The organism is Desulfobacter curvatus DSM 3379 (assembly GCF_000373985.1).
In the GTDB taxonomy this organism is placed as follows: Bacteria; Desulfobacterota; Desulfobacteria; order Desulfobacterales; family Desulfobacteraceae; genus Desulfobacter; species Desulfobacter curvatus.
The window spans coordinates 1-57,671 of record NZ_KB892990.1; the positions used below are offsets into that span (position 1 = coordinate 1).

The window sequence follows — 57,671 nt, forward strand, 5'->3', positions numbered from 1 at the left end:
ACCGTCGCTAAACCAAACCCAAGAGCATTTGACACCCTCTGCGCACTTAATTCTTTCTGTTCCTCAAGATCATCTATAGTGCGGTCAAAATATTTTTTTAGGGCCACTATTGCTTTTTTCTCTTCTGGTGTAAGCGCTTTGCCTTGGGCCATGGCTCTGCTCCTTATTTTAGGTAAACTTCGGAGTGATTATACTATATGAAATTGATGAAAGTATCAAGTCATATGACCTGAACTATAAAGGTGAACGATCTGTGTTAGTTACACAGACTTTCTTAAAAAATTTTTAATTAGTGCCTGACCGGAAACCCGTGATTGGGCGAAAAGTTGCCCAGATACAACGCCGCAGGTGGGTGACTTTTCGTTCAATCACTAATTACCCCGGTGCCATCAAACCGGAATCAGACAATGCCCTGATCCATCATGGCGTCTGCCACTTTGACAAACCCTGCGATATTGGCCCCGTTCAAATAGTTGCCGGGCGTACCGTACGCTTCGGCCGCATCCAGGCAGGCGTGGTGGATGCTTTGCATAATGCCTTTGAGTTTGGCTTCAACCTCATCCCGGGACCATTTAATGCGCATGGAGTTCTGGGACATTTCAAGGCCGGAGACAGCCACGCCCCCGGCATTGGATGCCTTGCCCGGCGAATAGAGCAGCTTGTTATCCAGGAAAATATCAATGGCGTCGGGGGTTGACGGCATATTGGCCCCTTCGCATACAAGATACACCCCGTTGTTCACCAGGTTCCGGGCATCCTTTGCATTGATCTCATTCTGGGTGGCGGAAGGAAACGCGCAATCGGCTTTATGGTTCCACAGCGGATTGTGGTCCAACTTTGCGTCAACAGCCGTGTATTGGGCCTTGGGATACTTTCCCACATACTCTTTAATACGTGCCCGCTTAACATTTTTAAGATACATAACCCACTGCAGACGGGTTTCATCAATGCCTTCCTCATCATAAATATAGCCGCTGGAATCGGACAGGGTCACCACCTTTCCCCCCAGTTGGTTGATCTTTTCGGTGGTATACTGGGCCACGTTGCCGGCACCTGATACCAGGCAGATTTTACCTTTCAAGCTGTCATTGCGGGTGGCCATCATCTCATCGGCAAAAAAAACAGAGCCGTAACCTGTGGCCTCGGGCCGGATCAGCGAGCCACCCCAGTTCAGGGCCTTGCCCGTAAGCACGCCTGAAAACTCATTTTTCAACTTTTTATACATACCGAACAGATAGCCGATCTCCCGGCCCCCCACCCCGATATCTCCTGCCGGGACATCCGTGTCATGGCCGATATGACGGTACAATTCAGTCATAAAACTCTGGCAGAACCGCATCACCTCAAAATCGGATTTTCCCTTGGGGTCAAAGTCGGACCCGCCTTTGCCGCCGCCCATGGGAAGCGTGGTCAACGCGTTCTTAAATACCTGCTCAAAGGCAAGGAATTTCAAAATGGAAAGGTTCACGGACGGATGAAATCTTAAGCCCCCCTTGTAAGGACCGATGGCGGAATTCATCTGAATGCGAAATCCTCTGTTCACCTGCACCTGGCCCTGGTCATCCACCCAAGGCACCCGGAACTGAATCACACGCTCCGGCTCCACTATGCGCTCCATGACTCCTGCATGCCGGTATTCCGGATTTTTATCAAGCACCGGTTTGACGGATCCCATCACTTCGTGAACGGCCTGGTGAAATTCTTTTTCATAGGGATCTCTACCTCTGACAATATCCATTACGGTTCCCATATTAAATCGTCTCCTATATATAAGGGTAATATTCTCCGCTTTTGAAAAAATGAACCGCGGCACCGATAAAATCGCCGACCACCTTTTGAACACATCTTGTTCTTTGATTTTACCATGGCTATAGAAGGCCATGAAAGCAAAATTTTCGGTAATCCGTGTTTGATGCGTATATTGACAAGCCAGCCGGACGTGATAGGATGCCCAAAGTTTTTTTAACGCCTAACAGGATATGAATATCATGACCCAGGAGACCGTGTTTCGCCCTTCAGGCCGGGAACGGGTAATTGTCATGAATACCCCACCTTCAATTCCCGGATTATTTGCCCGGATGATCTTCCTGTCCATGGTTCGCCCCATAACCCCGGCCCCGGATACGATTCTTGAAAAAGCCTGTGTGGTTTATCCCAATGTCCCCATTGATCCGGATAAGGTAAACAGATTCAAACAGGTATGCGGATACGACATGGGCAGAGCCGGTGTGCCGGCAGCCTTTATCCAGTCCCTGTTCATCGGCATGATGTCACGGTTCATATCGGCTTCGTGCTTTCCCATCAGCCCCATGGGGCTTATCCAGACCGGTCAGTCCTTCGATCTGATCCAGCCGGTGTCACCAGGTCAGAAAATGGATCTTTACTGCCGGATTCTGGATATGACCCGGACAGAAAAGGGTATCACCTCCCGGTTTCTCATGGAAGCGGCCATGGCAGAGGACAATCCTGCAACCAAAGCATTTTCAAAACCAGAGGAAAAAGAACTGGTATGGCAGGGAACAGCCACATACTTCACCCGGTCCAAAACAAGGAAGTCAAAGGGGAAAAAGCCTCCGCCCCAGGAGATCCCTTTGCCGGTAAGGGAAATTATTGAAGTGCCCGGCAATACGGGCCGGTGTTATGCGGACGTATCCCGGGATTTCAACCCCCATCACCTCTACACCTGGACGGCCCGGCTCATGGGCTTTAAACACCCCATTGCCCACGGCATCTGGAGCATGGCCCGGGCCGGCGCAAGCCTTGAAAAGGCTGCTGGCTATCCAAAACTCACAGGGATGAACGGGGCACTGAAACTACCGATTTTCATGCCGGCACAGATCACGCTTGGATATACTTTTTCGGGAACCAATGCCCTGTTTGAACTGCGAGACAAAGCAAAAGGCGTCCCGCACCTGAAAGGCAGTTTTCGGTTTTCGCCAACAGACATCTGATACCAAACAGCATCTGAAAGGACATTATGGGATCCGCCTTTGCGCTGGCATGTGCATTCTTCTGGGCTTTTGCCGTTATCCTGTTTAAAAAAGCAGGGGAAAGCTTCTCGCCCATTGCCCTGAATATTTATAAAAGTATTGTGGCCATGGCACTGATCGGCCTGACCATGTTCGTGATGGGCGTCCCTTTTTTCCCCGATGTGACACCGCGTGTATGGTGGATTCTTATCCTGTCGGGATTATTGGGCATTACCCTGGCTGACATATTTTACTTTTCCGCCCTGAACCGCCTGGGTGCCGGGATGGTGGCGGTGGTGGAGTGCCTGTATCTGCCCGGCGTTCTCGTATTTTCCTATATTCTTTTAAGTGAGCGTATGGGTATTTGGGGGATCATCGGCAGTGGTCTGGTCCTTTGTGCCATACTGGTAGGCGCTGTTCCCCTACAGGATTTAAACTCCGGCAACAGACGCAAAGGCCAAAATCTGTTGGGAATTTGCGCAGGCTCCCTTGCCATGATGTTCATGGCGCTGGGCATTGTGATTGCCAAGGATGTACTGGACCAGGCCGATGTATTCTGGGCCACCTTTATCCGGGTGACGGCCGGGTTAATCGGCCTTGTCCCCATTGTGCTGTGCCATCCGGAACGAATACGGTTTGCCCGGGAACTTAAATTTTCAAAAGCCTGGTTCAATGCCTTTCCGGCAACGGTGAGCGGCAACTACATTGCCCTGGTGCTCTGGGTAGCGGGGATGAAATACACCACGGCATCCAGGGCCGCAGTTCTAAATCAGATGTCCACCATCTTTCTTTTCATCCTGGCCACGGTATGGCTTAAGGAAAAAATGACGGCCCAGCGGCTGGCCGCCATTGTGCTGGCGGTGGCCGGGGCTTATCTTGTAATTTTTAATTAATGATTGACCCAAAAGACGGGTTTAAAAAGTCTCTTTAAATCACGCCGGATTTGTTGTAATCAATGGGCATGGAGGAGACAACAAAACCGTTACCCATGCGTGTGGCCATCGTGGATGATGAGCCCATTGCATGCAGAGAAATAGAGCGAGGCCTTAGCCGCCGGGCCGATTATGAGATTGAATCATTTGCGGATGGACACGCTTTTGTGCAGCGCATGAAGGCCGTGCACTTTGATCTGCTGCTGTGTGACTTGAAACTGCCGGGCATGGATGGCATGGAGGTGCTTTCCACGGTTAAAAAGTTATCCCCTGACACCGAAGTAATTATTTTCACGGGTTTCGGTTCCATTGAAACCGCAATTGAGGCGGTCCAGGCAGGTGCCTTTCACTTTCTGGTCAAGCCTGTGAAAATGGATCTGCTCTTCTCTTTAAGCCAGCGGGCGCTCAAGGCGGTCCAGCTTATTCGGGAAACAGAAGCGCTTAAAAAAGCATTGATCAAGCAGTCCCGGGAGCAGTTTCTCATTGGCCACTCCCCGGCCATCCAGGAAGTACTCCAGATGATTGACAAGGTCAAATCGTTGAACTGCAGCGTTTTAATTGAAGGGGAGAGCGGTACCGGAAAGGAGCTTGTGGCCCGGGCTCTTCATTTTTTAGGAACACGCAAAAAGGAGCCGTTTATTGCCTTTTCCTGCGGCGGTTTTTCCGATGATCTGATTACCAACGAATTGTTCGGTCATGAAAAAGGCGCTTTTACCGGGGCGGTGAGCACCAAGATCGGATTGCTGGAATCCGCAGACAAAGGCACGATTTTTTTAGATGAAATCGGCATGATGCCACCGAACATGCAGGTAAAGCTTTTACGGTTCATCCAGGAAAGAAATCTTCTGCGGGTGGGAGGAACCAAGCCCATTGCGGTGGATGCCCGCCTGGTCGCCGCCGGTAACCACGATCTCAAAAAAGAAGTTGAACTCAATAACTTCAGGGAGGATCTCTACTACCGTCTCAATGTGGTATCCATTATGCTGCCACCCCTGCGGCACCGCAAGGAAGACATTCCCCTGCTCATCCAGCATTTTCTGACCCGGTACAACAAACAGTTCAAAAAAGAGATCTCCGGCGTGGACAAAAAGGCCATGGCGGTCCTCAACCAGTATCCTTTTCCAGGCAATGTCCGAGAGCTTGAAAATATCATTGAACGGGGCGTAGCCCTGACCGAAAACAAATATATCGGATGTGAGGACCTGCCCCGGGACCTGATGGAACTTTCATTTACCAGTGTGGATGAATCGCAGCTTGAGTCCCTGGAAAATGTTGAAAAAAAATACATTGAAAAGGTTCTTGAAAAAACCGCGTTCAACAAAGGTAAAGCCGCCCAGATCCTGAATCTTCCCAGAACTACCCTGTGGCGGAAGATGAAAAAGTATCGTTTGGAATAATCTGTTCTGTTTCAAATCAAAAAATTTCATCATTGTTACTATTCCGAGCATATAAAAATCAGAATCCTAATAGTTGAAATCTTCAACTAACATCTCAAATGGCCTTAATCGTCAAACTTTTAAAAAATTAAATTTTATATAAAATTAATTTTTAAAACTTGGACAGAACCACAAGATATGGTATTTGGATTCATTCTAATATTAGGGGACACTGCATATGAGTCTCGATAATTGCAAAATTTGAATAACAAATCATACTGATTCTCGTCAAATCCCTTTTAAGAGGAAGCATATATGAGAAAGCTTAACGATATAAAAATTGGTATTAAACTGATTGCGACCTTTTTGATGGTCGGAATTCTGCCGCTGACGATTTTAGGGGTTGTATCTGTCGGCCTATCAAATAAGGCACTTTCAATTCAGGCATTCAATCAACTCGAAGCTGTGCGGCAGATAAAAAAAAAGAATATTGAAGACTATTTTCAAACTATTGAAAATCAAATCCTTACATTTTCAGAGAATCAAATGATTGTGGATGCCATGATCGGGTTTTCAGAAGAATTCAGACAGGTTAGTGATACCGCTCAAGATAGTGCACAAGTCGGCGAAACGATGACGGCAAAAGTCATGAATTATTATACTAATGCTTTTTACAAGGAATATAAGTCTCAAAATTCCGATACCACTCTTGATGTGGGGAATCTTCTTAATCAACTTGATCAAAACACTGTTGCACTTCAGTATTATTATATCGCAGCCAATAAATACCCATTGGGATCTAAACATATGCTTGATAAGGCATCGGATTCTTCCAATTATTCAAAACGACATGCTAAAATTCATCCGATCGTCCGGAACTACCTTGAAAAATTTGGTTACTACGATATTTTCCTCATTGATCACAAGACAGGATATATTGTTTACTCTGTTTTTAAAGAACTTGATTATGCAACTTCCCTTAAAAATGGCCCCTATTCAAACACCAATTTCGCCCAAGCCTTTAAAAAGGCTGCTCAAGCAACAAAAAAGGATTTTGTGATCCTGGAGGATTATAAGAAGTATACTCCTTCCTACGAAGCACCGGCAAGCTTCATTGCCTCTCCCATATTTGATGGTGATAAAAAAGTGGGCGTAGCAATTTTTCAGATGCCCCTTGACCGGATCAACAAACTTATGACTCAAAGGGAAGGATTAGGTGAGACTGGAGAAACCTATCTTATTGGCCCGGATAAGCTCATGAGATCTGATTCATATTTAGACCCGGAAAATCATTCGGTAAAGGCGTCATGGGCCAATCCAGAAAAGGGTTCGGTCAATACCGAAGCAGCGGATGATGTTCTATCTGGAAAAACCGGTAAAAAAATTATTATCGATTACAATAAGAACCCTGTTTTGTCTGCATATACGCCTATCCATGTAGGAGGTATAACCTGGGGATTACTTGCAGAAATTGATAAAGCTGAAGCTTTTGCTTCAGTAAAATCAATAAAAATTGACGTAGTCATTATAGCCATGGTGTCAATAGTTCTAATATTTCTGATTGCCGTATTCTTAAGTCGATCGATTACAAGACCCATCAAAAAGGGCGTGGCCATGGCTATAGAAATGGCCAATGGTGATTTAACCCAGCAACTGGATATTGATCAAGAGGATGAGATCGGTATTTTGGCAAAATCATTAAATGACATGTCATCTAAACTAAGGCAGATGTTCAACGATATTTCAAGGGGAACTCAAACGTTAACTGCTTCTTCGACAGAGTTATCAGCTATTTCCGAACAGATGTCAACAAACGCGGAGCAAACAGCTGAAAAATCCAATAGTGTAGCAGCTGCAGCAGAAGAGATGAGTACAAATATGAATAGTGTAGCAGCTGCAACCGAGCAAACCACTGCTAATATCCAAATGATTGTCTCAGCAGCAGGAGAAATGACCGCAACTATTCAAGAAGTTTCAAATAATACTGCCAAGAGCAGTGAGACAACAGCATTCGCTGTGGAAAAAGCCAATACAGTTTCACAAAAAGTGGAGGCACTGGGGACAGCTGCATCCGAAATTAATAAGGTAACTGATACGATATCTGAAATTTCTGAGCAGACCAATCTTCTAGCATTAAATGCAACAATTGAAGCCGCAAGAGCTGGCGATGCCGGGAAGGGTTTTGCAGTAGTTGCAAGCGAAATTAAGGCGCTTGCCCAACAAACAGCTGAAGCTACAAATGAAATTAGTTCTAAAATTGCAGGTGTACAGACAACCACCCGGGAATCTGTGGAAGCAATTGAGTCAATTGTCACAGTTATAAATGAAATTAACTCTATTGTCAGTACTGTGGCAACAGCGATTGAAGAACAATCTGCTACTACGCAAGAAATTTCAAACAATGTAAGTCAGGCTGCCTTGGGACTAAACGAAGTGAATGAAAATGTGAACCAGACATCAATGGTCGCCGCAGAGGTTACACAAGACATTACCCAAGTCAGTCAAGCAGCCGAAGAAATGAGCACAGGCAGCCGCCAAGTCGAAACGAGTGCAGGCGAATTGTCAGAAATAGCAAAAAAACTTAAGGATCTGGTAGACCGTTTTAAAATTTAAAACCGTGAGGACTTATCTTTCAATTGTATTAAAAATACCAAGAATCAATTTAACATGACCATCGACACCGTATGAACCATTCGAAATTGACACAACTACAGGATAGTCTCATGTGATTGCCCTTCGTTCAACTCTCTTTTTCAGTTCATTTTGAAATAACATCTCGTTTCATTTTGAACCATCAACGGATTTGTCTATGGAAACGCCCTGTTATAATGCGCATTTCATAAAACTTTCAGATGGCATGAATCTTGTAGCCTTTTATGGTGTCAACCGTGGAGTACTGCAGTAACTTCACTGCTGTCCAGGACAGGGTTCAGTACGCCGCCGATCAATGATTTTTATTAAAAATTGGACATAACAGGTGAATACCGAAAACATACTCGTTCTTTTTTCCACCCAAAGCCCGGATCTGAAAGCATTATACCACGGCATCGCCCTTGTGGAGCGTATCAAGGCCAGGCTTTTTGTGCTTCTGATCCACAATTGTGATGCTATTGGGCTGCGCAAGCCGCCATCCCTTGAAAATGCATGTATGGATATCGTCAGGCAGGCCAGACAGGAAAAGATGCCGGTTTTCTTCTATTCAGGCGAGGGCGGAGTGCAGTCTGAACTTATGAAAATTATAAAAAAGGAGCACATCGACCTGATTCTCATAGATGCCGATGATCAAAATATGGAAGATGCCGTAAAAAAGATTAAAGCAGATATGCCGGTTAAGGTCATAAAGGTTAAAGAGAAATCGGCACTATAGGATCATGAAGTCTGCACCTTTATCCCGTTATGATCCTCGCACCGGGATGGAAGATGCAGACAACAACTTACATTTTATCTAAGAATGAGCACCGAAGACCCGGCATCGTCGATCAGTTTTGTAACGCCCTGGCGGGCAAACAGTTTTTGAAGCCGGGATTTTTCTCCCATCCACAGACAGATCAGATAGTTTTTGGCATACCGGGAAAAAAACGCCGTCATGGTTTTGTCCTCCACCAGTCTTACCAGGGTGTTAATTCCTTTGGCCTGGTAGTATTGAACCAGATGGTCCATCTGCCGGTCCACCACATCCTTGAGTTCACCTGAATGGGTGATGCCCACAAGCTCAAGCCCGGCTTGGTAACCGGTTGTTAACTGGCTGACCATCTCAAGGGAGGCCTGGCTGATATTTTCCTGATCCAGGCAACACACTACGCGCTTGGGCCGGGATTCCCCCTTGACCGCTAAAACGGAACAGGCCGCTTCATTGGCAACCGTCCTACACAGGGGTGTGGCTTCATGGTTTCCCATGACAATAAGGGTGGCGCCGGCATCTGCGGCTTCCCCAAGCACCTGCGGCCCCGGGCTGCCCTGGCGGACACGCACGGATAGGTTTTTAAAGCGGCCCTGGAGAACCTCCAAATTTTCATAAACACCCGGAGCGGACATCACTGTTTTGGATACCCGCCGGTCCGGGGTGTAAGGGCAGTCGTCTCCTAAATCCGCAAACATAGTTAAAAAAGCCTGCTTATACACAAGCATCTGTGCCATGGCACTGTCACATGAACGGTTGCCGCCATTGGCATCGATACCTAAAAGGGTCACATCTGCCCAGGTCTGCCGGGCGATAGCTGCCGCTTCCACCAGGACCTGCCGGTTTTGTTCACCGTCTTCGGCATCATTATTCAACACGGTTAATATATTCATTGATATCTCCTTTTCTGGCCAAAATGCTTACTGCCAGAACATCATTACCGGTGATTCCATTCTTGCCAGAAGTTCCATGCAGGGCTGATCTTCCGCCAGGTCTTTGTGTCCGATGACCGAGGCAACCAGGCCGCAGGGGCCAAGTTCTTTGGCCAGAAGTGTTGCAGGGCCCGTAACAGCCTGAATAGCGGTATAAGGACAATTGGCGTTTTTCAGACTGTCTTCCACCTGGGTAAAAAATGCGTTGGCGTTCTCTTGGGCGCTCTTAAATTCAAGGGCTTTTATATGATGGGGATGCCAAATAAAAACCTTAAGGGGCAGGCCGCTTTGGGTGATAAAATAGGACAGCACAGGCATGAGTAACCCAAGGTCATGCCCCTGGGTCAGCACCAGGACCATGGATTCCAAAGGGATCAAATTTTTTACCAGGATGCTTGGCAAAGGCATTTTACGAAGCAGTTGGGATTTCACGGCCTGGTGAAAATCGGCAGTATTGTCAGTTGCCAGCAATCCTTCCACAAAAATATCATAATTGCCTGTGTGGGCCTCCAAAAGCGTCTCTTCTGTTTTATCCCCGATGCGTATTTTGGGAAGTCCCAGGGCTGGAAATTTTATATTTTCCATGTCGATCAGCGCTTTGATCTTTTGCCGGCCGTCCTCTTCGAGTGCGGTTTCCCAGCTTCTCTGGACCCAGCCGGTACCGGGAAGCCGGCCTTTGGGGCCGGGATCTTCCACATGCAGGGCTGAAAGTGCCATGTCAAAATTGCGTACGGCATTGCAGGCATATCTTAACGCAATGCTGGAGGCCAGATCTTTGTCCAGGGTAATAAGGGTGCGTATCATAATTATTTAAATTCTCCTGACAAACACTATTTGATATTGTTTTCAGCCCGCTCAATGACGGCAAAAATTTCACCAAGCTTGAAAGGCTTTGCGAGGAAATCAAACACCCCTTTTTTAAAAGACTCTTTAGCGGTTTCCAGGGTGGCAAAGCCGGTGATGACAATAACCTGTGTATCCGGATGCTGTTTTTTGACCTCGGTGAAAAACTGCATGCCGTCAATACCTTCCATTTTCAGGTCTGTGATGACGATATCAAAGGGGGTATGCGTTACGATTTCAAGGGCCTTAACGCTGTCACAACTGGTTTGAACTTCATACCCTTTCCTATCCAGGGACGCCTTGAGCCGCTTGCACACAATGGGTTCATCGTCCAAAATAAAAATGCTTGTTTTTCTTTCTTTTTCCAATGGTATCCTCCTTAAATACGACCTAAAATTTTAGGCTATATTGGGACAGGTTTAATCTGATCCCAAGCTTAACGCCCAGAAATCATCCACATATTTTTTCACGTACGTGTCATTGAGCATTTTGACATCCAGCTGCCGGGTAAACGCCACCAGTTCCCCCACAAGAACAAGGCTTTCTTCCATGCGCTCCCAACTCATTTTTTTGGTCTTGGCCACCAGCAGATCATTGTCCTGTTTCATACTGAAATGGGCCTTTTCCAACACCTGGGCCAGAAAGCTTACCCGCCGGGTGCGCCGCCCCGCATCGGTCACCCCGCCGAAAAACCGGAAATAGATATAATTGTCATTTGGATTGGGGCCCATATAGGCATCAATCATGTTGAAATGGTAGCCCAGGCGCAGACTGATGTTGATATACTCCTTGGACATCACCACCAGATTCTGGCCGATGGAGCCGGGGCGGGTCTGGTGGGGAGGCTGGGTTCTTGTCAGGCTGGACATAAAACTCTTAAAATCAACACTCATGGGCTCGCTGTTCCACATGCCTTTGCGGGTCAATCCTTTTAAAAATGCATTCAGGGGTACAGAGGTGATCTGTTTGGGCATCACGGCCCGGGTGCCGGCACCGGGCGCAAGCCCTTCGCCGATGTCGATGAGCATGAGATCCAGCGGAATATCCACCTTGAGTTTCTGGGCCCTGGACCGCTCATGTTTCAGATCGTAATAATTGAGATTGATCAGCTCTTCCACCGCCTTTTCATGCACAAACCGGGTGATATCGTGAAAGGTTTGGCAAAAGCGCGGGGAAAACCGTTTGTCCTCGGGATCCACAAAGGTCAACGGCGATATTTTTTTCAATACCCGTTTCAACAGACGATACTCATAAGTGTCGGCAAAGTTGTCGTCAGCGAAAACGTAGTAACAGAGCGCCTTGGCAGAGCCGTCGTACACCACCTTGCCCTCGGTATCCAACGTGATCTCCTGACCCTGTTTCAGCTTGCTTGTGGCAATGCCTGTATCTACCAGGGTGGGCACCCTGAACTCCCTTGCAATGGTGGCCATGTGGCCGGCAGGGGACCCGATGTCCGTGATGATCCCTGCGGCATATTTGGCAATCATGGCAAACTTGGGCGATGCATGCCGGGTGACCAGGATGGCCCCTGGTGGGAAATCATCGAGATCCCGGCCGTCTTCATACAAAAACACCTTGCCGATGGCGATACCATCCTGGGCGACCATGCCTTTGCCTGAGAATACGATGTCGTATTTTTCCTTGATCTTAGGGATATCGCACACCATCCGGCTCATTTTTTCCTTGATATTCAAGGGCCTGGATTGCAGAATCCAGATCTTTCCTGAGGCATCAACGGAAAATTCGATATCTTGAGGCGCTCTGAAGTAACGTTCCACCATGATGCCGATTTCAGCCAGGCGGGCGGCCTGCTCCTGGGTCAGACAGGGAGCGGATTGCAACGTTTCGGGCACATCTTTCTGGCCCACCCCGCCATGGGGCAGCGCCACCAGGCACTGCTTTTTATCGCCCACGGTCATGTGGGAAATCTTGTGGGGGGCTTCTCTATCCACATCATAGTTGTCAAAGACGGCCCGGCCCGAAACAAGGGGGGAACCAAGGCCTAATGCGACATTGATCTTTATGCGATTTTCTTCGGGACGGACCGGATCAAGGGTATAAAGGACGCCGGACATCTTTGGCTGTACCATCTCTAGGCAACCCACAGCCATGGCCATTTCGTGCTCTTCAAAGCCGTTGGCATCCCGGTAGGCCATAGCCTCCCGGCTGTAGGCACTGCTCACCACGGTTTTATAGCTTTTAAAAAAATCATCGGCACAGGTGTTGATGCAACTGGTGTACTGGCCGGCAAAACTGTTTTTGCCGTCCTCACCCACGGCACTGCTTCGCACCGCCAGACGCAATTTTCTTTTCGAGCCCCATCCGGCCAGTTTTTTTAGTGCCTTCTGGATCTCTTTTTTCATTCCCGGTGGTACAACGGCACTGTCAATGCGCCGCCTGATTTCTTCGGACGCTTTTTTTGCAGAGATCTGTTTTTCCTTCCACTGGATGGTAAGAGATTCAATTTCCCGCTCTAAGCCGTTGTAAGCCAGAAACCAGTGAAAGGCCGAGGAGGTGACGGCAAACCCATCCGGCACATTGAGGTCCAGCACATTTTTAAGCTGGGCCAGGTTGGCGTTTTTGGCCCCCACCTGTTCCTCAAGATCTGCGGTGATAAAGGTATCGGCAATGGTGCATTGCCGGTCCGGCCGCAGGCTGGATTTGCCTTCAAGCATCTCCTGAATCCCGGTGTTGATGCGCCAGAACGCATCATCAAGTCCGGGGTATCTGTCCTGGGCGATAAAATTAAAATGATGAATCAGTTTGTAGACAAGGCTTGCGATCTCCTGGCAGCTGGTGTGGATATAGTGGGTGTCGAAAATATAATCTCCCCCCAGCTTGTCACCCATGCCGGTCATCAGATCCAGGATCTGGTTATTGGAATCCAGAAGCCGCCTGAAACTTGAAAACACTTCAAATATGGAGCGCTGTTCAGCCTGGAGCTGTTTTCTGCCCCACAGGCGGCCTATAGATTTTAGATCCAAAAACTTTGCCATGGTTACAAAGATCCCGATTAATGGCCTTCGTTGCTGCCCTGGAAGATCAGGCCGGTGAGAAGCCCTGCAGCCAGGGCAATGATTACCGACACAATACCATAAAGCAGCGGTTTGCCAAAAGCCAGAGATGCCAGGAACTTGGGAAACCCTGTTTCTTCGACATCAACACTTGTCTGGTCCTTGGACACAACAGCGCCGTCTTTTACCGTAAAGACCTCCACCTGGTAGCTGCCCGGTTTTAATCCGGACGGAATGGAGATCTTTGCAGAAAACGGTTTCAACTCATTGGTTGGCGTTTGGTAAGCCACCTCGCCAAACCCGGACGCATAAGCCCCGTGCTTGGATTTGAGTTTGACAAACTCGTCAAAAAGAAAGGTTTTGTCTCCAGAGGCAGGTGTAATCTCTATCTGGTTTATCAAAGAGGGTATGCCTAAGTTTAACCCCTTCCACTGGTCGGATTCTTTGGTCAAAGATTGGGGGGTTGCCACCATGAAAATATCCGGGCAGTGGTGAAAGGTTACGGTACCCATATTCATCCACAGGATACCCATGGCTTTTCCCTTCTCTTTTAAAGCCACGTCCTGTTCGCCGGATTTAAAGCGGACCACAGCATCGGCATCTTTAGGGATTGTTCCTTCTACCTTAATGTCAATGCCGTTAAAAGATGCCCCGATGTTGATGGCCGAAGGGGTCACCGTCACCGTGCCGGGTACGGCTGCCGACGCAAGCCCAGGCAGGCAGATAAGCATAAGCAACAAAGCTCCTGCCACAGCTTTTTGGGATAATTTCATTTTAATGCCCTCCTGCAAATGCCAATAAAATATCGGGGGTCACCAAAAGATCAAACAGCATTTTGAGCATCACCACAAGCACAAGGCTTGCCAGAAGAATCTTGAGCTGTTCGCCTTTAAGTTTTTTGCTCACCTTGACACCGAGCTGGGCCCCAAGCGTGGAGCCTAAAAGCAGGATCAGCGCCAGGATGAAATCCACGGTATGGTTGGTGGTCGCCTGCATGATGGTCACGTCAATACAGGTGAAAAGAATCTGAAAAAGACTTGTTCCCACTACCACATGCATGGGCATGCGAAGCAGATAGACCATGACCGGTACCATCAGAAAACCGCCGCCGACCCCCATGATGGCCGCAAGGATACCCACAAAGGTACCCAGGATCAGGGGCAGCAGTACGGACAATTCCACGCCGGACTTTTCAAACCGGGTCTGGAAGGGCAGTTTTTTAACCAGTTGCATATACATGGACTCTTTACGAGGCTTTTCATTCACATCAATGGTTTCGGAGGCCGGCGCTTTGGACTTTCGCAAAGACTGCAGACTTTCGATGAACATGTAAGATCCCACAAACCCCAGCATCAGGACATAGGTGACCTGGATAAGAAAGTCGGCATTGCCCAGGGCCCGTAAAATCTTAATTACATGAACGCCCAGCGTGCCGCCGATGATCCCGCCCACAAGGAGCAAAATCCCCATTTTAAAATCCACATTGCCCAGGCGGTAATGGGCCAGGGTGCCTGAGGTGGAGGCGCCCACAATCTGGTTGGAATCCGAAGCTGCTGCAATGGTCGGCGGAATGCCGATCATGATTAGAAGCGGGGTCATCAGAAAACCGCCGCCAACGCCAAAGATGCCGGAAAGCAGCCCCACAAATCCCCCCATGGCAAACACCTCAAGGGTATTGATGCTAAGGCCTGCAATCGGCAGATACAAATGCCACATCTTAAAGTTTCTCCTCTTTTAGGTTTAAATTTGGGCGACCCTTTACCGCACCGGCAGCGCGTCTATTTAAGGTGCCCGCGCTTTTAAAAATCTTTTAAAAATCGTGGATAGCAAAATAAATGCCATCAACCCAAAGTCAGGGAAGGACGCGGGAAACCCCTTGTCTAATCAGGGTTCCAAAATTTTTTTTGTGATATGGGCAAAAATTTTAAAGGAAATGTGCCCGGCTGGCCGCCGGGAAAGGTGACCAGCCGAAAAGATTAGTTCATTTTGAAACATAGAGGCCCATGAGCCGGTTCAAAAAGGATAGGTAAACACTGTCTTTATATATACGGATAGGATGTTTCAAATCGAAACATTTTCTTGATCATCGGTAACTGCGGGAAGCAATATAATAAAACAGGCGCCCTGGCCCTTGTCACTTTCAACAGCCACATGCCCGTCGTGCTTTTTAATGATGCCGTAAACAATGCTTAAGCCCAACCCGGTCCCTCTGCCCACGGATTTGGTGGTGAAAAACGGATCAAATATCTGGGCCAGGTTTTCAGGGGCGATGCCCTGGCCGGAGTCCTTGAACCGTATCCGTATCCGGCCATCTTCCTGCACGTCTGCGGTAATAGAAATATCGCCGCCGGCGGGCATGGCAGCCATGGCATTGGAAAACAGATTGATAAATACCTGCTCCAGGTTGTGCAGGTTGCCCCTGATGGCCGGAAGAGTCTCCGGGATATCCGTGGTCAGGCGAATCCTGTTGACCATGAGCTGGTTTCTCACCAACCCCAGGGTGCCGGAAATTACGTCAGACACGGAGATCCGAGACATGACGGTTTGATCGCTGCGTGAAAAATCCAGCAAATTTTTAACCACACCGCTTGCCCGGGAGGTCTGGGTGATAATGTCATGGATCATCTCCCGGGTCTCGGTACCGGAAAGGTCTTCAAACCCTTCAAGCAAGCCGTCGGCGGTAAGCGAAATATTATTGAGCGGATTGTTGATCTCATGGGCTATCCCAGATGTAAAGGTGCCGATGGAGGCAAGCTTTCTGGACTGGACCAGCTGCTCCTGCTTTTCATCCAGTTCCCGGACCATCTGGTTGAAACCGGCAATCAGTTGTGAAATTTCATCGTGTTTGGGCGCCTCTTCCATGATGGTTTTAAACTGTCCCTTGGGGATGCTTTTGGTGGCCAGGGTCACCTGCTTTAATCGTTTGAGCAGGCTTTTTGCTTCAAACAGAAACAAACCGGCAACACAAAAAATAAATCCCCCCACGGCGATAATGGAAAAGGAAACCATATATTCAAGGGACCGGTTGATTCGTTCGCGTTTCTTGACCAGAAGTCCCTCGCAGAACGCCACCATATCACTGCCAAGGGAGCGGATTTGGGCGACTTTGGCAGTGTCCAGTCGATTTTTGCCCGTCCCTATAAGTGCTTTATATGTTTCAAACTTCTTTTTAAAGTCGTTATACCGGTCAATACCTGCCACCATGCTGATGGAGTCTGAAAGGCTTGTGATATCGCTTTGGGTGCGGTGCAGGTAATCCTGAAGTTCCACAACGATTTTGTCCTGGTATCCGTAAAGAATGGTATTTTTTTCATACCGCCGGATTTCAAGGATATTGTCTAAAAGACCGTGAAACTGGTCTAAAACAACCATTTTATTTTTCAAAGTCATGATGTTCAGGCCAAAGGCCATGCTTAAGACACTGACAAAAATAAGACTGGCAACAAAGCCTAATATAATCTTGGTTCGGATGGTGACGGGCATATAAATTTCCTCTTTTCAACAGCGTGACAATAATTAGAAGTCTTAATTATCACAGCATAAATCATACCATCAACCATAACATTGAAAAATCTAATATTATCAAGCGGGTGTCTATTTTTTCCATCAGATCCCTTCCGCTTAATTAGTGACTTTTCGTTCAATCACAGGTTTCCGTTTGGCATGCTTTATGCTGACGTTTTGACGGTTTGTTTTTTTACATTTAAGGAGGCGTTATGCATACGTTGTTAATCGTTATTTTTGTTCTGGCCTATTCGGCAATTGCCTTTGAGCATCCGCTCAGGGTAAACAAGTCGGCTTCCGCGCTGCTGGGTGCCGGCATCATGTGGACCATTTACGCAGTTGCCACAGGCAATCATCACCTTGTGACAGAACAGCTCAATGAAAATCTTGCAGCCACGGCCCAGATTATCTTTTTTCTGCTCGGAGCCATGACCATTGTTGAGCTGGTGGATGCCCATGACGGCTTTGAAGTGATCACTTCCCGGATTACCACCACAAGCCAAAGTGTTTTGATTGTACTCATTGGCCTTGTCACCTTTTTTCTTTCAGCCATGCTGGATAACCTGACCACCACCATTGTCATGGTGTCATTAACCAAAAAACTTCTGGACAAACATGATGACCGGCTGATCTTTGCAGGAGTTATTGTGATTGCCGCCAATGCCGGCGGGGCCTGGTCACCCATTGGAGATGTCACCACAACCATGCTTTGGATCGGCGGCCAAATCAGTTCAATGGGTGTACTTCAATCGGTCTTCCTGGCATCGGTTGCCGATCTTATTATTCCCTTGATTGTTGTCAGCTTTATGCTGCGGGGCAAGACCGTGGGAGAAAAAGCGGAACAAAACGGACTAAAGACAACCACCAAATTTGAACGTAACCTGATGTTCATTGTCGGGTTGGGGTCGTTGGTCATGGTGCCGATATTTAAGGAGACAACACATTTACCACCCTTTATGGGAATACTGTGCGGACTTGGTGTTCTCTGGGTGGTGGGAGAGCTTGTCCACAGACAAAAGACCGACGAAATGAAACAGCCTTTGACCATGGTGCATGCCCTGACCAAAATCGATATGGCGTCCATTGTCTTTTTCATCGGGATTCTGCTGGCAGTGGCAACGCTGGAGGATTCACACATTCTGACCATCCTGGCGACCTGGCTGAATCAGACCATTGGAAACCAGAGTATTATCGTTGCCGTGATCGGTGTGATCAGTTCGATTATCGACAATGTCCCCCTGGTGGCCGCGTCCATGGGGATGTACGATATCCATCAATTTGCCACAGACAATTTTTTGTGGACCTTCCTGGCGTTCTGTGCCGGAACCGGCGGATCTTTGCTGATCATTGGTTCGGCGGCCGGCGTTGCTGCCATGGGCCTGGAGAAAATCAACTTTTTCTGGTACGTGAAAAAAATCAGCGGACTGGCAGTGCTGGGTTATATTGCAGGCATACTGGTCTTTCTGGTTCAGTTTAGACTGCTCAATTAGTGGCTTAACGCTAATGAGTGCCTAAGCAAAATCCGTTTTTGAACGAAAAGCCGCCCAGATGCAAAACCCAGACGAGTGACTTTTCGTTCAAACACAACGGTTGGCAAAATAATCCCCCTCTCACAAAACCGTACGTACGGACCTCGAATACGTTTGAAACCTCAATACTTGATATGTTAAAAGACAAAAGCGTAAAACATAATATCCAAAGGGTCTGATTGTTTTTGGCTCTGGAAAGAGCGTATTTTTATAAGCGGATGTTCACTACCGCCATGCTCTGGGCAACACTGCGGATACTCATGTTAGAATCTTGAAACTATACAATTCTTGGAGGGGTCGTGGATAATCAACGTATACGACAAAAATTTTCAGAACTTTCAACCCCGCTTATATCAGATGCCTGCCTGCGATTAGGCATCCCTCTTCGCATAGCCCCATCTGGTATTTTTCCATTGATTCCCGGAAGTCATGTTTCCGGCCGGGCTTTGCCGGTGAGGCACTATGGAAGCGTTGATATTTTTTTAGAAGCGATGAAATCCGCACAAAAAGGTGACGTTCTTATCATAGATAACAATGGAAGATTGGACGAAGGCTGTATTGGTGATTTGACAGTTCTTGAGGCTGAAGCCTGCGAGCTGGCGGCTATCATTGTCTGGGGGAGACACCGCGATACCAAAGAACTTAAAGAAATTAATTTCCCAATTTTCAGCTATGGCATGTACCCTGCTGGTCCTCAACGACTTGATTCACGAAATCCTAACTCTCTTATTACGGCAAATTTTGGAGACATCATAGTCAGCCGCCAAGATATTGTCTTTGCCGATGAAGATGGCGTACTTTTTGTGCCAGATAACCAAATCGAAGAACTACTGTTAACAGCAAAAGAGATTTGGTCTACGGAAAGGCGTCAAGCGGATGCCATTCAATCCGGCAAAAAGCTTAGTGAGCAACTTCGATTTGACGAATATCTTGAAAGGCAATCCGCCGATCCAAGATATACATTTCGAAAGCATCTTCGAGAAATTGGAGGGGCCATTGAAGAGTGAGCAGAAATTTATTGATATTTATTTCTGCTAATCGGGATAGGATTCCCCATCACTTAGGCGCCCTGCCATACGGTATACGGATCACGTGCCAAGATGACGATGCGGCAATTGTGTTTGAGCCGGAATTGAAGAATTGGGGAGTAAGGGGTGGCCGTCCGGCAAATAAAAGGAAATATAAATGTCAAAATTTGAAGAATCACGATGGACGAATAGTGAATTCTCCCAGAACTACAGAGATGAAGCAAACATTTACCTACCTTTCCGCCGTGAATTTATTGAAACTACAAAATCACTCTATGCCTATTTCTTTGCGGCAAAAAGCGACAATAATGTATTAGACCTTGGATGTGGAGATGGTTTGTTTATAGAAGAATTATTAAAAACATTTTCCCCAAAAAGCATAACACTTGTAGATGGTTCAAATGAAATGCTCGAAGCGGCCCAAAAACGTTTAGGAAAAAGGGCAAATATCAATTTCATTCAGGCAAGCTTCCAGAGTTTATTTTCCGATGAGTTGCTGAACTCAAATTACAATTTTATTTATTCTTCATTAGCTATTCACCATCTGCCATTGGAAGAGAAAAAGCTCTTATATTCATACATATATAAACTTTTATCTCCAGGCGGGTGCTTTGTACATTATGATGTTGTTGCCCCTGTTTCGACAAAAATTGAAAACTGGTTTTTGTCACTCTGGCATCAATGGATAAAAGAGCATCCCAACAAAACGATGAGCGAAAATTTACTTGAAATTCCTGACCAATACAAAAAGAATACAGATAATCGACCGGACACACTTGGTTCTCAACTACAAGCTTTAACACAAATTGGTTTTAAAGAGGTAGATTGCTTTTTTAAACATGGTATTTTTAGCTTGTTTGGTGGTTTTAAGTAGTTTTTTTGACAAAAATCAGTGATGCGGAGGCTATTCACCGGATTGATAATCTTTACAGATAAAATTTTGGGTGACTGGTAAACACCGGCTCCCAATTCATTTTAAAAATCCCATATATTGTGCCAAGCCTTGCTGACAATCAAATTGAGACTACAAACACTAAAGCTCGCTCTCAAATTGTGGGTGGCCGAAGGACTGGAAAAAGAATTGAACGCCTTTTGAATAAAGACTATGGGGTCACATAATACCATTATGTTGCGAGTGTGCCTAACCTGCTAAATTTAAAGGTGATTTCATCTATTGCTATTGCAAATCAATATTGTATTAAAATTCAACACGTTAAAGACCAGTTTGAAAATTTTAAAAATCAGTGGCAACATAATTTTTTGTTTTACTACATACCCCTCCAAGGATAGCAAAAGCTGCTTCCGTGATTCATAAACTGTCAAGCCATTCAAGGATCTCAGCACTATTTTCCCAGTCGATTAACTCATCAATCATTTTGTCTTCAGTTATTTTAAATTGCATGTACTCCATGAGCGTCTTTTGAATTTTTCGTTTTTTTGACAGATCCAACTGCAGATAGGTCATTGTTGATTCAACACTTTGATGGCCAAGACGATTTTTGATATCCGATACCGGAGCGCCTAAGGTGACCATATTGACTGCACACGAGTGCCTGAAGCAGTGAGCCGGACTCAGTCCTTTCAGTCTTTTTTCAGGCAATGCTAAAGTCAAATATTTCCTACAAATTCTGTTGATGCCGTGCCGGGTCATTTCCCGCTTTCGTTGGTTGATAAAAAGCCTATGGGCGAATAAAGGGATTGGATCTACCCTATGAAGGTTGATATAATCCGAGATCAACGAGGCTGTTCTGGGGCATAGATTAATCAATCGGTACCGGTTTCCCTTTCCCAGGACTGCAATGGTTTCGTTTTGGGGATCAAAATAGTCAAATTCCAATGTGGCAATCTCACTGGCCCGGGCTCCGGAGTCATAAAGCAAATGTAGAATGGTAAAATCCCTCATGCCTTCTTTCTTTTTCAAATCCACGATACTGAAGACTTTCATTATTTCTTCAGGGTATAAAAATCCCATCACCTTTTTTTGAACTCTTTTCTGGGGGATGTTCAGGAGGCTCTCGGCAATTCGTTTTTTATCCGGATGCATGAAGCGGATCATTTTGGCCAAAGATTTGATCACGGCCAGGCGTTGATTTCGAGTCTGCGTGCTATTTTTTCGGTTTTTTTCCAGATGCTGGAGAAAGGCAAGTACGGCATCCACCGTTAAGTGTTCTATTGTCAACGACTTGGTTTTTATTGAGTGATGGTTCGCCAGGAAATGCAGGAATAAAGACAGGCTCTGCCGGTAAGCTTGAACACTTTGCTTGCTCGTTCCTTTTATCGAGGGCAAGTATTCATAAAAATACTGGTGCAGGCAACTTGTCAATCTCATGTCCCCTCCCTTTTGGATATCGAAAAATTAAACAGTTGCCGGCGGTGCTCAGCATCCAGTACCTTCAAGTAATAGGTTGTGTATTTGTATTTGCTGTGGCCCATGTAGGCCGCCAGTACCGGCAGGGCATTTTGGCAGGATTTTCCCTGCTGTTTTATCCTTTTCAGCGTGTTTACAGCAAACGAATGCCGCAGGGAATGATGTGAAGGCTGGCTGAAGTTTGTGGTACCGATTATTTTCCGGGAGTGATCAAGATTAATATATGTGAGCGCTTGTTTAAATCTCCGATTTATAAACATCCGTACCAGTTTTTTCCCTTTCACCTTTATCAGCAAAAAAGGACTGTCATCCTCATCAGGGAATAACCTACGAACTTTTAGCAGGTTGTTGATTTCATGGGCTACGGCGTTGGGTATAGGGATCAATCGATCNTTTCTAAATTTTGTCTTTTCAATATAGATTGTTCTTTCTTCNGGCCTATAATGGGTTTTCAATAAATTAATGGTCTCCGAGGTTCTAAGTCCGCACCGAGCCATCAACAAAAAGGCAATATAGGCACTGAAATCAGACACATAGAATCTCTGACTATTTCGAATCAACTTGATGGCAGCCTTGAGAAAACGATCTGTTTCTTCCGGAGAAAATATAAAAGGAATAACGAGATTTTCCTGAAGCTCAGTGATTTCCTGTAACGGATTTTCCAGGATAACCTCTTTGCGTATAAGATAATTGAAAAAAATCTTTATCATTCTAAAAATCGTATTTATGGACCGGGGTTCAAGATCAAGTTTTGCTCTGAACCGAATAAAAAACAGCGGGTCAAAGGATGCCCACGTTACTTGTTTTTCAGACACAGATCGATCAAGTACCCGAAGACCGTACATCATTGAGGTGTTTGAGTACCCCAGTTGAAAACGATATGTGATAAAATCCTCCATTTGTTCAGCCAAAAAACTTTTAAAACGTTTCATCAAGAATAACCTCCCGCATCAGGCCGATATGAATACTCAGATACTTTTTGGTCGAATCNAGGCTTTTATGTCCCATCATTTCTTTGATTTCATAGAGGGACATACCGGATTCCAACATATTCTGGGCAAATGAATGCCGCAGCCAGTATGTGCTTGATGCAAGATTGTTTTTCGTCATGCATTCTTTTATATCTCGGGGGATATCGTTTGTGTTGGTCGGTTTATAAGGTGGTATCAGCTGTAAAAACAGAACTCGGGATTGAGTTTCAGGTCTTCCGCCTACAATATAGGCAGTGATCGCTTTGATGATGTTGTCGGGAAGGGGAAGATGGGCAGGATTGCAATTTTTTCTTGAACGGATAAAAATCTCTTTTTGTCTAAATGAGATGTCATCCAGGGTTAGCGACCTGATTTCTTTGGGTCTTAATCCCAGGTAATACGCCAGGTGAATGGCGGCATTAGTGCGAAGATCTTTTGCTGTTGATAGCTCCAGGCTGTCAAACAGTTTTTGAACTTCATGAGCGCGTAAAAATTTGATTGGTTTTAGTTGTCCGAACTCCGGAGGGCTTACTATTAAAGCGCTAAGGTCCTTTTTGAGATCCTCGTATTGATAAAGATACTTTAAAAATTTTCGTATACATGATCGGTGTATCTTGCATGTCCCGGGAGCATATCCCTTGTTACAGACGGCTAAAAATTGATCGACCTGGTCAATGGATATGTTGCCCAAAGAAACGTTTGCGCTCTGAAGATAGGCCGCAAAATCTGTTAATGTCCTTTTTGCATTGGACGCCGTCTCACCGGAAACTATATCTCGATAATAGTCCAAATATTTCTCCACTGCTTTGGTGACCTTATTTTCAGTGTCCATCACGGCTGCCTCCAAATGATTGCAGGACAAGGCTGCGGATGGTTGCCGGATCATGCAGTTCCATATCTTTTTGATTTTTAAGCGGGGGCGCTGAGGGCTGAACCACTCTTTCCGGAAGGGACAGTACTTGAAAAAGATTGCCGTCAAATGCTAACAGATCCTTGTCAATCAAGGCATTTCTGGCAAGGATATAGTCTTCGACACAAATCCTGAGCAGGGTGCAGATTTTATCATAGCTGTAATAGGACAGTCCATTACGATCAGCCACGATGATCAGAAACAGATACAGCAGGAGTTGATGATGATCCAGGCTTTCCCAAAACCCGTTCCGCAGGAACCGGTGCTCAATAAAAGCAAAGCTTCCTGTAATTTTTCTGATGCGGTGTGAATCTATAGGATTTTTTGCGATGGACGCACGAAAACGACGTTGAAGCTTTTGATTCGGATTTTTGGTTTTATTTTGTCCGGTCTCCATGGCATTGCCTCCTTGGAATGATCGTTAAAGGCAATTTACCCTTTTTTTCAGGGAGGATCAGGTCCCGTTTGTTGTTGGAAACGGTTTTTTCCGCGATATTTTTTTTGAGGCCGGGGGCCAAACCCTAACGGCGGCGGCAGGATATCCAGATGTGAAGCGGCAAGTTCCCGGAGATGGGGTAAAACAAACTCAACCCCAAGTACGGATCTCAACGATGATAAGTTCACCTGGCTATTATTTGATAGTAGCGGGAGGAGGTCGATCAATAGAATTAAACTTGCACGAATCAGAAACAGTCTGTGCCTCATCCATCGCAGGATGCCAGGCAGGCCGATGTCCGGACGAATGTTCTCTGCTGCGGCCTCCTGGCTTTGCGCTGATTCGATCTGATTGATGACCGTTTCCACTTCAATCAATGTTCCGGGCAGGCGTGAGGACAGACAGTCCGGCAACAACCCAAAGGTGGTCCTACCATCCGAACAATACCACCGGGCAATCTTTGCACCGTCGGGAAATTTTCTGCTATAGGTCCCATGTCTGGCAAGTTTACATCCCCCTTCCGGGTGTAATGGGCACTGCTCCAGTTCTGCATATTTCCATGCTTCTTGCTGTATATATTGTTCAATAGAAATGTTGGTGGCGAATCGGAGCTGCACGATCTTTACCTTGCGTTAAAATTCAAAATGTGAAACATTTTTTTCATGACAAAGATCGGTCGCAATACACCATGCCCTTGCGGCAGCGGTAAGAAATATAAGAAGTGTTGTTTGGGACGACAGGAACCAATAACTCGACCTGTGCCTTATCCTGCTGGATTCACACCATTCTATACAGAATTAGATCTGCTTTCAAACAGTGTTGTGGATTTAATTGATGAAAATAAATTAGACGAAGCCGAAGCTGCATCCAAAAGATTATTACAGGAATATCCTGATCAGGTTGACGGTTTTGAACGTTTGGGCCAGGTCCATGAGGCTCGTGGAAAGTGGTCGGAAGCCGCAAGTAATTATCAAAAGGCCGCTGATTTCGCACGAACAACGCCAGGGTTTGCTCCAGAGACCATTGAATACTATTTGTCAAAAGCGAAAAAAATGAGGGAAGAAAAAAAGTAAAAAAACTAAATCCAAAGAAAAAAACTCATTAAAAATTCTCATATAAGAAAAACACGCTACAAAAAAAACTCGCTACATAAATACCATTATTGCGGGGTCTATATTTACTACTTTTCATCAAGCTTATACAGATGTTTTGGAATCGCTTTACACGATTTAAAAATGCTGATAATGCTGGTATGGAATTCGGTATATATAAAAAACGATAGCCGCTCCGGTTATCCATCGTTTTTTCATGATATACGGTTAGATATCAGGTTAAACAAGATAACCGGACCCGGTCAGCTACTTGTTACGTTTTACCCGGAGATAAAACAAATGAATCCTACAATCTCAAATACATTGTTTCATTTTACAGGAATTGATTACGACCGTGGCATATTTAAACCCAAAGAAGAGTCTTTAAACACCCTTAAATCAATCCTTGAGTCTCAACACTTTCTCCTGTCTCGCAACCAGAGGGAATGGACAATATTTGATGTAGAAGAACCTGTAAGGCACATGAATTTTGATCTACCTATGTTATGCTTTACTGAAACCCCTATTGAATACATTGGCATGCACATGAATGTTTTTGGGCATTTTGGTGTAGGAATGAAAATTGATTGGGCTATTAAAAATCATGCTCAAAACGTAATCTATTGTGACAAGAGTGAGCCCAATTATTATGGGAGAATCTTGGCTGGTGTTCTTGATTTTTGTCACAATAATCTTGCAACTGACCCAAATACGCAAGCAAAGTGGTATTGGTTTCGTAGTTTGGTAGGGGTAACAGAGGACATTATTTTTCGCAACGAGAGGGAATGGAGATTTATCGGCCGAACAGAAAACAAGCCTGGTGGGGGTGAATCATTCACACCCGAACATATAGATTTCGATGTTAATGATATAGAAGCCATTGTTTGCCCCAAAGCTTGTATTCTTGAGGTACACGATTTTTTAAAAAGATTACCAAATTATTCTCAATATGCTTTCAAAGTTCTAAGTTCTGAAGAGTTGTTAATGAATGAAGAAGGCGGTTGACCATTTGCTTCACCGGATTCCGGTCAAAAACGCCCCTCTCCAGTGAGCATGGCGTTCATCTCTATCTTTCAAAAAACAAGGTGGCTATATGTGAAAACATTTATCAGCTATACTTCAAACTTAAAAAAACTTCAGGTAAAATCAAGGAACACCTTGATAAGCACAGATAATCAATTGTCAGATTTTGTTGTAAATAGTGAAGCAGCTTTTTCCAGGGAGCATACTCAATGGACGGCTCGAAAAATGACTAATTGTTTAAAAACTCAGTTATTTGTCCTTGTTTGTGTCTTCAGTTTTCAATTTGAGATTAAACAGGAGAACGGTAAGCTGAAACAAATGTTACAACACCATAACAAAAAACATTAGGCTGAAAAATGAATCAAATCGATAACAACCTTTGTTTTGTCATAATGCCATTTTCAACTGAATTTAAAAATCAATGGGAATTGGCATACGTCCCTGCTATCAAAGAGGCAGACCTCATTCCATACAGGGGTGATGAAGAAGCGTTAGGCACCAATATAATTATGAGAGATGTAACTCAATGCATTTACAACGCAAAATTAATCATAGCTGATTTAACGTATAGAAATCCCAATGTAATGTATGAATTAGGATTAGCTCATTCCGCAAAAAAACCTGTCATCATTCTCACACAATCAAAAGAAGATATTCCTTTTGATGTTCAACATATAAGATATTTAAAATATGACCCTTTAGACTTAAAGTCTTTAAGACATGAACTATCTATTCGTATTGAAAGTACTCTTGCTCAAGCACCAAAAGATATCCCTGATTTTTTCCCAGAGTTGGCATTGTTGAATGATGAAGATTTGTCTGAACTCACTTATTTAAGGAACAAGGCTACTCCCGTTGAAATAGATATATTCCCCCCTAATTCAGACGTATTTTTTAATGACAAACTTATCGATAGCGAAAGAAAAATAATATATGTAAATCCTCTTGCACCAATAAATACTATTTCAGCCGCAGCGGTTGAATATTTTGAGCATCATCAGGACATTTCTACAAAAGAAATAGAAAATCAAAAAGTTACTATAAAATTAGACCCTCGAGATTGTAATAATCTAATGCAAAGAGTTCCTATGTATTTGAAATATAGAAGACGAGACCCAAATAATCCTGTTATGATGCGGGCCATAGCACAATTTTTATTTCAAATTGATGAACTTGATGAAGCTCTCATTGAAACAAAAGAATTGATAAGCGTCACTCCAAATTGGTTTTTAGCGCATTATTTATTTGCACATATAATGATATTAAAAAACGACCTCAATGAGGCTGTTAAATATTACAATACTTGTATTACCTTGCGTCCAGACCATGCTATCGGATACATTGGTTTAAGTTGTGCTTTAGCATTATCCGGCAAACATGAAGCTGCGATAGAACAATTAAAGACAATACTTGGAGATCAATCTCTTATGGAAACATACCGTTATATGGGGAATTGGAAACTTAGTGAGGAAACAGACTTCGACTCAATTCGAAAATCAAACGAATTTAAGACAGAGTTTGACATTATAATCAAAAAATTGGAAAAAAGTTAATTGCATTATTTTTATCTTAGTAAGATTCATCATTTATAATTTAAAAGGAGGACTTATGAAAAATTCTAAGGAACAGAATAAAGAACAAACTGTTGAAGTTTTCTATAATTATAGAAAAGAGATAAAAGAGTTCAAAGAAAGCGATCATATTAAAAAAGAGTTGATTTTGGACCTTTTGGCGCCTATGGAGCCGCCTTTTAAAAATTGTGTCCATTAGTTTGATTTTTCGATAGATGTCAGACGAATGGAGTTTCTCGAAGTATTCGATTACTGTTGAATCAAACAAGGGGGATCTCCTATTATGCAATAGTTTTAATGGGGCTCTTACTCGCATCAAATCACAAGATTCTCCCCTTGTTTTAAACTTAATTGATAGAACCGTATCTGTTTCTGATTTAAATAATCCACTATTCGCGAAACTTGTGGAGCAAGGTTTTTTCGTTTCCAAAAAACTCGATGAATGCAGATTTGTGGAATCAAGCCTTCAAAAAGAAGAGTTTTTAAAAGGTGTTAGTCTAACCGTTCTGGTTAATCAAATTTGTAATTTTCGATGTTTATATTGTTATGAGAAACTTTCCGGCAAAGAGTTATCTGCGAGGCTTGTCAATAGCATAATTGAATATATTCAAAGCGTTTCAAAGGCTTTGGATTGGCTAAATATCTCTTGGTATGGTGGAGAACCATTACTATCAAAGAACTTGATAATTAAACTTCTTTGTAAAATTAATTCTATTACAAATTTGGCTGATATTAGCTTTAAATCAAGTATTACTACGAATGGATACTTGCTCGATAAAAGAACGGCGATTAAATTAATCACTAATAATTGTAGGATGTTCCAAGTAACTTTAGATGGGCCTCCAAAGATACATAATAAAAATCGTTTATATATTGATGGAAGTAGAACATATGAAGTTGTTGCCGACAATATCCTCCAGTTACTTAATATATCAAAAACTTTTAAAATTATTATTCGAGTAAATTTTAATATATATTCATTCCCTTTTATTTTAGATTGGGTTAGTCAACTAAAAAAAAAGGCAAACAATGACAGTCGGCTTGAATTTTCTTATCATCCGATATGGAATTCTAATAAAACCAAATACCCTAAAAATTCAAATGATGAAATAATCTTAACCAATCAAATTGTTAAACTGTATTCAAATTCGAAAGAAGATGCTATCCGCTTCATTAAAAGAGCACACCCGAATGGTGATGTTTGCCCCGCTGTAAAAAAAAATAATTTTATAATTATGCCAGATGGGAAAGTGCTCAAATGTGAAGCCGCTCTCAATAATCCTTTGAACCAAGTGGGAAAATTACATGACGGTGGTAAAATACTTTATGATCTCAAAAAATTAAGCTTATGGGAGATACCCGAAACTACCAGGGAAGATTGCCTTGATTGCTGGTATTACCCTGCCTGTAGGGGGATAAGTTGTAATTTGTATAACCTGAATAAAAATGTACAAAAAAAAGTCTGTCCTACTGGTAAAAAAGCTATCCCTAAAATAATAGAAAAGTGTTTTTAAGTTCCGGCATCCCGGTGGCAGTATTTTGAGTTTTTTACCAATGTCCAACAATTCAGTCGTTAATGAGCCATGTCCTTGCACTCGTATGATTATCCAATCAATTCTTATGGGTGGAAATCTGCAAAAAAACCATTTAAATTCCTGACAATTTTGAAGAGGAGTTAAGGAATCGAGAAACCCACAATGTCTATTTAACCGGACCGGTAAAATTCTGAATACAGCGACCAATTCCAAAAAAATGAATCAGGGGTTTAGAATCGGAGCCAGTGAACCCTATAACTCGTAGGCCTCGCTTTTCTCAAAAAACATGCACCCCAAGATCTTGTCCTTTGTCTTTTTTAGGAACCACAAAATTCATTGTAAAACTTTGGATTGAAAGCTTCCATTTTGGCAGGCTAAAAATAATTTTCAAAAGTGTTAATGGTTTTCATCCTCACAACTCTCCCCGCTCTTTCTGACTTTCTACTGAATGGGGCATACTCAGAGGGATATCTGGAAAACCTGCAAGGAAAATCATCTCCGACTGATAATTAGTATATCCTTCAATGATATATTCGTTCCAATAGAATTTGTTTTTTCCGTGCTTCATAAAAGATTCATATGCTTTTATCCGGTCTTTCTCATTTGAAACGTTCATGTTCCGATCGAAAAAGGCTTCCCAATCCTCACGTTTAGCTGAAGATCCAATCTTGCCATCCAAATCTACAATAATATACGGTGTTGTGAATACGACAGAGTATCCATAATTAAGCTCCGGAAATGGTTCAGGCATCACCCTGGCATACCATATCTCATCTTTTTTCCCCTGGTAACCGCTCGGGACTATCACTTTATGCTCGTCACCGGTACCCAGTTCTTCTAAAATAACATACCGGTCCCGGTGCCCTTTATGGACAAATATCCCCATTCTGGAACTTTGCATACACTCAATTATTGTAATCAATCCCGGATCTGCTTTGATCGTCCGTAAAACGTCAAGGATTATCGTTCCGAATGATTCTTTTTTAATTCCTACGACAAGGTCGAAAAAGCCCCAGCATGTGAAGTAAGATTGTGTAACCGGACTTTGGGGCGGGAAGGAGGGCATATAAGTATCATCTGCTTGTTCTAAAATGTTCGTCAATTTTGACACAGCAGATAAATCGGATAGCTGCTCGACGAGAACTGATACTTTATTTTGAGCATAAATATAAATAGCATGGAGAGGGTCATATTTGCCCAGTTCTTCTTTTGATATGATGGTTCCTTCAAGGTTCTCAGCGTGTATTTTGGCTTCTTTCAATTCTTGAAAGTTTATTATTTTCTTTTTCTTTGCTTTTTTCAGCCCTGAAATAATTTTTTTGGATATCGGCCCCATATTCACCTGTAAATAAAGTGCATCAATAATGTTGATCAAAATCGATTATTCCGGATAATCATTATGCTTAAAGATAAATTCTTATGTTGCGAATAGTTTAAGTATTGCATATATTTTTTGCTGTAACGCCCTTGTTGATCAATGAGTTCCGTATAGGCCATCAAATCAGCCGTGGAGCAGTTTGAACTGAGCTAGAAATACCAGGATGCCTGCGATATAACCAAGAACGGCCAGCCCGCTGATTTTTTTCACGTACCAGAAAAAATTGATTTTCTCCAGGCCCATGGCAGCCACCCCGGCAGCTGACCCAATGATCAGTAAAGAACCGCCGGTTCCTGCACAAAAAGCCAAAAAGGTCCACAAGAAATTGTCTGTGGTAAACTGATGGATATCATACATCCCCATGGATGCGGCCACCAGGGGCACATTGTCAATGATTGAGCTGATAATACCGATCACCGCAACAATAATGCTTTGCTGCCCAATGGTCTGGTTAAGCCAGGTGGCCAGTGTGGTCAGAATATGGGTATCTTCCAAAGTTGCCACCGCCAACAGGATACCGACAAAAAAAAGAATGGATGCCATATCGATTTGGGTCAGGGCATGCACCATGGTTAAAGGCTGTTTTTCCTCGTCTGACTTATGCCTGTGGACAAGCTCTCCCACCAGCCAGAGGACCCCAAGGCCGCACAAGATACCCATAAAAGGCGGCAAATGAGTGATTTCTTTGAACACCGGCACCATAACCAATGATCCTAGGCCCACAGTAAACATCAAATTACGTTCGAATTTTGTGGTTGTCCTGGGACCAGACGGTGTAGCCTTTTTCCCCACGGATTTTCCCCGCAGCATAAAGCTTACAATAATCAACGGAATGATAAGATTGGCAACAGATGCCAGGAAAACCGATTTAACCACCCCCACAGAACTGATCTGGCCGCCGATCCAGAGCATGGTTGTGGTGACATCACCAATGGGAGACCAGGCCCCGCCAGCATTAGCGGCAATAACAATGACGCCTGCAAAAAACAACCGGTCATCATGGTTATCCAAAAGCTTCTTGGTCAATGACACCATGACAATGGTGGTGGTCAGGTTATCCAGCATGGCACTGAGAAAAAAAGTGACAAGACCAATGAGCATAATCAAAACACTCAGGCTGGTGGTGGTAATCCGCGAAGTGATCACCTCAAACCCGTCATGGGCATCAACCAGTTCAACAATGGTCATGGCACCGAGCAGGAAAAAAATAATCTGGGCAGTGGCTGCAAGATTCTCATTGAGCTGTTCTGTTACCAGATGGTGATTTCCTGTGGTAACAGCGTAAATGGTCCACATCATGCCGGCGCCCAGCAGGGCGGAGGCTGATTTGTTCACTTTGAGCGGATGCTCAAAGGCGATGGCCGAATAAGCCAGAACAAAGACAACAATTAATAGCGTATGCATAACGCCTCCTTAAACTAAAAAAAATACCCCCCAAGTATAAGCTCATAATTTCTTATTACAAGAAGGCTTAATGCAGTTCAAAGTTTGCAGATGGCAGCGCCCCTGGCCTGGCCGGCCTTTGCCAGATCTTTGGGAGAGATCTCAATGGTGACCGTATTCCTTAGAAGCGGGCAGAAGCAAAGCGTATCCGGGTCTTATTTTCAGATCAATAAATGTATTTAAAAAGTAGGCATTTTTATCTACAATGCGCAGCCACCAAATAAAAATGAATGAAAGGAGCCACTTTATGTTTGATTTCCCCTTATATTTAAAACAGCTGACAGCAGGAGAACCGGTCAACAACCCTTTTCTGGATTTTTTACAGATAAAGGTTGAGGCAGTTGAAAAAGGATATGCCCGGTTCAGCATGGACATCCGGCCCGAATTTCTCCAGGGCGCAGGAATCATGCAGGGCGGTTTAGGCATTGCCCTATCCAGTGAAGCCGCCGCCCATGCGGTGATGAGCACCCTGGCACCAGGCGAAAACCTGACAACCATTGAACTGAAAAACAACTTTCTCTCCATGGCGTCCAAGGGCCGTCTGACCGCCGAAGCCACGGTGTTCAAACGAGGCAGGACCCTTGTTTTTGTGGACACCACAGTCAAAGATGACACAGGAAAATATATTTCAAAAAGCAGTGCCACCCTGATGGTGATTCCACCCAAGACAGATTAATGAAGAACGGCCGTAACCGAAAAGATGTCGGATACGGCCCAGACCAAGATCATTGCTTAATTTCATAAAACAGATTTTTATCGGCAAAGGTTTTGGCATTCCCTGCATAATGGTTGGAGGACGTTTTTATCATCTGTGTAATTTCTTCTTTGTTTTCATAGGTTTTCTTCACCTTTCCCGGTGATCCGATGACAAGGGAGTATGGCGGAATAATTGTTTTTTCCAGCACCACCGCACCTGCCGCGACAACAGATCCGGTGCCGATGATGGCATGATTCATCACAGTGGCACCCATACCGATCAGGCAGTCATCTTCAATGGTACAGCCATGCAGACAAACCTGATGGCCGACAGTGACGCCGTTACCGATCGTTAAAGGGACACCCGCATCCGCATGGCACATGGAAAGATCCTGGATATTTGTCCGTTCACCGATGGTGATTGTGGCCGTGTCCCCCCGGACAACCGTTTGAAACCAGACTGAGGCGTTCCGGGCAATATGCACATCACCAATGATTTGAGCCGTTGGTGCAACAAATACGGAATCATGAATTTCGGGGTGGATATTTTTAAATGCGTATAGAGTCATCATCTCTCCTTGTAATCATTTTATTGAATTTGTTATGTTCAGGACTTATTCTATAATTTACTAGAATTATACCTGCCGTTTCAAAAGTACAACCCAGAAAAGGAAAAATTATGTCAAAAGAATACGATGTGGCGATAATCGGGGCAGGCACAGCCGGCCTGACGGCCCAGGAAGAGGTGGTCAAACACACGGATAACTATGTGCTCATCGATGATGGCCCCTTGGGTACAACCTGTGCACGGGTGGGCTGCATGCCTTCCAAGGCATTGATTGCCGTGGCCGATGATTTTCACAAATGTAGTTTTTTTGATGAATACGGTATTAACGGCGCCCAAGGGCTGGTCCCGGATTATAAAAAAATCATGGCACGGGTCCGGTCCATGCGGGATGAATTTTCAGGCGGCGTGATCCAGGAGATGTCCGGTTTCATGGATAAGGTAATCCGGAAAAGGGCCAGGTTTATAGATTCCAATACCCTGGATTTAGGGGATGGAACCATCCGGGCCAAAAGCATCATCATCGCCACCGGATCAAAACCTTTTATACCTGAGCCCTGGCTGCCGTTTAAAGAATTTATAATTGATACGGACCAGTTCTTTGAACTGGAAACCCTGCCCCGTACCATGGCCGTGTTTGGATTGGGCGTCATCGGCATTGAGCTGGGTCAGGCCCTGCATCGCCTTGGAGTTCAGGTAACTGCCGTCAGCCGCCGTAAAACGGCAGGCGGCCTGACCGACCCCAAACTTGAAGAATATGCCTTTGACCATTTTTCCAAGGAGATGCACATTGAACTTGGCGCGGCTGAAATTCTTGGCAAAACCGAAACCGGCCTTGAAGTGGGTGCCGGCAGCAAACGCTGGACCGTAGACCGGGTGCTGATCGCCACGGGCAGACAGCCCATGCTCCAAGGTTTGAACCTTGAAAATTTAACACTCGACTTGGATGCCGAAGGGATGCCGGTCTTTAATCCTGAAACCCTGCAGATAGGAAATCTGCCCGTGTTTTTGGCCGGCGATGTGAATAGGCTAAAACCCATTCTCCATGAAGCTGCTGATGACGGCACCATCGCAGGGTACAACGCCTGCGCCGGCACCGTGGCCCGATTTAAAAAACGAGTGCCTCTGCAGATCACTTTTTCTTCACCGGATATAGCCATTGCAGGCCTGTCCCACAAGGCCCTGACGGAAAAAGGCATTGATTATGTCGTAGGTGAGGCGTCCTGGGAAGAACTTGGCCGGGCCAGAATGATGCTTGGCAAAGCGGCCGGAAGAGCTCGAATTTATGCCGACCCCCAAAAGGGGCGGCTGCTTGGTGCAGAGATTATGGCTCCGGCCGGCGAACACATGGCCCATCTTCTGGCCTGGGCCATGGGTGCAAATTTGACAATCAAAGAAATTCTGGGCATGCCCTTTTACCACCCCGTGCCTGAGGAGGCGCTTTTAGATGCTTTTTTTCAAATCGCTGAACAGATCAGTGAGCCCTTACCCACGCCAATACTGGAAAAAGCAGAGGGCGGTTCCCATGGGAAATAAAAAAGACCCGCTCAACCTGTTTTTGTCTGATGCCCGGTCCAGGGCCCAGACCCAAGATATTGACATGCTGGTATTCGGCAATGAAGCTGCGGATCTGGATTCGGTGGTGTCTGCCATCGGTCTGGCCTGGGTGTTGGGAAACGGCAACAATCCCTGTACGGCATTACCTCTAATTCCCATCAAACGAGACGATTTCCGCCTGAAAACAGAAAGCCGGTGGGTACTCTCGCAAACAGGCATTGACACTGAAAACCTTTTTTTCCTGGACGATATCCAGCCATTGGAGATGCTCATCTCCCGGGTCAAGGGATTTGCACTGGTGGACCATAACCGGCCGGCAAACGGTTTTTTAAAGTATGAAGAAAAAATAAAATTCATCATGGATCACCATGAAAACTTAAAGCTCTACCCCTATGCCCTGGGCCGGATTGAACCAGTGGGTTCCTGTGCCACTCTGGTAGGTGAAGATCTGATCAATAATAATGAAGAAGGACCTGCAGGGAAAATTCCCGGAAGCCTTGCCGCCCTCTTGCTTGGGGCTATCCTCATTGACACCGTCAACCTTGACCCCAAGGCCGGGCGAATGACCCCCAGGGACCAAGCCGTGGCAAAACACCTGAAACCCATTGCCGGCCTGGACGCAGACACGTTTTACCAAGGCATCCGTGCAGCCAAATCAGACATCAGTGAAATGGACACAAGGGATCTGCTCAGGCGGGACTGCAAGACATTTCAATTCAACAAGGTGAACTGCACCGTGGCATCGGTGCCTTTGGCCCTTGAACAATGGATGGTCAGGGACATGGATCTTGCCAAGGGCATTGAGACCTATGCCGGGGAAGTGCAGGCAGATATTTTGATGACCATGAACACCCAGCGCACCCCTGAATTTTCAAGGGGGATTTCTGTGTTTTGCAAATCCCCCGTTCTTTTCACAACCATTTTAGCCATGCTGACATTCAACCTTGACCTGGAATTAGTCCCCCCGCCCCAAGGTTTTAACTGTGGAAAAGTTCACTTTTACCGCCAGGGCAACCTGAAGCTGTCCAGAAAAAAACTGGAACCGATACTGGACCAGTATTTCTCAAAACTTGAACGACCGTATTGAGACTTTCATAATAACCCACGACAAAAAATGAAACTAAAGACACCAACAACCAAGGGTTAAAATGGGCGCCGCAGGCGCTTCACCCTCTTGTTTCTTGTATCTTGTCTCTAGTTTCTTGTTCAAGCCCTGGCTATATATTTTCTGGTTTCAGTGTTGACCTTGACCATCTCTCCGTTTTCAAGATATTCAGGCACCTGGATTTCAACCCCGTTGGAAAGGGTGGCAGGTTTTGTCCGGGCCGTCGCGCTGGCCCCTTTGATGCCCGGCGCGGTTTGTGTAATTTCAAAAACAAGGGAAGCGGGGATCTCAACGGCCACCAGATTGCCGTCAATGAACATACCCACAATATCTTCCATACCGTCGGTGAGCCAGACCAGCTCATCTTCAATGCTGTCTCCGGCAATCATATACTGGCCGTATTCCACGGTGTCCATGAACACATGCAAATCCCCGTCCGGATATAGGTACTGGACCGGTTTTCTTTGCAGGTCCACATCATCGAGCATATCATTGCCTTTGTATGAATCTTCATATTTCTGCCGGGTCTTGACACTGCTGAACCTGACCTTGTAAAGGGTAACAGCGCCCCTTGCCGACGGGGTTCTTACATCAATATGTTTTACCAGATATGGTTCACCGCTGATCTCCACCACCTGGCCCTTTTTTAAATCACATGCTTTTGGCATCTTTCCCTCTCCCTAAGAATAAAACCTTCATTGCTTCTATAAAACCAACGCTCAGGCCCTGGGGCCACGGACTTTTTTGCCTGTTTACCAGCACAAGGGGTTTAAAGCAAGTGTATATTGCCAACCGGCCAGGGTAACTGCATTCACAACAAATGAGCTATTCTTCTTCCGGCTTATGAAGTACCACCAAAGAATCCGGATCACGATCTGCTATTTGCCGGGCCACTTTAGCCGGAACTATTTCGTAAACACTATTCAGCGTAACAATGGCAAGCTGTCCCCGGCCAAGTTTCCGGGTCATCTCATCGTTAACGTAGAGTTTTTTTATTTTCTTGCCGACCTTGAAATAGTATGGATCTTCGTACTTACTCAGATCCAGACGGTTCTCTTCTATTAACTGCTTGACCTGGGCCAATTTCTCCTGTTTTTCTTTCTCACGGTTGGAGCGGAGGTTGAGTTCCCGGCTCCGTTTGGCCTGGGCTAACTGATCTTGCCGGGTCTGGTTAACTTCAGCCGTTGCTTTCTTGCCTTTATTTTTTTTCCGCTTAACCCGTTTCTCTTGATTGGCTTTTTTAGCCTGTTTTTTATCAGCTATCCCGGCTTTCAGGAGCTGATCCTGTAAAGACAATCCCATTTATCCCCTCTTCCTTATGACGGCCGCGGGCCGTCCCTGGTCTATCAGTACCCAGGCCCCGGCCTACAACGAAATTTGAAAGATCTGAGTAGCTTACCCAGAATTTCTTATAAATTATCCCCATAATAATATATCCGGCGCCACAGTAGTTCAACCACAATTGACTTTTGAAGTGATGCCCCTTGGGTTTCATTTCTTGGCCTTGACATCGGGTTAAAACAATAGCTGATAAAATTGATGAACAGTGGGCAGGATCAGTTTTCGTTGGTCATAAATCGGAAAAGCCGAATCATCATGAATTTTGTTGAAGAATATAGCTGGCAGGACGTGCCTTACGCCCGGTAAGAACCCTGTTCAAGCATTCGGGTGACACAAATAGACTCTGCCAAGACCTTATTCGTCCAGTTGTTGTCCAATGGGTCAACGACCAGAGCCCGGAAATTAAAACGTTTCCCCTCAATAAGGACCCCTTCGGAGTCGTCAATATGCAGTTGCGAGTTCACCCAGTTGGGAAGCTTGGAAGGTTTTCTCTTCTCTTTGAGATTTTCTATAATTTTTTCATGCCTATTCTGGTTGATCACCAGATCCAGCTTGAGTCCGTGGAGATTGAACAGTTTTTTGATATATTTGGACTTGCGGTGGGAGGTGGTGTAGATGCCGATCTGCCAACCACAATCCCGCAACTTCTTAAAAAGGTCAACGGTCCCATGGCGCAAGGGTTCGGTGCGGAACCACTTGTGGTACCAAGGCAGCTTAACAGGCTCGGCAGGGATTTCCGGTTGCCAGCAGATGAGGGTATCGTCGAGGTCGAAGGTTATCAGCATACGTGTTCCTACAGGTCCGGCGAGGAAAGGCGAACCTTCAGCCTTCCTATCCTGACGAATATGTAAGAAAGGCCGGTCGATGATTGATGGCCAAGTCCGACCTTCCTGTGCCATGGGAAAGAGTCTAATCCAATTTTTCTTAAAGCTTCCATGCTTATTGACTATACGAGTTATGTTAAAAAAATATTAGGAGGGAATTAGAAGGGTGTTAACGGATCGCCGCGCTTCAAAATTAAGCGCTTGACCGGACCTGAAAATCTTTCTATAAAGGTCTCCATGAATTGCTTTTTTGTATTTTTTAAAAATAATGATGGTTTTTTAACACATAATAAAAGTAGCTAATTTTATAGTTAATTATTTGATTTTGGGCACTACGCCCGAGTTATGGAAACTAAAATATGCTATTTTAAAGGAGAAAAAATGCATAAAATAGACCCTGATGAGTGTCAATCCTGTGGCGTATGCGCAAGCGCATGCCCTGTTGAGGCAATCAGCATGCCGGACGGAAAAAATTATTTCGAGATAAGTGACGAATGTACTGATTGCTGCGAATGTGAAGCCGAATGCGGTTTCAACGCAATTTTTACTGAGTAGATCCATTTTACGCTTCCGGCTGTTTTCAAAAATGGCCGGCCAAACGCAAAAGGGCGCCTGAATTTCCAGGTGCCCTTTTTTCATGAGAAGGGAAATTATAGCCGATTGCCCTATGTGCTTGACTGTTATCTATTTTTTTGCGTTAATAACTCGTGCTTGAAGTAACACAAGGACCGTAAAATAGAATTTGCGGCCAAATACCCAATGAATTGAAGGAGTTTTTAATGGCAAAGGAAAAAGTGGTTCTGGCGTATTCGGGCGGACTGGATACGTCGGTTATCCTCAAATGGCTGCTGGAACAAGGTTACGAAGTATTTGCATATATGGCCGACATCGGCCAGGATGAAGATTTTCAGGCAGCAGAACAAAAAGCCCTTAAAATCGGTGCATCAAAAGTGTTCATCGAAGATATGAAAAAGGAATTTGTCACCGATTATATATTCCCCGTTTTCAAATCCAATACGGTTTACGAAGGCCGCTATCTTTTAGGTACAGCCATTGCCCGTCCCATCATTGCCAAAAAGCAGATTGAAATCGCAAAAAAAGTAGGCGCCCAGTATGTGTCCCACGGTGCCACGGGCAAAGGAAACGACCAGGTGAGGTTTGAGCTCTCCTACTATGCACTGAATCCAGCCATAAAAGTCATTGCACCATGGAAAAACCCGGACTTTCTCAATGCCTTCCAGGGCCGTTCCGACCTTCTGGCCTATGCGGAAAAACACGGGATTCCCACCAAGCAGACTGCAGCCAAGCCATATAGCGAAGATGATAACCTGCTGCACATTTCCCATGAAGCAGGTATCCTCGAAGATCCCGGCACAATATGCGATGAAAGCATCTATTGCCGCACCGTATCCCCGGAAAAGGCCCCGGACACCCCCACACGCATCACCATTGAATTTAAAAACGGCATTCCGGTCAAGGTAAAAAATCTGGAAGACGGCACCGAAAAAACAGATGCCCTGGAGTTATTTTTGTATCTGAACCAGCTGGGTGCCGAAAATGGCATCGGACGTCTGGATATGGTGGAAAACCGGTTTGTGGGCATCAAATCCCGAGGGGTTTATGAAACGCCGGGCGGTGCCATTCTGCACGAGGCACACAAGGATATTGAAGGCATTGCCATGGACCGTGAGGTCATGCGTCTTCGGGATATGCTGGCGCCCAGACTCGGAGAGCTGGTTTACTACGGCTTCTGGTTCAGCCCTGAAATGGAATTTCTCATGGCAGCCATTGATAAAAGCCAGGAACTCATTGACGGCGAAGTGACCCTGAAACTGTACAAAGGGGTAACCTACCCGATCTCCAGAACCTCACCATCTTCCCTGTACAACCAGAACCTGTCCTCCATGGACATCACCGGCGGCTACAACCAGGAAGATGCCGAAGGCTTCATCCGCGTCAACGCCATCCGTCTGATGGCCCACAGGGACATCACCGGCAGAAACTAAAAAAAAGTTTTAAACTTCGGCACGGCTTTTTGCCGTGCCGAAGTTTTTATTTTAAGGAGTCAGATGAAATATAATTATATATTCGGCCCGGTCCCTTCAAGGCGCCTTGGGCTTTCCCTGGGGGTGGATCTTGTCCGTCACAAAACCTGTACCCTGGATTGTATTTACTGTGAGTGCGGCCCGACCACCAACCTGACCCTTAAGCGGGAGGCATATGTTCCCTTTGATGAGGTTAAAGCTGAACTTGCCCATTACTTTGAACATCATCCTGATCCGGACTATGTGACTTTTTCAGGGTCTGGAGAGCCCACCTTGAGTCCGGACATCGGCAGGGTCATTGACTTTATCAAAGAAAAAAAATCAAAAATCCGGGTGGCCGTACTGACCAATGCCACCTTGCTGTCCGATCCTGACGTCAGAAAGGATTTAAACAGGGCCGATCTGGTTATGCCCTCCCTGGATGCCGTGACCCCTCAGACCTTTGAAAAAATTAACCGCCCTTCCAGGCAGCTTGATATCCATCAGGTTATTGACGGACTTAAAGCGTTTGGCGCATCTTTCAAAGGAGAGATCTGGCTGGAAGTGTTTATCCTGCCCGGGGTCAACGATGCTGAAAAAGAACTTGAAATCCTAAAGGACATCATCCGGGACATCAACCCTGCCCGGGTTCAGCTCAACACCTTGGACCGGCCCGGGGCCGTACCAGGGCTCACCCCCGCCTCAAAACAGGACCTTGAGCGGGTGGCCGGAATTATTGATGCGGACAATGTGGAGATCATTGCCCGTGTAAAAGATCTGGCATCAGGGGACCATATCAGCGACGAAAAAATGGAAGCCATGGTTATGGAAACCATTCATCGCCGCCCCTGCACCATAGATGATCTTACTGCAGCGTTAAACATTGAAAAGGGAAAACTTGAAATTTTGATGAAACGGCTGATTCTGGAGGATAAAATCGAATCTGTCCAGCAGGAGCGGGGAATGTTTTACCAAACCATAAAAGATCCCTTGCGAAATTAACAAGCTGCGTGGAATATTTAGATTCAGAGCTTGCTCTAACTACCTAAAAACGTCTATAAAATAAATTATCGTCCTTCGGGCTGACTGATAGGAAATGAAAATTCCTATACTATTAAATTAATCACTCATCGTGTTTTTCCCAATCCAAAAAGAGGAATTGAAGAATGTCCATTGAGGTTGAACAGAAAATGCTTGAGCTGATGCAAGCGAAAAAAAATTTCCTGAAAAAATACCAACGGGCCAAACAACTGTTCAGTGACCTGGTTAAAAGTCAAGAGCGGCTATTTAACAAAGACTCCCAGAAAAAAAAAGATGACGAGGATTCGGACATAATAAATGTTGGAGAAAGCGTTCATGCCATAAACAAAATTTTGGAGATGCTTTATGAAACCGATCGGTTGATTTTAAACAGCACAAAAGACTATTTCTCCACAGATGACTATCTTTTTCAACACTCATTGGGTGTGTGCTATATCGGAACCGTTGTATTGAAGCGGTTCAACGAACTTTTTTCCCAGTATATCAAAAATATGCTCACAGCCAAATTTAAAGAAACTCTGAAACACTACAGAGAGGGAGACATGGCGCCGTTTTTCTACTATCCCCCTGAAGCCGTGCGCACCATCTCCATGGGCTATCTCATCCACGATATGGGCAAAATAATGATTCCGGATTCCCTGTTGAACAAAAAAAGCGGATTGAGTCGGGATGAGCTCAAAGAGGTGCAAAAACATGCCGGGAGATACGGAACGCTTTTTTTGAAAATGAACGGAATTAACAACGTATATGTGGAAAATATCATTAAATACCACCATGCAGCAATTTATCGTAACGAAAAAAATGCTTATCCTGTTTATCAATCTCCTTCAGACCTGCCGCCCTATGTTAAAATCAGCAAATTAGCGGACATATACAGTGCCATGACATTGAAACGAAGCTACGGCGAAGCGGGAAACCCAACCAAAGTGGTCAATACGATCTTTCGGGACTATTCAGGACGTGATCCGATTTTACAGCTAATTCTATATTCATTTGTCAAAGAAATCGGTACCTGTCCCGAGGGAAGCATTCTGACCTTGAAAAACGGACAGTCCGTCTACGTGATAAACAGCCGGGGGCCTGAGGTTATCGTATTTACCGATCAGGCCGGCCATACGATTGAAAGCGCAGAGAAAATCATTGATCTTTCCAGCCATAGCAGCAAAAGCCTCAATCTGTTTATTGACGATCAGCATCGTCCCAAGACGCCCATAGAAATGTTTGACCGGCTTCCCGAATATCTCAAAAAATTTCATTCGGAATAACGGCCATGGGCCGGGCCGACCTGGTTTATCAACTCCCGGACTCAACCACAACAAAACATGAAGAATCAACCCACAACAACGTATCAAATTTTATCTCCCAAAAAAAATCATAGTTAAACTTAAACCGGCTCGGCCACAAAATCACCTTCATGATTCAGCACAGCCCAGACGGTTTTGGTGCTGGTATCCACCCCATAGGTACCCAGTTTATAAAGCACGCTTCTATAGTCTTAACAGGGTTTGATCATACATACGCAACCACCGGTTCATTTGAGCCTTCTCTATACGTTGGGAATATTAAATAATTGTGTATTATTAAATAGTTCTTCATTTTAATTTATTCCCGATCCGGGCATAAATGCTCCCGATCCGGGTAGAAGTTTCCATTATGCCATGTTAGGGATATATAACTTTAATAAAAATGTAATTCTTTTTATAAAAATCGCAGGGGCTGGAATAAGCTCACACAAGGATAAAAAATGAATACTTTATTAAAATTACAAACCTACATGGGCGGCAGAAAAGCTTTACTGCCCGGTGCCTTGGTCTTATCGGCAATAAGTTCTCTGATGGGTATGTTGCCATTTATTTTTATCTGGTTAATTGCCGGGGAACTGTTTAAATCCCAGGCAGACTCTTCGCCGGAACTGATCAATATCTATGCCTGGTATGCCATGGGAACGGCCGTCGGTGGTGTTTGTCTTTATTTTCTGGCGCTCACGTTGTCACATCTTGCCGCATTCCGGGCAGAAACCAACATGCGCAGGCAGGCCATGCAAAAAATAGTGAAACTGCCGCTTGGTTTTTTCGATACCAACACCAGTGGGCGTATCCGGAAAATTATTGATGACAATGCCAGTGTCACTCACACATTTTTGGCTCACCAAATGCCGGACCTGGCGGGCAGCATCATGATGCCCATCGCATCATTGGTATTAATCTTTGTTTTTGACTTTTGGCTGGGACTGGCCTGTCTTTTCCCTATCATAACAGCTCTGATCATCATGAGCTCCATGATGGGAAAACGGGGGCGTCATTTTATGAAAAGATACATGGACGCCTTAGAGGAGATGAATACGGAAGCGGTTGAGTATGTACGCGGAATACCCGTTGTCAAAGTGTTTCAGCAGACGGTTTTCTCGTTCAAGAACTTTTACAACAGCATTACCAGATATAAAGACATGGTATCTCAGTTTACCATGATGTGGGAAAAACCCATGTCGGCTTATACAGTAATTATTCATGGATTTGTATATGTTCTTGTCCCCGTGGCCATTTTGTTAATGGGAAATTCCGGTAACCCTGCCGACGTACTGCTTGACCTGATTTTTTTCATCCTGATTACCCCGGTATTTGCCCAAAGTGTCATGAAAAATATGTACATGAACCAGGCCATGGGCCAGGCCACCGAGGCCGTGAAGCGCATAGAGACGTTAACCGATGTTGACCCTTTGCCTGCGGCACCAGATCCCGTATCCATTAAAGGCCATGAGATATCTTTCACAGAGGTCTCTTTCACCTACCCGGGCAGCCGGCAAAAAGCAATTGACAACATCAGTTTCTCCATTCCCGAAGGCAAGACTTATGCGTTGGTGGGTGCCTCGGGCAGCGGCAAAACAACCATCGCACGCCTTGTCCCCCGTTTTTGGGATGCCGATACCGGGGAGGTTGCCATCGGGGGAAGTAATGTTAAAGACATATCCCCCAAGGAACTGATGCAGCACGTCTCTTTTGTCTTCCAAAACACCCGGCTGTTTAAAACCACGTTATTGGAAAATATCCGTTACGGCAATCCCCATGCAACGGACCAGGCCATTGAACAGGCGGTTGATCTGGCGCAATGCAGGGAAATAATTAACAAGCTGCCAGGCGGATTGAACACCAAAATTGGCACCAACGGCACCTATCTTTCAGGCGGAGAGCAACAACGAATCGCCCTGGCAAGAGCCATTTTAAAGGATGCACCCATTGTTGTCCTGGATGAAGCAACGGCCTTCAGCGATCCTGAAAACGAACACTTGATACAAAAGGCTTTGGGAAAACTTACCAAAGGCAAAACCGTTCTGACCATTGCACACCGGTTGACCAGTGTTGTGGATGTGGATTCCATTCTGGTTATCGACAAAGGACAAATTGCAGAACAGGGGAATCACCATGAATTAATCAATCGGCAAGGGGTATACGCCAGGATGTGGAATGAATATCAGAGATCAATTCAATGGACAATCGGAAAGGAAGTGCAATATGCTTGATATATTACAAAAACGGTTTGCCTTGTCACCCAAAGGGGCCAAAGCATTCCTTAAGGGAACGTTTTTTACGGCTCTGCTCAACATCACGCTCATGCTGCCGGCCGTATTTGTTTTTCTGTTTCTTGATGATTACCTGCGCAAATGGATTGATCCATCGCAAAAAATCAGCACAGGGATGGGGTATTACATTATACTTGGCATATTCTTTATGTCGGTAACCTGGGTCATTGCCCGGCTCCAGTACCGGAGTACCTATACGACCATATATGAAGAAAGTGCCAACCGCCGTATTCAGCTTGCCGAGAAGCTGCGTAAATTGCCACTGGCTTTTTTTGGCGAAAAAGACCTTTCCGATCTTACCGCTACCATTATGTCCGATAACACGGATCTGGAACATACCTTTTCCCATGCCGTCCCCCAGTTGTTTGCCTCCATCATCAGTGTTTTTTTGATTGCTGTTTGCCTGTTTTTCTATCATTGGCAATTGTCCCTGGCGTTGTTTTGGGTGGTACCGGTCGCCGGGGTGGTGGTCTTATTATCGAAAACCTCCCAACGAAAAGGCCATAAACTGATTTACGATAAAAAACGCAATGTGAGCGAATGCATCCAGGAGGGACTGGAAACGATCCAGGAAATAAAAGCCTATAACCATGAAAACGAATACCTTAATGAATTGAACCAAAAACTGGATAATTATGAAAAAAGCCTGATCCGTGAAGAATTAATGGTCGGTGTCATGGTAAACGGTGCCCAGGGCTTATTAAAACTGGGGCTGGCAAGTGTCATCATCGTCGGGGCCCGTTCATTGTCAACCGGTAACGTTGACCTGTTTACCTATTTTATATTCCTGATTATTGCATCGCGCATTTACGATCCCATCAACGAAGTATTCAATAACCTGGCGGCCTTGTTCTATTTGGATATCCGCATTAACCGCATGAACGAATTAGGTGTGTTGCCCATTCAAACGGGTAAAACAGAATTTAAACCGGAGCATTTCGATATTGTTTTCGATCAGGTGAATTTTGGTTACGAGAATGGTAAGCAGGTCATGAAGGATGTTTCATTTAAAGCCAGACAAGGCGAGATCACCGCGTTGGTGGGGCCTTCGGGGGGAGGCAAGAGTACATCGGCAAAACTGGCCGCACGTTTCTGGAATGTCGATTCAGGCAAAATCTTGTTGGGCAACCAGAACATAAGCGAAATAGAACCTGAAACGCTGCTGCAAAATTACGCCATGGTATTTCAGGATGTGGTCCTGTTTAATACCACCATCATGGACAATATCCGCATTGGACGGCGCAACGCCACCGATGACGAGGTTATGCATGTGGCCAAACTGGCACAATGTGATGAATTCATACGCAAAATGCCCAACGGATATCACACCGTGATCGGAGAAAACGGCCAGACCCTTTCCGGTGGCGAAAGACAGCGGATTTCCATTGCCCGGGCTCTGCTCAAGGATGCACCCATCGTGTTGCTGGATGAAGCAACCGCGTCCCTTGATGTGGAAAATGAAACCAAAATTCAGGCAGGTATTTCAGAACTCATAAAAAATAAGACCGTTCTGATCATTGCCCACCGCATGCGCACCGTAGCCAACGCCGATAAAATCGTTGTCCTGGAAAACGGCAAGGTGATCGAAAGTGGCAAGCCTGATGCATTGAAGCTTCAAAACGGGATATTTGCCAAAATGGTGGAAAGGCAGATGGTGGCCGTATGATGGTTTAATTTAAGTTTTTTATATGAAAGTCTCCAGCAAGTAACTGGATTCTTTCTATCTTTGTTGTGGGCCGAAGTCTGGGTATCGATAGACCAAGGACGGCCCGTGGCCGTTATTCCCGATCCGGGCATAAATGCTCCCGATCCGGGTAGAAGTTCCTATTAAATCGTGTTAGGAAGCTCTAACTTTAACTTTCACGAATTACTAAAATAGGAACTGAACATGTATCGAAAAATAATTCTGCTGTTGCTCTGCTGCATCTATTTCGACTTGCTTTTACCGGCTGCCCCATTGTGGGCTGAGGAGGAAGAAGGCAAGTCGGTAACGGAAATGGCAAGTATTATAGTCACCGCAAATAAAATAGAGGAGGATATCCAGAAAGTCCCCCAGAGTATCACGGTTATGGACGAATTCCTTTTAGAGGAAAAGGGGATTACCGATGTGCCTGATGTCATAAGGGAAGTCCCCAATATGGCTGTTACGGAAAGCGCCAGTGGGAACGCGGTGAGTTTCCGCGGGTTGAATACCTCCACGTTCACCAACAATAATCCGGTGGTCATTTATATTGATGGAGTTCCCATCATAAGCCAGTATGGATTTGACGCCTCCCTGGCGAATGTGGAGCGGGTTGAGGTCCTGCGTGGCCCCCAGGGGGCACTTTACGGGAAGGATGCCATTGGCGGGGTTATTAACATTGTCACCAAAACGCCGGAAAATCAATGGCATGGAATGATTGGTGCCGAATATGGCCGTTACAATTATATGCAGGGCATATTCAATATGAATGGTTCGCTGATTACAGACGCCCTTTATATGGGCATCAACGGTAAATACGAGCAGGATGACGGGTGGATTGAAAACACCAATACCCAATTGAGTTCGGATGGGAATGAGTTCGATAAGCAGCAATTCAGCGGATATCTTTTATTCACCCCAACCGACAGGCTTTCAGCAAGACTGACGCTTTCCATGGATAACCAAAGTACGTCATGGATAAATGGTTATGGATTGCCTGCCGGAACGGATATCAGTGCGTTTAACAGGGATGATGCCGAAGAAGTCGACTTTGATATGCCCACTGAAAATGATGTCGATTGTTTTTCACAAAGCCTGCATTTGAGCTATGCATTTGACGCAGTCACCCTGACGTCTACCACAACGCACAAAAAACGGGATATAGAAGGGAATTTCGATGCGGATTACCTGTCCGGCACCTATTACGACGGGCTTATCATGTATGACTATAGTGAAACGGAGACATACACCCAGGAATTGCGCATATCAAGTAACAATGAGAGCGGCATCCGCTGGGTAGGCGGTCTTTACCTGGATGTAGAAAGTCATGAACAGGGCCCTTATGGTATGCAATACCCTTATTATGACAGTTCAGGGACATTTTATGGAAATTTTGATTATAATGCCGAATCTGATACCGACAGTACTACCTATGCGGCATTTGGCCAGGCAATGGTTCCACTGGGCGAACGATTTGAGCTGACCCTGGGCGGCCGGTATCAGCATATTGATAAAGAGATTGATCTGGATATGTACTATCTACCGGTGGGAACCACCGGGGCACCCTATTTTTCCTTCTCAGAAGAGAAAGACTGGGATGTCTTTTTACCCAAGGCGGCGCTCAGTTATCGTCTGAGCGATAACTGGCATACCTATATTTCCTATTCCCAGGGATACATGCCCGGCGGGTTTAACTACTTTGCCTCTTCCGGCACAACCGAGGACAATTCTTTTGAGTCCCAAAAATCAGCAAATTACGAATTGGGGATCAAAGGGCATGTGAATCGGTTCCGGTTGGCAGCGACCTTGTTTTACATGGATATTGAGGATGTCCATGTCTACAAGTCAGATGGTGTCAATTTTTATACGGATAATGCTGATAGCGCCCATTCCCAGGGCGTTGAGCTGGAGATTGCCTATAAACTCACAGATACCATTGAACTGACCGGTTCACTGGGACTTATAGAGGCAAAGTACGATACATATGATGCCGGGAACGGTATATCCTTTGATGGACAGGATATCGAGAACACCCCTTCCTACACGGCAACAGCCGGTGTGTCTTATACCCAGCATCCCGGTCAAGGATTCTACGGGCGCGTTGATATGAAGGCAGCTGGTGAAACTTATTTTTACGCTGACTATGATAAGGATTTTGTCAAAGAAGACGCCTATATCACGTTTAATGCAAAAATCGGATATAGGACAGGCGACTGGGATGTCTATGTATATGGAAAAAATTTGACTGATGAAGAGTATATTGTCAGTTTTACCTCAAATACCAGACTCTCAAGGGCCGATTTTGGCGATCCGTTGACGGTCGGTATTGGCATTCGGTACCATTTTTAACTCTTTCTTCGCATAATCAATTTTTATAAGAACGTCTATAGCAAGTAACTGGATTCTTTCTATCTTTGTTGTGGGCCGAAGCCTGGATGCAGATAGACCAAGGACGGCCCATGGCCGTTAGTACCAGTACGGCCATATGCGATACGGAGAATGATAAAATGGTGTTTCCGGGGGCGGGGCTTGCTTCCAGAGATGAATTTCCTTTGCTTCAATAAGAGGATAATTGTACTCGATTTCATCCAGAAGACTTACCCGGCTACCTTGAACGACACCGCACACAGTAACGGACCGGCCCTTTGCGTATATTTCCCCGTCCAGAAAACCGTCGTAGAGCGCGAGGAATCGACCGCCGGAATCATCAATACGCTTGGGTTTGTCCCCGGCACCTAGGGGTTTTTGGACCACCTCCACAAGGGCCCCCTCCTTAAGGTTTTTGGTGGAAACAATTTCACCGCCAAAGAGAACGATGGTCCCTTTAACTGCCTCGGGATTATCAAACACCTCTTCAAAAGTGACAGAGGAATCGACTTGCCGGGACAATTCTTCTGAAATAATCGAGGCACAGCCTGTTGTCAAGACCGATACGAGTAGGCTGATGATGACGATACTTATACGGTTCATTATCTACCTTCCTATTTTTTCAGATGGTTAATCATCTTTAAGCTCATTATCTATTTTTTCATTCCGCATAAAACCTTTGCCGCAACGACTACATTAGTCTTAGCTTACATGGGAGTTTCATATAAAGCAATAGAGCATGCAAATCAGTTGCCCCCTTTGAATCTGCAGTGTCGAAACTCGAAATACGCTATGTCTTCCAAAGGTTTTAATATACGCCCACCTTGTACTATACAAAATTTCCAGATTTTCGTTTAGGCTCTATAATAGCTTTTGTTATAAAAACAGCCTGGGGTCTGTTTTGGCTATATCCCGATATAACAGTTGACAGATACAAAAAAGACCTGCTAATCGTTAGTCTTTCATAAGAAAGTTTTAATAGTTGCGGTATTTTACTAACGGTGAATACATGAAGACAATTCAACCCGGAGCCCCGCGACCGACCTCAGAGCCCAACAGATTCAAGGTGGATTTGTGCTCGTTACCCGGCCGGGGTAGATACGAAATTGATGTTTTCAGCTCCGGTTTGAAGCTGGTCGTCATGCACACGGAATTAAATCATCCCATACAGATACAAAAAACGGTTGTAAAACCTATTGTAGGCATGGGTTTTTGCCTGGCTGGAGAATTTGATGCCTCTTTTATGCCTTCAAAGCCGGGCTTAAAGATCCGAAGCGGACAAAGCGGGCTTTTTACTTTTCCCCAAGACGTAGAGATTACAGAACATTTACCAGCCGATCATATGCTCAGAATATACCTGATGCTTGAAGGAGACCTTTTATCATCTTTTACCCAAGGAGATGAAGATAATTTCTCGCCGGTAATTAAAAGCCTGGAGAAAAAGCGGCCCAACCGCGTGGTCCATGCCACCACAGCCCTGATGCGTGCTGTCCTGTATCAAATTCTTCATTGCCCTTACTGCGGCAAGGCCAGACATCTCTACCTTGAAGGCAAGGCCATGGAATTGCTTTCCCACAAATTGGCCCAGCTTCACCCGTCCTTCAATTGCCCTGGAAACGAATTAACACGTTCTGATTATGACCGGATCATACATGCTGCCGAAGTGCTTATGAACAACCTGGATAATCCGCCGAATACAAAAGAACTGGCCCGTTCCGTCGGCTTGAGCAGCAGTAAATTAAACCGCTGTTTTCGCAGTGTTTACGGTGTATCTCCCTTTGAATATTTGCGCAACCACCGCCTGCAAACCGCCATGCAGCTTCTTCAAAGTGGTGAAATCAATGTGACGGAAGCTGCACTGAGTGTCGGTTACGCCAACCTCAGTTATTTTTCCAAAGCCTTTAAAACCATGTTCGGGGCACCCCCGGGGAAATTTTTGCACAATTCCACGCCCAATTAATCTCTTTTTAAGGCGACCACGTAATAGAAGTGAATCTACAGCGTCAAAAAAAGAATCTTAAACGTTAGCCGCATTTTATATCTTCTGCTATTTAGTCCACCTAAGAATTATTTGTCTGCATAATATCATGATTTATGGACGGCAATATTATTTTGCAATAACAAAGGAGAAGATGATGAGGATAAGATTCAAAAAAATCTGTTGGATTACACTGTTTTGCTTTGTGTCTGCCATGGGTTATGCAGAAGAACAGGAGGCTGAAGTACTGGAAACCGTGACAGTTACAGCCCAGAAAAGGGAAGAAAACGTTCAGGAGGTACCGGTTGCCATCAGTGTGTTTGATGGCGTGGAGCTTGAAGACAGAATGGTGGAAACCCTGGATGATATTGCCAAATACACACCCGGCTTAACCATTATTAATTATGGGGCAGCAGTAAAATATGCCCCTTCCATTCGTGGATTGTATTCGGATTACACTTCGGAGACCTCCACGGCCGGACTGTTCATTGACGGCGTACCGGTAACAAATGGATTGGGGTTTGATGCGACCCTGATGGATATTGAACGTATCGAGGTGCTCAAAGGCCCCCAGGGCACGCTCTATGGGAAGAACACTGAAGTTGGGGCGGTGAATGTTATCACCAGAAAACCGACTAATGAGACAAGGGCACGTATTACCGGTGAACTTGGAGAAGATAACAAACGCATCCTGGCTGCAAACATAAGCGGTGCGATCATAAAAGACAAACTTTATTTTGGCGTCTCCGGTAAACATTATGAAAAGGATGGCTTTATCGAAAACACAACAACCGGTGAACCCGTTGATGACAGAGAGCATAATTATGGAAAGATTTATTTACGGATGACGCCAACCGACAAGCTGGAAGCTTCCCTGATCTCTTCCTATATCAAATACGATAATGGAGGCAGCACCTCGGGATCACCAAAAGCTGAGAACCGAACGGTCAGCAACGATCTGGATACGTTTAACAAGTCCTCTGTGTGGTCGAATTCGTTAACTATCAGCTATGCATTTAATGACAGCCTTACTTTTACCTCCATTACCGCCTATAGATATTTTAATGAGTATCTTGCCAATGATTTTGATTACACAAGTGACCCAAGTCAAAAATTTCATGTCTTTGCCGATTCCAAGTATGAAACCCTTTCCCAGGAATTGAGGGCAAATTACGAAGTTGACCGGCTCAATCTGGTCTCGGGAATCTATTTGGAATCAAGTGAGACCCAGTCTGATAAAGACAGAGACACGGCCAGGGGCTTTAAAGACAATTATGGTGAGTCTAGCACCGACACCATTGGTATTTTTTCCCATCTGACCTATAATATCACCGATAACCTGTCTGCTCTGGCCGGTCTCAGATATGACAAGGTGGAGTTGGAAGCAAGTACAAAGCATAGCAGTGAAAATGAACTCTCACCAAAGGTGGGATTGACCTATGACCTGCTGGAAAATCTCATGACCTATGTGACTGTTTCCAAAGGCTACCGTTCTGGAGGATTTAATTACCTTGATGGATATTCCGAGACATATGACCCTGAAATTTTGTATTCCTATGAGATCGGGGCCAAAGGCATTTTGGCAAACGGCAAATTGTCCTGGGATGTGGCGTTGTATTACATGGATATCACGGATATGCAGGTGAATGTGTTTGTTGATGCTCAAAATATAAATAAGGTCAACGCGGCCGAAGCGACATCCATGGGGGTGGAGGCCTCGTTGACATATCAGATAACCCGGGGCCTTAACCTGTTTGCCGGTTTTTCCTATAATAATACGGAATTCGATGAGTACAACGACGGAGTCACCGATTACAGCGGGAACAAAACCACCTTTTCACCGAACTATAATTATACCCTGGGGATGAAATACCGTGCTGAGCAAGGGTATTATGCAAGTGCGGATCTGAGCGGATATGGGGATATGTATTTGGATCTTGACAATGAGTATAAAAGACCGGCCTATGAACTGGTCAATGCAAAGATCGGTTATGAAACAGAAAAATATGATATCTATCTGTATGCCAAGAACTTGTTTGACCGTAATTATGATAGGGAGGATCAATATTACAAGTATTATTCTCAGCCCAGGGAAATAGGGGTGAGTGTAACGTATCGTCTTTGACACTTGAACAGCGAGGTAAGTATAAACAATTTCATCCCGGGGTAAACTAATAGGAAAACGCTTTTTGCGCCCCCCCCCTTCAAAAAAGTATAAAAAGTCAAGTCCCCAATAAAACCGGGGGCTTGATTAATAACCGCCCAAAGCGGCCTGTTAAAAGCGCCTAAAGATACGGCTTAATCACTAAACGCATCTGTTCGCAACCTCTCTTTCAAAACTGTCAGACTTTCCGGGTCCCCACTGAGGTGATACCACCCGATAGCATTATGAGAGAGATTGATTCCCGATCCGGGCATAAATGCTCCCGATCCGGGTAGAAGTCCATACTAAGTCATGTTATGAAATCCATCAAGTTAGGAAATTCTAACTTTAACGATAATAAGTATAATTATTCAAGGAGGCCCCATGTTAAACCAGCCGGAGAAAAAATATGATTTTATTCATTTAATCTGTTTTTTTTCTATTTTTATTCTTTTTTTAAGCCCTCTTGTTAAAGGCAAGGCAGTCGCGGCCCCACTGACAGGCAGGGATATTATGGTCATGGTGGATGAGGCCCCGGACGGGGATGACAGAAAATCCATCATTGAGATGGTGTTAATTAACCGCCGGAACAAAAAACGGGTCCGGATGATGTCATCCTTTGGCAAGGATTACGGAAAGGACACCAAAAAGTTGATGGGCTTTAAAAAGCCCATGGATATCAAGGGAACGTCATTTTTATCCTGGGAATATGATAATCCCTCCAGAGACGATGACAAATGGCTTTACATGCCGGCCCTGCGAAAGGTCCGGCGCATTTCAGGGGCTTCCACCAACGACTACTTCATGGGATCGGATTTCACCTATGACGATATGGGGGACCGAAATGTGGACGAGGACGACCACATCCTTATCGGGGAAGAGACTGTGGACGGCCATGCCTGCTGGAAAATCAAATCCATCCCCAAGGAAGATGACTCCCTCTATGATGAAAAAATCATCTGGGTCCGCAAAGACGCCTATAAAACGATTAAGGCCGAATATTACGACGCCCAGGGCCTGATCAAGACCTATACCGTGGAAGATCTGCGTGAACACCAGGGCTTTTGGACCGTATTCAAAATGAAGATGGAGAATCACCGGGAAAAGCATACCACCCTGATGACCCTGTCCAATCTTGAGTACAATACCGGTGTGAATGATGGATTTTTCAGCGTCAACACCATATCCCGGGGACATCTTCGGTGAATATGGTTTTTACCGCCATTTTCAGCCTGACCGTGCTGATTGTGCTGATTTTGCCGCCCCTCCGGCCCCTGATGGCCATGGACACTGAGTTTACCGGTTTTCTGGAGACCCGGCACAACGCCCAGGTCAAATCCCCAAACGATATTCTGGCCTCGGAAACCCTGGCCCGGCTGGAACTGACAGCCTGCCATGGGAACTTTACAGCTTTTGGCGCGGTCAATCTGTCGGCCAACCATCTTCTGGAAGATGAGTCCGGGGTCAGCCTGCACGAAGGATATCTGGATTATGTCCTGGATAGCGTGAACATCCGGGCAGGCCGCCAGATCATTATCTGGGGCCAGGCAGACGGCATCCGGATTGTGGATAATGTATCGCCCCTGGATTACACAGAAACAATCACCCGGGACTTTGACGAGATGCGCATGGCCGTGGACGCCTTGAATTTCAAGTATGCGTCCGGGTGGGGGGATCTTCAGCTGCTATGGATTCCGATTTATAATTCCGGGGAACAGCCCACAAAGGACAGTCCCTGGTATCTTGGCGGCTATGGGAGCAACAAATTGCTGCCGAGGAACGAACCCGACGACCCATTTAAAGACAGTGAACTGGCAGTACGATATACCCTGTACCTTTCCGGCATGGACCTGGCATTTTCCTATTTTTACACCTGGAACGACTTTCCCTGCTACCAGCGGTCCGGCACGGCCCTGGAACCGGTGTACGACCGGGTTCATATCCTGGGCGCGGAGTTTTCAAAACCCTGGGGAGAGTTCGTTTTCAGAACCGAAGCGGCTTATTTTGCGGGCAGTCTGGTCCAGGGATATGACAACGATTACTTTACCGCGGAAAAGGACCGGATCAAGTGGCTCACCGGCCTGGACTGGTATCCAGGAAACGACTGGACCCTGGCCTGGCAGTACGCCCAGGACCATATCCTGGATTCCGGTTCCGGCCTTACCGAAAGTGGGTGCACCAAGACAGTGACGTTCAGCGTCTCAAAGGATCTGTTCAGGGAAAAACTGACCCTGTCGGCTTTCGGATATATGGATATTGACGTAAGAGACTGCCTGTTCCGGCTGACAGCAGAGTACGAGTTCATCGATAACCTGGAAGTCTTTTTCGGGGCCGACATCTTTGAAGGAGATCGGGAGGGGTCCTATGGCCGGTATAAAGACAATACCCAGGTCTGGACAAAAATAAAATACCATTTTTAAAGGATTGATCATGATTAACATAAATAAAATCAATCAGATATTTGAACAATTCGGCAGTTGGGTCATCCGGCTGCGCTATTTAATCGTAGCCGTGTTTATTCTGGCCCTGGTGTTCGGGTTTGCCGGGTTAAAAAAAATTCAAACCGATGCGGGATGGGATAAATGGCTTCTGGACAGTTCAAAGCTGAAAATGGCCGAGGATGAATTTAAAGAAATTTTCGGCAACAACGATTATGTGGGGGTACTGGTTGAATCGGACCATCTGTTTGATCCGAAGACCCTGGCCCTGATCCGGGCACTGGGCAAGGAACTGAAAACCCAGGTGCCCTTTGCCGATGATATCATGTCCATCACAGACTGCGAATTTTCCCTGGGTCATGAAGGGGGCATTGAAATTATTACCCCGGTGCCGGACCCGATCCCCTGGGACAACGGGACCCTTGCAGGCATCCGGGACCAGATTCTGGATAAGCGGTTGCTCAACGGGAAATTGATTTCAGCTGACGGCCGGTTTTCATGGATTATGTTGAGGCTGACCCCTTACCCAGAAGGCTGGCGGAGCAAAGACAACAAATCTGCCGAAATGGAGGTTGGAAAAGTAGCCACCACCATCATCCGCCAGGACAAATACGCATCCTTAAATCCAAAGTCCTCGGGGATGCCCGTCATCGCCCATGACAAAACCGCCTTCTTTCAAAAAGAGATGTCCCGGACCATGGGGTTGTCCCTGGTTGTTTCCCTGGTGGTGCTGACCCTGGCATTGCGATCTATCAAAGGCATTACCATGACGGTTATTGTAACCGCCGGATCGGTGATCCTGACCTTCGGCATTTTAGGATGGATCGGCAAACCCATTGATGTGGGCATGATCATGGTGCCCTTATATCTTGGCATTGCCGTATCCATAGGATACTCCATCCATATTTTTTCTTTCTTTAAACGCCATTTTCTTAAAACCGGACGAAGAAAAGAATCCGTCCGCCTGGCCGTCAAAGAGACGGGCTGGCCCATCTTATTCACGGCCCTGACCACGGTAGGGGCGCTTTGTTCCTTTCATTTTGTGGATGTCAAACCGGTACGCTGGATCGGGTCTTCAACCTCTTTGTTGGTCTCCATCGTTTTTCTCATGGTGGTTATCATGATCCCGGCCCTGCTCTCCTTTGGAAAGGATAGGACTGTAAAACAGATTCAGTTGCACTCCAATGCCCTGTTGGAAAACTTGATGGCAAAGCTGGCCAATCTGGTTCTGGCCCGGCCGGTCCCCATCATAATTATATTTTTTTTAGCGATCCTGACGACTGTGGCAGGAATGCGAAATTTTGAAGTCAACTTTGATATCCGTAAAAATATGGGATTTAAGGTGCCTTATGTAAACCGCCTGGATCAAGTGAGCAGTTCACCTTTGGGCGCGATGTACTCCTACAATGTGGTGGTGGAATTTCCCAACGAAAATATGGCCAGGGAACCTGAGAACCTAAAAAAGCTTGATTTGCTGGAACAGGAGGCTTTGGGTTTTCCCTTAACCAAAAAGATTACCTCCATCACCGAAATCATCAAAGATATGAATCAGGTGCTTCACGACGGCAATCCCCAATTTTTCGCCATTCCCGACACCCGGGAGATGGTGGCCCAAATCATGCTGCTGTACGAAAATGCCGGGGGACGGGAAGCGGAAAAATGGATTGATTACGGATACCGGCGTCTGCGTATGACGGTGGACCTTAAGGACTATAACACTGTTGAGGCATACCGGGAACTGCACCAAATCACTCAAAAAGCCCACGCGCTTTTCCCAGGGGCAAACGTGACCCTGGCAGGATCCGTAGCCCAGTTCACGGTGATGCAGGATATTGTATCCAAGGGCCAACTCACCTCGTTTCTCATCGCCATCTGTGTCATTACGGGGCTGATGGTCCTGGTTTTCGGCAACTTTAAAATCGGCTTGATCGCCATGATTCCCAACATAACCCCTGCCCTGGCCGTGGGCGGGCTCATGGGATGGATGCGGGTGCCCCTGGATATGATGACCATCACCATCATGCCCATGTTGTTAGGGCTGGCCGTGGATGACACCATCCATTTTATCAACCATGCCAAAC

At 45.4% G+C, this 57,671-nt stretch carries 49 protein-coding genes (1 of these 49 running past the window's edge); 29 read left to right on the plus strand and 20 right to left on the minus strand.

What is annotated here, in order from left to right:
- Positions 1–400 precede the first annotated feature (400 nt).
- Positions 401–1,750 carry an NADP-specific glutamate dehydrogenase gene (gene gdhA / locus B147_RS0107475; protein WP_026259560.1) on the minus strand — a complete coding sequence of 450 codons (1,350 nt, stop codon included), beginning with the start codon at positions 1,748–1,750 and terminating at the stop codon, positions 401–403.
- Positions 1,751–1,988: 238 nt separating this feature from the next.
- Between gdhA and B147_RS30150 the strand changes: the two genes are divergently transcribed.
- The 5 genes from B147_RS30150 (at position 1,989) to B147_RS0107500 (ending at position 8,644) form a co-directional block, all read left to right on the plus strand.
- A complete protein-coding gene (locus B147_RS30150) occupies positions 1,989–2,951 on the plus strand; it encodes a MaoC/PaaZ C-terminal domain-containing protein (protein WP_020586593.1) in 963 nt (320 codons plus the stop codon).
- 26 nt (positions 2,952–2,977) lie between these two features.
- Entirely contained in the window at positions 2,978–3,862 is an 885-nt protein-coding gene (locus B147_RS0107485; RefSeq protein ID WP_020586594.1) for a DMT family transporter, read from the plus strand.
- A gap of 62 nt (positions 3,863–3,924) precedes the next feature.
- A complete protein-coding gene (locus B147_RS0107490) occupies positions 3,925–5,298 on the plus strand; it encodes a sigma-54-dependent transcriptional regulator (protein ID WP_020586595.1) in 1,374 nt (457 codons plus the stop codon).
- A gap of 294 nt (positions 5,299–5,592) precedes the next feature.
- Complete coding sequence (locus B147_RS0107495) at positions 5,593–7,890, plus strand: methyl-accepting chemotaxis protein (RefSeq protein WP_020586596.1); 2,298 nt, start codon at positions 5,593–5,595, stop codon at positions 7,888–7,890.
- 364 nt (positions 7,891–8,254) lie between these two features.
- A complete protein-coding gene (locus tag B147_RS0107500) occupies positions 8,255–8,644 on the plus strand; it encodes a hypothetical protein (protein WP_020586597.1) in 390 nt (129 codons plus the stop codon).
- A gap of 74 nt (positions 8,645–8,718) precedes the next feature.
- Here the strand turns inward: B147_RS0107500 and B147_RS0107505 are convergent, their stop codons facing one another.
- The 7 genes from B147_RS0107505 to B147_RS0107540 all read right to left on the minus strand — a co-directional run bounded on the left by B147_RS0107505 (position 8,719) and on the right by B147_RS0107540 (position 16,949).
- Positions 8,719–9,570 carry a universal stress protein gene (locus B147_RS0107505; protein WP_020586598.1) on the minus strand — a complete coding sequence of 284 codons (852 nt, stop codon included), beginning with the start codon at positions 9,568–9,570 and terminating at the stop codon, positions 8,719–8,721.
- Positions 9,571–9,597: 27 nt separating this feature from the next.
- On the minus strand, positions 9,598–10,413 hold the full coding sequence (locus B147_RS0107510) for an adenine nucleotide alpha hydrolase family protein (protein ID WP_020586599.1): 816 nt from the start codon (positions 10,411–10,413) through the stop codon (positions 9,598–9,600).
- A gap of 26 nt (positions 10,414–10,439) precedes the next feature.
- Positions 10,440–10,820, minus strand: a complete 381-nt coding sequence (locus B147_RS0107515; RefSeq protein WP_020586600.1) for a response regulator — start codon at positions 10,818–10,820, stop codon at positions 10,440–10,442.
- A gap of 51 nt (positions 10,821–10,871) precedes the next feature.
- Positions 10,872–13,448, minus strand: a complete 2,577-nt coding sequence (locus tag B147_RS0107520; protein WP_020586601.1) for a PEP/pyruvate-binding domain-containing protein — start codon at positions 13,446–13,448, stop codon at positions 10,872–10,874.
- 17 nt (positions 13,449–13,465) lie between these two features.
- Complete coding sequence (locus B147_RS0107525) at positions 13,466–14,239, minus strand: TIGR02186 family protein (RefSeq protein WP_020586602.1); 774 nt, start codon at positions 14,237–14,239, stop codon at positions 13,466–13,468.
- 1 nt (position 14,240) lies between these two features.
- Positions 14,241–15,182: a sulfite exporter TauE/SafE family protein gene (locus tag B147_RS0107530; RefSeq protein WP_020586603.1), complete on the minus strand. Its 942-nt coding sequence runs from the start codon at positions 15,180–15,182 to the stop codon at positions 14,241–14,243.
- Positions 15,183–15,527: 345 nt separating this feature from the next.
- Positions 15,528–16,949, minus strand: coding sequence for a HAMP domain-containing histidine kinase (locus tag B147_RS0107540; RefSeq protein WP_020586605.1), 1,422 nt, complete (start codon positions 16,947–16,949; stop codon positions 15,528–15,530).
- 233 nt (positions 16,950–17,182) lie between these two features.
- Here B147_RS0107540 and nhaD (B147_RS0107545) point away from each other — a divergent pair, with 233 nt between their 5' ends.
- From nhaD (B147_RS0107545) to B147_RS0107555, 3 genes are all read left to right on the plus strand, one after another.
- Positions 17,183–18,460, plus strand: a complete 1,278-nt coding sequence (nhaD, locus tag B147_RS0107545; protein ID WP_020586606.1) for a sodium:proton antiporter NhaD — start codon at positions 17,183–17,185, stop codon at positions 18,458–18,460.
- A gap of 338 nt (positions 18,461–18,798) precedes the next feature.
- Positions 18,799–19,506: an RraA family protein gene (locus B147_RS0107550; protein WP_033397084.1), complete on the plus strand. Its 708-nt coding sequence runs from the start codon at positions 18,799–18,801 to the stop codon at positions 19,504–19,506.
- 178 nt (positions 19,507–19,684) lie between these two features.
- Entirely contained in the window at positions 19,685–20,401 is a 717-nt protein-coding gene (locus tag B147_RS0107555; protein ID WP_020586608.1) for a class I SAM-dependent methyltransferase, read from the plus strand.
- A gap of 435 nt (positions 20,402–20,836) precedes the next feature.
- Here the strand turns inward: B147_RS0107555 and B147_RS0107560 are convergent, their stop codons facing one another.
- The 5 genes from B147_RS0107560 to B147_RS32400 form a co-directional block, all read right to left on the minus strand.
- Positions 20,837–21,856, minus strand: a complete 1,020-nt coding sequence (locus B147_RS0107560; protein ID WP_020586609.1) for a tyrosine-type recombinase/integrase — start codon at positions 21,854–21,856, stop codon at positions 20,837–20,839.
- Complete coding sequence (locus B147_RS0107565) at positions 21,853–22,827, minus strand: tyrosine-type recombinase/integrase (protein WP_020586610.1); 975 nt, start codon at positions 22,825–22,827, stop codon at positions 21,853–21,855. The genes B147_RS0107560 and B147_RS0107565 overlap by 4 nt, the downstream gene beginning before the upstream one ends.
- Positions 22,814–23,752 (minus strand): tyrosine-type recombinase/integrase, encoded by a 939-nt coding sequence (locus tag B147_RS0107570; RefSeq protein ID WP_083927840.1) that lies wholly within the window; start codon positions 23,750–23,752, stop codon positions 22,814–22,816. Before B147_RS0107570 ends, B147_RS0107565 begins: the two co-directional genes overlap by 14 nt.
- On the minus strand, positions 23,688–24,173 hold the full coding sequence (locus B147_RS32395; protein WP_020586612.1) for a hypothetical protein: 486 nt from the start codon (positions 24,171–24,173) through the stop codon (positions 23,688–23,690). Before B147_RS32395 ends, B147_RS0107570 begins: the two co-directional genes overlap by 65 nt.
- Positions 24,174–24,220: 47 nt before the next feature.
- Positions 24,221–24,829, minus strand: a complete 609-nt coding sequence (locus B147_RS32400) for a hypothetical protein (RefSeq protein ID WP_020586613.1) — start codon at positions 24,827–24,829, stop codon at positions 24,221–24,223.
- A gap of 45 nt (positions 24,830–24,874) precedes the next feature.
- Between B147_RS32400 and B147_RS0107585 the strand changes: the two genes are divergently transcribed.
- The 6 genes from B147_RS0107585 to B147_RS0107615 all read left to right on the plus strand — a co-directional run bounded on the left by B147_RS0107585 (position 24,875) and on the right by B147_RS0107615 (position 29,411).
- Complete coding sequence (locus B147_RS0107585; RefSeq protein ID WP_083927841.1) at positions 24,875–25,285, plus strand: tetratricopeptide repeat protein; 411 nt, start codon at positions 24,875–24,877, stop codon at positions 25,283–25,285.
- Positions 25,286–25,603: 318 nt separating this feature from the next.
- Entirely contained in the window at positions 25,604–26,308 is a 705-nt protein-coding gene (locus B147_RS0107590) for an abortive infection system antitoxin AbiGi family protein (protein ID WP_157237814.1), read from the plus strand.
- A gap of 90 nt (positions 26,309–26,398) precedes the next feature.
- Positions 26,399–26,674 (plus strand): hypothetical protein, encoded by a 276-nt coding sequence (locus tag B147_RS0107600; protein ID WP_157237815.1) that lies wholly within the window; start codon positions 26,399–26,401, stop codon positions 26,672–26,674.
- A gap of 8 nt (positions 26,675–26,682) precedes the next feature.
- Complete coding sequence (locus B147_RS30160; protein WP_020586618.1) at positions 26,683–27,879, plus strand: tetratricopeptide repeat protein; 1,197 nt, start codon at positions 26,683–26,685, stop codon at positions 27,877–27,879.
- A gap of 55 nt (positions 27,880–27,934) precedes the next feature.
- On the plus strand, positions 27,935–28,096 hold the full coding sequence (locus B147_RS31720; RefSeq protein WP_020586619.1) for a hypothetical protein: 162 nt from the start codon (positions 27,935–27,937) through the stop codon (positions 28,094–28,096).
- Between the two features lie 16 nt (positions 28,097–28,112).
- Entirely contained in the window at positions 28,113–29,411 is a 1,299-nt protein-coding gene (locus B147_RS0107615) for a radical SAM/SPASM domain-containing protein (RefSeq protein ID WP_020586620.1), read from the plus strand.
- Positions 29,412–29,844: 433 nt separating this feature from the next.
- On the opposite strand, the gene B147_RS0107620 is transcribed toward B147_RS0107615, so the two are convergent.
- Together B147_RS0107620 and nhaD (B147_RS0107625) are read right to left on the minus strand one after the other, a co-directional pair.
- Positions 29,845–30,807 (minus strand): hypothetical protein, encoded by a 963-nt coding sequence (locus tag B147_RS0107620; RefSeq protein WP_020586621.1) that lies wholly within the window; start codon positions 30,805–30,807, stop codon positions 29,845–29,847.
- Positions 30,808–30,933: 126 nt separating this feature from the next.
- Positions 30,934–32,214: a sodium:proton antiporter NhaD gene (nhaD, locus tag B147_RS0107625; protein WP_020586622.1), complete on the minus strand. Its 1,281-nt coding sequence runs from the start codon at positions 32,212–32,214 to the stop codon at positions 30,934–30,936.
- Positions 32,215–32,500: 286 nt separating this feature from the next.
- Between nhaD (B147_RS0107625) and B147_RS0107635 the strand changes: the two genes are divergently transcribed.
- On the plus strand, positions 32,501–32,929 hold the full coding sequence (locus B147_RS0107635; protein ID WP_020586624.1) for a PaaI family thioesterase: 429 nt from the start codon (positions 32,501–32,503) through the stop codon (positions 32,927–32,929).
- Between the two features lie 49 nt (positions 32,930–32,978).
- On the opposite strand, the gene B147_RS0107640 is transcribed toward B147_RS0107635, so the two are convergent.
- Complete coding sequence (locus tag B147_RS0107640; RefSeq protein WP_245568961.1) at positions 32,979–33,521, minus strand: gamma carbonic anhydrase family protein; 543 nt, start codon at positions 33,519–33,521, stop codon at positions 32,979–32,981.
- Between the two features lie 107 nt (positions 33,522–33,628).
- On the opposite strand from B147_RS0107640, the gene B147_RS0107645 reads away from it, so the two are divergent.
- Both B147_RS0107645 and B147_RS0107650 read left to right on the plus strand, forming a co-directional pair.
- Positions 33,629–35,050, plus strand: coding sequence for a dihydrolipoyl dehydrogenase (locus tag B147_RS0107645; RefSeq protein ID WP_020586626.1), 1,422 nt, complete (start codon positions 33,629–33,631; stop codon positions 35,048–35,050).
- On the plus strand, positions 35,040–36,158 hold the full coding sequence (locus tag B147_RS0107650; RefSeq protein ID WP_020586627.1) for a DHHA2 domain-containing protein: 1,119 nt from the start codon (positions 35,040–35,042) through the stop codon (positions 36,156–36,158). The genes B147_RS0107645 and B147_RS0107650 overlap by 11 nt, the downstream gene beginning before the upstream one ends.
- A gap of 119 nt (positions 36,159–36,277) precedes the next feature.
- On the opposite strand, the gene efpL is transcribed toward B147_RS0107650, so the two are convergent.
- From efpL to B147_RS27805, 3 genes are all read right to left on the minus strand, one after another.
- Positions 36,278–36,844 carry an elongation factor P-like protein EfpL gene (gene efpL, locus B147_RS0107655; protein ID WP_020586628.1) on the minus strand — a complete coding sequence of 189 codons (567 nt, stop codon included), beginning with the start codon at positions 36,842–36,844 and terminating at the stop codon, positions 36,278–36,280.
- 157 nt (positions 36,845–37,001) lie between these two features.
- Positions 37,002–37,478, minus strand: coding sequence for a DUF2058 domain-containing protein (locus B147_RS0107660; protein ID WP_020586629.1), 477 nt, complete (start codon positions 37,476–37,478; stop codon positions 37,002–37,004).
- A gap of 332 nt (positions 37,479–37,810) precedes the next feature.
- The gene (locus tag B147_RS27805; RefSeq protein WP_020586630.1) at positions 37,811–38,302 is read right to left on the minus strand and encodes a hypothetical protein; all 492 of its coding nucleotides are present in this window, start codon (positions 38,300–38,302) and stop codon (positions 37,811–37,813) included.
- Positions 38,303–38,722: 420 nt separating this feature from the next.
- On the opposite strand from B147_RS27805, the gene B147_RS31065 reads away from it, so the two are divergent.
- The 7 genes from B147_RS31065 to B147_RS0107710 all read left to right on the plus strand — a co-directional run bounded on the left by B147_RS31065 (position 38,723) and on the right by B147_RS0107710 (position 49,013).
- Positions 38,723–38,896, plus strand: a complete 174-nt coding sequence (locus B147_RS31065; RefSeq protein ID WP_083927842.1) for a DUF362 domain-containing protein — start codon at positions 38,723–38,725, stop codon at positions 38,894–38,896.
- A 224-nt stretch (positions 38,897–39,120) separates the two neighbouring features.
- Complete coding sequence (locus B147_RS0107675; RefSeq protein ID WP_020586632.1) at positions 39,121–40,347, plus strand: argininosuccinate synthase; 1,227 nt, start codon at positions 39,121–39,123, stop codon at positions 40,345–40,347.
- A gap of 63 nt (positions 40,348–40,410) precedes the next feature.
- Entirely contained in the window at positions 40,411–41,367 is a 957-nt protein-coding gene (locus B147_RS0107680) for a radical SAM protein (protein WP_020586633.1), read from the plus strand.
- Positions 41,368–41,531: 164 nt separating this feature from the next.
- On the plus strand, positions 41,532–42,671 hold the full coding sequence (locus B147_RS0107685; protein ID WP_020586634.1) for an HD-GYP domain-containing protein: 1,140 nt from the start codon (positions 41,532–41,534) through the stop codon (positions 42,669–42,671).
- Between the two features lie 479 nt (positions 42,672–43,150).
- Positions 43,151–44,923, plus strand: coding sequence for an ABC transporter ATP-binding protein (locus B147_RS0107700; RefSeq protein ID WP_020586637.1), 1,773 nt, complete (start codon positions 43,151–43,153; stop codon positions 44,921–44,923).
- Positions 44,916–46,649: an ABC transporter ATP-binding protein gene (locus B147_RS0107705; RefSeq protein WP_020586638.1), complete on the plus strand. Its 1,734-nt coding sequence runs from the start codon at positions 44,916–44,918 to the stop codon at positions 46,647–46,649. The genes B147_RS0107700 and B147_RS0107705 overlap by 8 nt, the downstream gene beginning before the upstream one ends.
- A 222-nt stretch (positions 46,650–46,871) precedes the next feature.
- Entirely contained in the window at positions 46,872–49,013 is a 2,142-nt protein-coding gene (locus tag B147_RS0107710; RefSeq protein ID WP_020586639.1) for a TonB-dependent receptor, read from the plus strand.
- Between the two features lie 117 nt (positions 49,014–49,130).
- On the opposite strand, the gene B147_RS27810 is transcribed toward B147_RS0107710, so the two are convergent.
- The gene (locus tag B147_RS27810; RefSeq protein WP_020586640.1) at positions 49,131–49,634 is read right to left on the minus strand and encodes a Slp family lipoprotein; all 504 of its coding nucleotides are present in this window, start codon (positions 49,632–49,634) and stop codon (positions 49,131–49,133) included.
- A 406-nt stretch (positions 49,635–50,040) separates the two neighbouring features.
- Between B147_RS27810 and B147_RS30165 the strand changes: the two genes are divergently transcribed.
- From B147_RS30165 to B147_RS0107740, 5 genes are all read left to right on the plus strand, one after another.
- Complete coding sequence (locus B147_RS30165) at positions 50,041–50,991, plus strand: helix-turn-helix transcriptional regulator (RefSeq protein WP_020586641.1); 951 nt, start codon at positions 50,041–50,043, stop codon at positions 50,989–50,991.
- 172 nt (positions 50,992–51,163) lie between these two features.
- Positions 51,164–53,134, plus strand: coding sequence for a TonB-dependent receptor (locus tag B147_RS27820; RefSeq protein WP_169400706.1), 1,971 nt, complete (start codon positions 51,164–51,166; stop codon positions 53,132–53,134).
- Between the two features lie 402 nt (positions 53,135–53,536).
- Entirely contained in the window at positions 53,537–54,358 is an 822-nt protein-coding gene (locus tag B147_RS0107730; RefSeq protein WP_020586643.1) for an outer membrane lipoprotein-sorting protein, read from the plus strand.
- 2 nt (positions 54,359–54,360) lie between these two features.
- Complete coding sequence (locus B147_RS0107735) at positions 54,361–55,572, plus strand: DUF1302 family protein (RefSeq protein WP_245568967.1); 1,212 nt, start codon at positions 54,361–54,363, stop codon at positions 55,570–55,572.
- Positions 55,573–55,582: 10 nt separating this feature from the next.
- Positions 55,583–57,671, plus strand: partial view of an efflux RND transporter permease subunit gene (locus B147_RS0107740; RefSeq protein ID WP_020586645.1) — the 5' portion only. The gene runs 302 nt beyond the window's last position; the window shows 2,089 of its 2,391 coding nt (coding positions 1–2,089); its start codon is at positions 55,583–55,585; its stop codon lies off the right edge, out of view.

Coding starts and splice junctions, on each gene's coding strand:
- B147_RS31720 (WP_020586619.1), top strand. CDS start 27,935: ATGAAAAATTCTAAGGAACAGAATAAAGAACAAACTGTTGAAGTTTTC.
- B147_RS0107700 (WP_020586637.1), top strand. CDS start 43,151: ATGAATACTTTATTAAAATTACAAACCTACATGGGCGGCAGAAAAGCT.
- B147_RS0107510 (WP_020586599.1), bottom strand. CDS start 10,413: ATGATACGCACCCTTATTACCCTGGACAAAGATCTGGCCTCCAGCATT.
- B147_RS30160 (WP_020586618.1), top strand. CDS start 26,683: ATGAATCAAATCGATAACAACCTTTGTTTTGTCATAATGCCATTTTCA.
- B147_RS0107485 (WP_020586594.1), top strand. CDS start 2,978: ATGGGATCCGCCTTTGCGCTGGCATGTGCATTCTTCTGGGCTTTTGCC.
- B147_RS27820 (WP_169400706.1), top strand. CDS start 51,164: ATGATGAGGATAAGATTCAAAAAAATCTGTTGGATTACACTGTTTTGC.
- nhaD (WP_020586622.1), bottom strand. CDS start 32,214: ATGCATACGCTATTAATTGTTGTCTTTGTTCTGGCTTATTCGGCCATC.
- B147_RS0107735 (WP_245568967.1), top strand. CDS start 54,361: ATGGTTTTTACCGCCATTTTCAGCCTGACCGTGCTGATTGTGCTGATT.
- B147_RS32395 (WP_020586612.1), bottom strand. CDS start 24,173: ATGGAGACCGGACAAAATAAAACCAAAAATCCGAATCAAAAGCTTCAA.
- B147_RS30150 (WP_020586593.1), top strand. CDS start 1,989: ATGACCCAGGAGACCGTGTTTCGCCCTTCAGGCCGGGAACGGGTAATT.
- B147_RS0107730 (WP_020586643.1), top strand. CDS start 53,537: ATGTTAAACCAGCCGGAGAAAAAATATGATTTTATTCATTTAATCTGT.
- B147_RS31065 (WP_083927842.1), top strand. CDS start 38,723: ATGCATAAAATAGACCCTGATGAGTGTCAATCCTGTGGCGTATGCGCA.
- B147_RS0107685 (WP_020586634.1), top strand. CDS start 41,532: ATGTCCATTGAGGTTGAACAGAAAATGCTTGAGCTGATGCAAGCGAAA.
- nhaD (WP_020586606.1), top strand. CDS start 17,183: ATGCATACGTTGTTAATCGTTATTTTTGTTCTGGCCTATTCGGCAATT.
- B147_RS0107540 (WP_020586605.1), bottom strand. CDS start 16,949: ATGCCCGTCACCATCCGAACCAAGATTATATTAGGCTTTGTTGCCAGT.
- B147_RS0107560 (WP_020586609.1), bottom strand. CDS start 21,856: ATGAGATTGACAAGTTGCCTGCACCAGTATTTTTATGAATACTTGCCC.
- B147_RS0107635 (WP_020586624.1), top strand. CDS start 32,501: ATGTTTGATTTCCCCTTATATTTAAAACAGCTGACAGCAGGAGAACCG.
- B147_RS27805 (WP_020586630.1), bottom strand. CDS start 38,302: ATGCTGATAACCTTCGACCTCGACGATACCCTCATCTGCTGGCAACCG.
- B147_RS27810 (WP_020586640.1), bottom strand. CDS start 49,634: ATGAACCGTATAAGTATCGTCATCATCAGCCTACTCGTATCGGTCTTG.
- B147_RS0107505 (WP_020586598.1), bottom strand. CDS start 9,570: ATGAATATATTAACCGTGTTGAATAATGATGCCGAAGACGGTGAACAA.
- B147_RS30165 (WP_020586641.1), top strand. CDS start 50,041: ATGAAGACAATTCAACCCGGAGCCCCGCGACCGACCTCAGAGCCCAAC.
- B147_RS0107615 (WP_020586620.1), top strand. CDS start 28,113: ATGTCAGACGAATGGAGTTTCTCGAAGTATTCGATTACTGTTGAATCA.
- efpL (WP_020586628.1), bottom strand. CDS start 36,844: ATGCCAAAAGCATGTGATTTAAAAAAGGGCCAGGTGGTGGAGATCAGC.
- B147_RS0107660 (WP_020586629.1), bottom strand. CDS start 37,478: ATGGGATTGTCTTTACAGGATCAGCTCCTGAAAGCCGGGATAGCTGAT.
- B147_RS0107490 (WP_020586595.1), top strand. CDS start 3,925: ATGGGCATGGAGGAGACAACAAAACCGTTACCCATGCGTGTGGCCATC.
- B147_RS0107650 (WP_020586627.1), top strand. CDS start 35,040: ATGGGAAATAAAAAAGACCCGCTCAACCTGTTTTTGTCTGATGCCCGG.
- B147_RS0107520 (WP_020586601.1), bottom strand. CDS start 13,448: ATGGCAAAGTTTTTGGATCTAAAATCTATAGGCCGCCTGTGGGGCAGA.
- B147_RS0107525 (WP_020586602.1), bottom strand. CDS start 14,239: ATGAAATTATCCCAAAAAGCTGTGGCAGGAGCTTTGTTGCTTATGCTT.
- B147_RS0107710 (WP_020586639.1), top strand. CDS start 46,872: ATGTATCGAAAAATAATTCTGCTGTTGCTCTGCTGCATCTATTTCGAC.
- B147_RS0107640 (WP_245568961.1), bottom strand. CDS start 33,521: ATGATGACTCTATACGCATTTAAAAATATCCACCCCGAAATTCATGAT.
- B147_RS0107555 (WP_020586608.1), top strand. CDS start 19,685: ATGTCAAAATTTGAAGAATCACGATGGACGAATAGTGAATTCTCCCAG.
- B147_RS0107645 (WP_020586626.1), top strand. CDS start 33,629: ATGTCAAAAGAATACGATGTGGCGATAATCGGGGCAGGCACAGCCGGC.
- B147_RS0107530 (WP_020586603.1), bottom strand. CDS start 15,182: ATGTGGCATTTGTATCTGCCGATTGCAGGCCTTAGCATCAATACCCTT.
- B147_RS0107585 (WP_083927841.1), top strand. CDS start 24,875: ATGACAAAGATCGGTCGCAATACACCATGCCCTTGCGGCAGCGGTAAG.
- B147_RS0107705 (WP_020586638.1), top strand. CDS start 44,916: ATGCTTGATATATTACAAAAACGGTTTGCCTTGTCACCCAAAGGGGCC.
- B147_RS0107675 (WP_020586632.1), top strand. CDS start 39,121: ATGGCAAAGGAAAAAGTGGTTCTGGCGTATTCGGGCGGACTGGATACG.
- B147_RS0107680 (WP_020586633.1), top strand. CDS start 40,411: ATGAAATATAATTATATATTCGGCCCGGTCCCTTCAAGGCGCCTTGGG.
- gdhA (WP_026259560.1), bottom strand. CDS start 1,750: ATGGGAACCGTAATGGATATTGTCAGAGGTAGAGATCCCTATGAAAAA.
- B147_RS0107495 (WP_020586596.1), top strand. CDS start 5,593: ATGAGAAAGCTTAACGATATAAAAATTGGTATTAAACTGATTGCGACC.
- B147_RS0107590 (WP_157237814.1), top strand. CDS start 25,604: ATGAATCCTACAATCTCAAATACATTGTTTCATTTTACAGGAATTGAT.